This is a genomic window from Rhodococcus spongiicola (genome assembly GCF_004011835.1).
In the GTDB taxonomy this organism is placed as follows: Bacteria; Actinomycetota; Actinomycetes; order Mycobacteriales; family Mycobacteriaceae; genus Prescottella; species Prescottella spongiicola.
In genome coordinates, this window is sequence record NZ_RKLN01000007.1 from 57,672 (window position 1) to 115,342 (window position 57,671).

Here is a 57,671-nt window from a genome sequence, read left to right on the forward strand (position 1 = left end):
TGACGATGGTCGCCGAGAACTCGACGGGTCTGCGGAACCTGTTCAAGTTGTCGTCGCTCGCCTCGATCGAGGGGCAGCTCGGCAAGTGGCCGCGTATGGACGAAGACCTCATCGCCGCTCACGCCGAGGGCATCATCGCGACCACAGGGTGCCCGTCCGGTGAGATCCAGACGCGTCTGCGGCTCGGTCACGAGCGTGAGGCGCTCGAGGCCGCCGCGAAGTGGCAGGAGATCTGGGGTCGGGACAACTTCTTCCTCGAGTTGATGGATCATGGCCTGTCGATCGAGCGTCGGGTGCGTGAGGGTCTGCTCGAGATCGGCAACAAGCTGGGGATCCCGCCGCTGGCAACCAACGATTGCCACTACGTCACCAAGGACGCCGCCGAGAACCACGAGGCGCTGCTGTGCATCCAGACCGGCAAGACCCTCTCGGACCCCACGCGGTTCAAGTTCGACGGTGACGGCTACTACCTGAAGTCGGCCCAGGAGATGCGGGCGATCTGGGACTCGGAGGTTCCCGGCGCGTGCGACAACACGATCCTCATCGGTGAGCGGGTACAGCCGTACGAGGACGTCTGGCAGCACCGCGACCGCATGCCGATCTTCCCGGTGCCAGAGGGGGAAACGCAGGCCAGTTGGCTGCACAAGGAGGTCATGCGGGGACTCGACCGGCGCTTCCCGGGTGGGCCGTCGCCCGAGTACGTCGAGCGTGCCCAGTACGAGATCGGCGTCATCAACCAGATGGGCTTCCCGGCCTACTTCCTGGTCGTCGGTGACCTGATCAACCATGCCCGCGAGGTCGGCATCCGCGTCGGGCCCGGTCGAGGCTCGGCCGCGGGTTCGCTCGTCGCATACGCAATGGGCATCACCAACATCGACCCGATCCCGCACGGCCTGCTGTTCGAGCGGTTCCTCAACCCTGAGCGGGTATCGATGCCCGATATCGACATCGACTTCGACGATCGCCGCCGCGGTGAGATGGTGCGCTATGCCACCGAGAAGTGGGGCAGCGACAAAGTCGCCCAGGTCATTACGTTCGGCACCATCAAGACCAAGGCCGCCATCAAGGACTCGGCGCGGGTGCAGTTCGGCCAGCCCGGTTTCGCGATCGCCGATCAGATCACGAAGGCGCTGCCGCCGCCGATCATGGCCAAGGACATCTCGGTGTCGGGCATCACCGACCCCGAGCACGAGAGGTACAAGGAGGCCGCGGAGGTCCGCGCGCTCATCGAATCCAATCCCGATATCGCGAAGATCTACGAGACTGCCAAGGGACTCGAGGGCCTGATCCGCAACGCCGGTGTCCACGCGTGCGCGGTCATCATGTCGTCAGAACCGCTCACGGACGCGATCCCGGTGTGGAAGCGCCCCCAGGACGGGGCGATCATCACCGGCTGGGACTACCCGTCGTGCGAGGCCATCGGCCTCCTCAAGATGGACTTCCTCGGCCTGCGCAATCTCACGGTCATCGGCGACGCGATCGAGAACATCCGGGCCAACCGAGGCATCGATCTGGACCTCGACACCCTCCCGATCGACGATCCGGCGACGTATGAACTGCTCGCGCGCGGTGACACGCTGGGCGTGTTTCAGTTGGACGGCAGCGCCATGCGTGACCTGCTGCGGCGCATGCAGCCCACTGGTTTCGAGGACATCGTCGCCGTCCTCGCGCTGTACCGGCCCGGTCCGATGGGCATGAACGCGCACAACGACTACGCCGATCGCAAGAACGGCCGGCAGGAGGTCAAGCCGATCCACCCGGAACTCGAGGAGCCGCTGAAGGACATCCTCGAGGACACTTTCGGCCTGATCGTCTACCAGGAGCAGATCATGCAGATCGCTCAGCGGGTGGCCGGATACTCGCTCGGAGAGGCCGACCTCCTGCGCCGCGCGATGGGCAAGAAGAAGAAGGAGATCCTCGAGGAAGCCTATGAAGGCTTTCAGCAAGGCATGCTCGAGAACGGTTTCTCGCAGCCGGCGGTCACCGCGCTGTGGGACACTGTTCTGCCGTTCGCCGGGTACGCGTTCAACAAGTCGCACGCGGCGGGCTACGGCCTGGTCTCGTTCTGGACCGCGTACCTCAAGGCGAACTACCCGGCCGAGTACATGGCCGGCCTGCTCACCTCCGTCGGTGACGACAAGGACAAGGCCGCGGTCTATCTGTCGGACTGCCGGAAGATGGGCATCACGGTGCTCCCGCCGGACGTCAACGAGTCACGGGTCGACTTCGCATCGGTCGGTCAGGACATCCGGTTCGGGCTCGGGGCTGTGCGCAATGTCGGCGCCAACGTGGTGTCGTCGATCATTGCCGCCCGTGAGGAGAAGGGGAATTTCACCGACTTCTCCGACTACCTGAACAAGATCGATGCGCTGGCGTGTTCGAAGAAGGTCACCGAATCCCTCATCAAGGCAGGCGGATTCGATTCGCTGGATCATCCGCGTAAGGGCCTGATGCTGGTGCACGCCGATGCGATCGATGCCGTGATGGGCACCAAGAAGGCCGAGGCGATGGGCCAGTTCGACCTGTTCGGCGGCGATGCCGACGAGTCGATCGCCTCCGTGTTCGACGTCAAGGTTCCCGAAGAGGAATGGGACGGCAAGCACAAGCTGGCCCTGGAACGCGAGATGCTGGGTCTGTATGTGTCCGGGCATCCCCTCAACGGCATCGAGCACGTACTCACCGCGCAGTCCGACACCTCGATCCCCACCATCCTGGAGGGCGAGATCAAGGACGGTACGCAGGTGACCATCGGCGGCATTCTGGCGTCGGTCAACCGACGGATCAACAAGAACGGCCTGACCTGGGCGTCTGCGCAGCTCGAGGACCTCTCCGGTGGCATCGAGCTGCTGTTCTTCCCCCAGGCGTACTCGGTCTACGGCATGGACGTCGTCGAGGACTCCGTGGTCCTGGTCAAGGCGCGGGTGTCGGTTCGCGACGACCGGGTGTCTCTGATCGCCAACGACCTTGCCGTACCTGATCTTTCGGCAATAGGTGTTGCCAAGCCCGTTGCCGTCAGCCTCCCGGTCCGGCAGTGCACCAAGGAGAAACTCGGCGCGCTCAAGCAGGTCCTCTCGCGCCATCCGGGAACCGCGGACGTCCACGTTCGGCTGATCGGATCGCGAGGGACGTCCGTGTGGAAGGTCGACGAGGTGTTGCGCGTGGAACCGTCCTCGGCGCTGATGGGCGACCTCAAGGAGCTGTTCGGCCCGAGTTGCCTGACCGGCTGACGACCGAACCCCGCCCCGTCAGAGCCCGCCGAGATCGGACAGAACCTGCAAAGCCGTGTCGGTGGTGCGCCACAATCCGTCGATTTGCTGCTCCGTCGCCGTTCGCGCCTGCGGGTTCTGCAGGGCGAATCCGTGCGCGAGTGTGATCGTGTTGTAGCCGCTGTCGGCCGCACGGAGCAGCGTCCGCGACGGTTGATCGTTGCCCGCCAGTAGGTCGAGTCCCTCACCCACGAAGTAGAACCGCCACAGTGGTCCGAGATCGCCGTCGTAGAGCGACTTGGTGAGCGTTACGATCGAATCACCCTTGACGGCAATCGAATCGACGATCCGGTAGAACTCGGGGATGTTCTCGGGGTTGGTACCAGAGGAGTCGACGGCGTGCGCGAGATCGACGGTCAGGTGGGCGTTGTAGCCGGCCATCGCGACACGTGCCGGGCTCGACGAACACTGCTTGGTCAGGGCGAAATAGTTCGCCCACGCTGGGTCGGTCGGCGCGCCGGTGAACTCGGCGTGGACGTTGCGGAGGTACCGCGCGAGCAGGTCATAACTGACCTCCGGTGACCAGGTGCGGTCCGGGAGAGCCACCGGGTCGCGCTGCAGCGGTAGTACCGCTTCGTATTCGACCGCGTTCAGGCCGATCGAGAACAGTCCACGCCAGTCTCGGTGCGCGACAAGGATCTCCGTGATGCGGCGGTGCCGGTCGACGGCAGCCTCGAGCCGCACCAGGCCGGAGCCGGTCAGGGTGGAGGTATCGCTGAGCTCGACCACTTCGTCAATCGCGTTGGCACTCAGTGGTGTTCCGCATGCAGCCGCCCTCGTGGTATCGGGAGCCGCGTGGCCGGGGGAGGCGGAGACATGGCCGGGGGAGAGGAGGGCGAGGGCGGTGATGGATACGATGGCCGTTGCGCCACCGGACAGGCGGGCCCTCATGCGACCCGCATGCCGGCTGGGAGCCGGCCCATCGGGGTTCGCAGTCGGCGGCGACCGGCTGCGATCGCGACGGCGACCACGGCGCCTTGGACGCCCAAGCCCAGTGGCCAGATCGGTCCAGGTTGTGCCTCGGCGTCACCCGACCGGGGCAGGCACGGCAGGCCCTCGAGGCCGCCGCGCTGCGCATCGCGAACACGCGAGCTGATCGTGCCCATTACGCCGAAATCATCGGAGACACCCGGTGGACCTGGAACGGCGTCGGAGACGACGACGAACGGATTCGCAGCCAGCATCCAGGAGGTTCGTTCGGTGTGCATGAAGGTTTGCGACGTCGTCTCCGTCTGACTGCACACGTACTGACCGCCGTCGGGCCCCGGGGACCATCCTTCCACCCGTGGAAGTCGAATCTCGTCAGCCGACAGGGCTGAACTCAAACCGAACGCGATCGGGGTGCCGACGGTGAACGCCGCAACCAGCAGGTACGTCGCCGTCACCGCGAACAGGGGGCGGTGCGAGCGAGCCGAGATGCCGACCCCGATCGCGCACATCAGCCCCAACTCGACGGCCACCATCAGCACGAACACAGGAAGGCTCGCGATGTGGACGCCACCCCGACTCATCGCCCATACGAGTGCGGGCAGGGCGGCCGCGAGAAACGCCAGGGATACGGCCCATGCTGCGATCCACTTGCCCCACAACAGTTGTCCGGGGCGCAGGAGGGTGTTCTGCAGAATCGCGAGCGTTCCAGCTGCCCGGTCACCACTGATCGAGTTGGCCGAGAAGGCCGGGACGACGAGGAGGGCGAATAGCAGTACGAATCCGACGACGAGCTCGAAGACGAACTGGCCCGCCATGTCATTGGCAGCTGTGGTCGCGTCGGCGAGGGCTGCGACGGCAGAGATGAGTACGAACCAGGCCACGAGGAGCACGTACCATCCACGGGTGCGCAGACGCTGCCGGAACTCGAGCCCGAACACCGTCAGGACACCGTCGAGGTAGTTCGGTGAGGGTCGCGTGCTCGTCACAGGCTTTCCTCCTGCATGTTCAGGTACGTCTGTTCCCAGGTGCCGGTCGACGGGCCGAAGGAGGTAACCGAGACACCTGCGGCCACCAGGTCGCGCAGCACGGTGGCTGCCTCGGATTCGTTCTCGACAACGATCACGCGGTCCCCGGGGCGCCTCTCGGTGGAGGTATCGAGCCTGCGTGCGTCCCGCTGCAGTACGGCGTCGAGTGCTTCCGAGTCCAACGCCCTGACGGTGAAACGTCGGACCTGGGCGCCGGCTTCGGCGACCGTCTGGGTGCGCACTGTGCGCCCGTCGGCCACGAACACAGCGCGGTCCGCGGTTTCGTCGAGGTCGGCCAGGACGTGAGAACTGACTACTACCGTGCATCCCGCGGCTGCCAACCGGCGCAGCAGAACCCGCAGTTCGATGCGGCCACCCGGGTCGAGGCCCGACGCGGGTTCGTCGAGCAGCAACACTCGCGGGTTGTTGACCAGCGCGCGGGCCAGGGAGAGTCGTTGCTGCTGCCCGCGCGAGAGAGCGCGGGCGGGGGCGTCGGCGAGGTCTTCAAGGTTGACGGTGTGAAGTAGATCGTCCGCCCGCCGCCGCGCCCCCGCGGGCGCGATTCCGTAGAGACGGCCCATGGCGACGAGAATCTCGCGGGCGGTCAACGACTCCCACGTCCCGAGTGTGTCGGGCATCCAGCCCAACACGGCTCGCACCGCGGAGGTATCGGTGAGCGGGTCGAGACCACAAATCTCGATCGTGCCGTGGTCGGGGCGCAGGAGTGAGGCCAACATCAGCAACAGGGTCGTCTTGCCGGATCCGTTGGGTCCGATAAGTGCGGTGACCTCACCGGGCTCTGCGACGAAATCCATTTCGTGGACGGCTTGGACGTTGCCGAACGCGCGGGCCAACCCCCTAGCGCGGATGCCTGTGTCGGTGGTCGGTGCGATCACCGACCGAACACTACTGCCTCTTGGAGAGTCAGGACGATTGCGACGCGGATTCGGGCTTGCGATCCGCGAGCACGACGCGACGCACCCACCACACGACGACCGCCGCGCCGGCCGCCGTCAGCACGGCGGTCTGCAACACCTGGGTCGAGGCGAGGACAAGGACGAAAACAAGGAATCCGGCGGCGATCGCCTCGAGCTTGTAAAGCGGCCATGCGGTACCGGCGACATCGACGGTGGCGTACCCGTCGGGGCGGGCGCGCCGGGAGAGTGCCGTAGTGGTCATTTCGTGCACCTCTCTCGCGCATTGTTTCGGTACGTCCGGTCGATCTGTTCAGAGTAGCGATACTGACAAGTTCGGTCCACCGAATACCCGGATGCGATTGGGGGAAATCACTCTATTGGGACATCGGGTAGTCCAGACGTCTTGCAAGGTGTTGACTCGATGCCATGCCAATCATCGGTGAATACGAACCCAGCCCGTCGTCGTGGTCCGCGAACCAGGTTGACCTCTACGAACGTTCCGGTGGTACGGAGGGAACGACGCTGGAGGGCCAGCCGGTTGTCATCCTGACCACCAAGGGGGCCAAATCCGGCAAGGTTCGCAAGACCCCGCTGATGCGCGTCGAGCACGACGGTCAGTACGCGGTGGTGGCGTCTCTGGGCGGTGCCCCCAAGCATCCGGTCTGGTACCACAACGTCGTTGCGAACCCGCTCGTCGAGCTGCAGGACGGCCCGGCAAAGCAGGACATGACGGCGCGAGAGGTCACCGGAGACGAGAAGGCCGAGTGGTGGGCGCGCGCGGTCGAGGTGTGGCCTGAGTATGCGAATTACCAGAAGAAGACCACACGAGAGATCCCAGTCTTCGTGTTGACACCGAAGAAGTAGAGGGTCGACCGCGGTCGGCGACGCGGCGGGTCGGTTGCGCGTGGGCGCGCGCGTAGTGGGAAAATGCGTGGGTGCCAAACTCGCCGGAACTCGCAGAACTGAAGGTAACCCCGTCCGCGCTGACCGCGGACGAGATCGATGCCGCCGCCGAGCGAATTGCGCACATTATCGACGCGACGCCCCTCCAGCTCAGTGAGCGGCTGTCGGCGCTGACCGGAGCTCGGGTCTACCTCAAGCGCGAGGATCTGCAGGTGGTCCGCTCCTACAAGCTGCGCGGCGCCTACAACTTGATCACACAGCTCAGCGGTACCGAGCGCGCCGCCGGAGTCGTCACGGCCAGCGCGGGCAACCACGCTCAGGGTGTCGCGTTCGCGTGCCGCACGATGGAGATCCAAGGACGCATCTACGTCCCGGCCAACACCCCGAAGCAGAAGCGCGACCGGATCATGGTGCACGGTGGCGACTTCGTTCAGCTCATCCCGACCGGGGAGACGTACGACGCCGCCGCGGCGGCGGCCGCCGCCGACGTCGAGCGGACCGGGGCGACGATGGTCCCGCCGTTCGACGATGCCCGTACCGCCGCCGGTCAAGGCACCATCGCAGCCGAGATCCTCGAACAGTTGGGGCAGACGCCCGACAGTGTCGTCGTCCCGGTCGGTGGCGGTGGGTGCATCGCAGGCATCGCCACGTACCTGCGCGAGCGCGCACCCCGGACCGCGATCGTCGGTGTGGAGCCGGTTGGCGCGGCGTCCATGACCGCGGCCCTGGTGGCCGGCGGTCCGGTCACACTGCCCGACGTCGAGCCGTTCGTCGACGGCGCCGCCGTCAGGAGGGTCGGAGACCTGCCGTATGCGGTGGTGTCGGACCTCGGCGCAAGTGTCGTCTCGCATGCCTCGCTGCCGCTGGTGGCAGGTACGCGTGCGGGCCGCCTGCCCGGAAAGGGGTCTGCGAACTTCGTGATGACGCAGGTCGACGAGGGGGCGATCTGCACCGCGATGCTCGAGCTGTATCAGAACGAGGGCATCATCGCCGAGCCGGCGGGGGCGCTTTCGGTCACAGCGCTCGGTCAGCTCGACCTCGAACCGGGCAGCATCGTCGTGTGCCTGATCTCGGGCGGCAACAATGACGTCTCCCGCTACGGCGAGATTCTCGAGCGATCGCTCGTGCACCTAGGGCTCAAGCACTATTTCCTCGTGGACTTCCCACAGGAGCCGGGGGCGTTGCGCGGGTTCCTCGACGAGGTGCTCGGGCCGGACGACGACATCACCTTGTTCGAGTACGTCAAGCGCAACAACCGTGAGACGGGTGCGGCGCTGGTCGGAATCGAGCTCGGTTCGGCCGACGCCCTGCCGGCTCTGCTCGATCGGATGAGCAATTCGCGCATCCAGGTGGAGCAACTCGAGCCGGGGTCGCCCGCGTACCGCTACCTCACGTAGCGGGGTCGTCGCCCTCGGGCTGGTTGGTTCCGAGCAGACGGTTCACCACCTTGCGGTGGAGGTCCCGGTCCGGCTGGGGCAGTCCGAGCAGAGCGGCGAGGTAGATGCCGTCTCCGACGAGCCGGACAATCTCGGCCTGGACTGGGTCGTCGATTTCAGCGGCAAGCCCCGCATCCCAGGAATGCATCACGTCCGCGACGGCCTGCTGGACCTCGTCGTGTCTGCCGTCGGCGCTGCGCATCGCGGCGAGCATCGAGCGGAACAGCGCGATCTCCTCATCCGACTCGGTCTCGGGGCACTGGAGGTAGATCTCGGACACGGTGCCTCCCCTCGAGACGGCGTCGGCCAGTTGTCGGTCGGAGCGTTCGCCGAGTCGACGCACCATTGATGCGAGCAGGGATTCCTTGGTGGGGAAGTGGTACAGCAGTCCACCCTTGGAAACCCCTGCCGCTGCCGCGACGCCCTCGAGGGTGACCTGGGCGACACCGACGTCGAGCAGAAGTCGTTCGAGGGCGTCGAGGATGCGATCACGTGTGTCGGAAACCATATCGTGCACTGTACCGGCTGGACGGTCGGCTGCTAAGCTGATCCGCAACTGTACCGGCCGGACGGTGAAGATCCTGATGCTTCGCGTCTATCGATCAGGAGTAGGAAGTGGATGCATGTCAGTGAGCATGGTGCGGGACCGTCACGAGGTGACGGCGAGTCGGAAGGACTGGCTCGGGCTGGTCGTGCTCGCCTTCGCGGTCCTACTCATCGCGGTGGATGCCACCGTGCTCGACCTCGCGCTGCCGTTCATCAGCGAGGACCTGACACCGAGCAGCACCCAGTTGCTCTGGATCATCGACGTCTACTCCTTCGTCCTCGCCGGTCTGCTCGTCACGATGGGTACCCTCGGCGACCGCATCGGTCGTCGGAAACTGCTGCTCATCGGTGCTGCCGGGTTCGGCCTGGCGTCCCTGATCGCAGCATGGGCGTCGAGTCCGGAGATGCTGATCGGAGCCCGTGTGCTGCAAGGTGTCTCGGGCGCGACACTCATGCCCGCCACTCTCGGTCTGATCCGCGCGATCTTCGTCAACCCGCGCCAGCGCACCACCGCCATCGGTGTGTGGGCTGCCATGGCCGGCGGCGGCGCAGCGGCCGGGCCGCTGATCGGCGGCTGGCTGCTCGAGCACTACTGGTGGGGTGCGGTATTCCTGATCAACATCCCCGTGATGATCGGCCTCGTGGTCCTCGGCCCGCTCGTGATCCCGGAGTCCAAGGATCCGAGGCCGGGTCGATTCGACCTGACCAGCGCGGGACTCGCGATGCTCACGACCGTGCCGATCGTGTACGCGGTCAAGGAAACGGCGGTGCACGGCCCAGACTGGGGACTGACCGGGATCGGGGTCATGGGCGCGATCGCGGGCTGGATCTTCGTCCGACGCCAGCGGACGCTCGACCATCCGATGATCGACCTGTCGCTGTTCGCCCGACCGGCCTTCTCCACGGCGGTCCTGACGAATCTTCTCTCGGTCTTCGCTCTCGCCGGCATCCTGTTCTTCGGCTCGCAGTATCTCCAGCTGGTGCTGGGATATCGCCCTCTCGAAGCCGGATTGCTGATGCTCCCGGGCATGGTGGTCAGCGCATTCGCCTCGCTGGTTGCGGCGTGGCTGGTGCGATGGTGGGCGCCGGGGCGCGTGCTGGGGGCCGGCCTGGTGGTCGCCGCGTTCGGTGCGGCCGCCATGATGATGCTGCGTCCCGACGGCGGACCGCAGGCGTTCGTCGTGGGGTTCGTACTGGCTGGTGCGGGTGTCGGAATCGCGCTCACCCTGACGAATGACCTGGTGGTCAGCTCGGTCGAGCCGGCGCGGGCGGGCGCGGCATCCGCGGTCTCGGAGACGGCCTACGAACTCGGCATCGCTCTCGGTACCGCAGTACTCGGCAGCGTCGTGCTCGGGATCTTCCGGCGCGGCATCGACATCTCGGGACTGACGCCCGACCAGGCGCACGTCGCCCAGGACACCCTCGGCGGCACGGTCGGGCTGTCACACTCGCTTCCGCCGGACCAGGCCACCGCCCTTGTGGATTCGGCACAGTCGTCCTTCGTGGACGGTATGCATCTCGCGGCCGGGTCCACGGCGATGGTGCTCCTCGTGACCGGAGTCCTGGTGGTGCGGCTGCTTCGGCAACGCTGAGGGTCTGCGGGTCCCCTGGTGGGTCGGTTCAGCTGGTGGTGACGGTCAGTCCGAGGTTGATCACGGTGACGTCGACGTCGAGGTCGTCGGCCTGGTCGAGCAGTGTGGTCACGGTCAACTGTGTCAGGTACTGGTGGGGTCCGTCGTTGACGACGGTGTAGCGGGTGGTGGCGGACAGCGTCCACTGCTCGACCGTGTAGACGCCCCGGACGAATACCGATGGGTGGCCCTGATAGGGAACGTGATTCGACTCGTATTCGCGCCAGTCGGGAAGGCGTCGGGAGTCGGCGAAGGCACAGTTCAGCAGTTGTTCGGCGTCGACTGTCGTGGAGAGTTTGCCGTGTAGGAGCACCGCGTTGGGACACCAACTGTCTTTGATGTGGGTGGGATTGACGAGGGCGGTGTAGGCGCCGGGTACCGCCTCGGGTGGGGCTGGGACCCATCCAGGGAGTTGCGGGATCGCCACGGTCACCGGCGCGGTGGTGTCCGGGTGACATGGGGTACAGGTCACCAGTTGGGCCTCGAGGTATTCCTGCACGGTCATCGTGTCCGACCCGGTGGGAAATTCAGGCATCGGGCGCCGTCTTCTTTGCCAGTCTTGCGGCGCGGAATCGTTCGCGCAGCGGTGGGGGCGTGAGGAGTTCGCGGGCGTCGGGCCGGGCGACGATTCCGCGTTGGTCGGGGTTGTCCTTCAGGAAGCGAAGCAGGGCGAGGAGGGTGTTCGGCTCGGCGACGAGTTGATAGGCCATCAGGGTGATCTCGTTCTCGCCGTCGAATTTCAGTTGCTGCCCGGCGGGAATGCGCGTCGACGACTGCAGTGTGATCCGGGGGTTACGTGCCTCGGTCCATCCGGCCCCGGTGACCAGTTCGTCGGCCGCAATGTGTGCGATGTCCTCCCACCGGAGGAAGGCGTCGTAGGTCTTGAAGGAGAGTCCGCGCCACTGCCGGACGTGCCGGCGGACGCCGGTCGGGTAGATGCTGACGGTGGTAGGCAGTCGAATGGCCAGGAGAAACAGGGCAACGACTAGTGCGACGCCACCGCAAATCCCCATGTAGTTGGCCCCCGAGTTGGTCTCGCGGCCAAAGGGCAGCAGCGTTTCGCCGATCCCCAGATACCAAGCGACGGTGGTCGACAGCCCGCCCACCGCGGTACCACCAAGCATGGTGATCATTGTCGCGTACTGGAGACGTTCCTTGGGGATCCGAATACCCTTTCCGTATCGGACATCGCGGCAGGCTGCGATTCTGCTCGGCAGTCCGATTGAACGAAACCCAGTACGGCCCAAGTACCCAACGGTCACTGCCGCGAACATTATCGTGAGTACCGTGAATCCGACGACCAGTGTGGGTTGGTCCTCATTGGCGGCCTTTACCGAAGCGAATACCCCGAGACAGGCGAACGCGGCAAGGAATACGGCTACGAGGAGCTGTCCGTATCGAAGGGATTGTGGCCACTGCCACTCTGGATGACCGCTGGGTAGTTCTTGCCTGATCGTGGGGTTGTTGCTCAAGTTTCTCATTCCCATCCTTGGACATTCTCGAACGACGCCATTCCGTATGGAACGTGAAGTTTCCGAGCCGGCAGCGCCCGGATACGGCACTAGTCCCAGGCCCACTGGAGAAGCTTCGACCCACCCCATGCCGCGAACCCGCCAACGACCGCTCCCGCAACCAGGCCGACGGCCGTGCCTGCACCTGGAACTACCGATCCTGCAGCGCCTCCTGACATTGCGCCGGATGCAATCGAGCTGGCAATGGCACCGAACGCGAAACCTGCCGCTGCACCGGCTCCTTCGGTGACGACGGCCTTGGTCGGATCCATTCCGCCTTTGATGTCATTCGCGATGGCGGGAACGGTGCCGATAACGGCACCGAACGGGCCCAGGCCGCGCCCGATCGTCCGCGCCACGTCGTCCGCCGAGGCAGCTGCGGCGCTGGTTAGGGCCGTACCGGTCTTGTCGGCCACCACCCCGATCGTGGATGCGGCGACGGTGGCCGGCCAGTCCGGTTCCCACGAGAACCCGCCGTCGTCTCTGTCGACGACATTGCCTGGCATGACCGCCAGCCCCGCTTGTTTCAGCCCATCGACTGCGGTCTGGATGCGAGCGGCCGCGTCGACCGCAGACTCGTCTGCCTGCCTCAACGCATCGGCGACGACGAGGGTGAGTTCGGCGGCCTCCTGCAGGATTCGCAGCCGGACAGCCTCTCGGCTGTGCTCCGGGGCCAACACAACCCAGGCGACTTTGCCGGTCGGGTCGACCCACCCGTCGTCCTCGACAGCGAATCCGCGTGCGCGCGCATCCGCGACGACGGAAACCAGATGTGATCGCGCCCCGTCCACGATTGCCGCCGCTTCCCGAAACTGCGCGGCCACTTCCTCGAGAGCGCCGGCCACGGCCCGGCCCAACGATTTCTCCTGCACCACCCGTTCGGCCGCGACGGTGGCCGCCGCGCCGTGCCAGGTTTCGGCGAGCGCATCCTGTTCGGCGGCCACGGAGTCGAACTGTCCGTCCAGTCCGGTGACGATCGCGTCGATGCCCTCGGCCGTCGTTCGGAGCGACTCGGGCGTCCAGCCGGTGACCTCGGAGACGGTCAGGCTCACGCCGGAACGTTCATCGCGTGCAGCATGCCGGTGAAGTCTGCCTCGGAGACTTCGTACTCACCGGCTGTGCCGTGCGCGATCTCGGAGATCTCAGTCAGCCGGGAATGGAGGTTGCCCAACGCTGCGCCGGTCGCCTCGAGGCCGGCGACGCACACCTTGGCGAACTCGGTCCCCGGCAGCGCGGCCTCGGAGTCCGCGAACGGAGTGCTCACATCGGTGCCGATGATCGTGTCGGCCACATCGGTGATCGCTGTAGCGAACCGCCGCAGCATCTCGGCATCGACGTTCAACGAACTGCCCCCCTCGAATGAGTCACTCAGCCAGACAACGTAGCAGTGCTGTGTACCGGTGGGCGGGCACGGCCCCGGGACCGGTGGACAATGCACCCTCCAACCAGGCGCCCCCACACGCGTCGTCACCGACGACTTGTACCCACCCGGATAGGGGCAGCGTCGAGCACGGCGAACGAGTGACCGGGCAGCACGATTGCCGACGCCGTCTCGTCGACCTCCGGTTCGTCCCACCACAGCAAGGGGACGCCACCGACCGGTACCGTCACCGAGCCCGGGCCCAGGTTGCACACGATCCGTAGGTCCCCCCGGATCAGCGCGATCCAGCGCTCGTCCTCGTCGTACTCCACCTTGAGATGCTCGAGCCACGGGTCGGTGAGGTCGGCGCGGCTGTGCCGCAGCGAGATCAGCCGGCGATAGCAGTCGAGCAGTCGAGCGTGGGTCGGTTGCTGCGGCTCGGTCCAGTCGAGCTTCGACCGCAGGAACGTTTCGGGGTCCTGGGGATCGGGGATGTCGTCGGTGCTCCAGCCGTGCTCGGCGAACTCGCGTCGTCGTCCCTGTGCCGTGGACTCTCCGAGTTCGGGCTCGGGGTGGGATGTGAAGTACTGGAACGGTGTTCGTGCACCCCATTCCTCGCCCATGAACAGCATCGGTGTGTACGGCGAGCACAGCACCAGCGCTGCCTTGACCGCGAGCTGCCCGCTGGTGAGGTACTCGCTCGGCCTATCGCCGGTCGCGCGGTTCCCGATCTGATCGTGGGTGCATGTGTACGCGAGCATTGCGTCGGCGGGAATTCTTCGAATGTCTATGGGGCGACCATGATTGCGACCTCGGAATGTGGAGTAGGTTCCGCTGTGGAAGTAGCCGTGGAGGAGGGTGTGCGCCAGCGCCTGAAGGGAGCCGAAATCGCCGTAGTATCCCTGACGCTCGCTGGACACCGCGGCGTGGATCGCGTGATGGACATCGTCGTCCCACTGCGCGCTCAGTCCGTACCCGCCGGCAACCCGGGCCGTGATGATCTTGGGGTCGTTGAGGTCGCTCTCCGCGATGAGTGTGAGCGGCCTTCGTAGGTGCGTCGACAGGGTGTGGACCTCGATCGACAGTTCCTCGAGCAGGTGGGTGGCGCTGTTGTCGACGAGCGCGTGCACGGCGTCCAGGCGAAGTGCGTCGATGTGGAACTCGCGGAACCAGCGCAGGGCGTTCTCGATGATGAACCGGCGGACCTCACCGCTGTCCTTGTCGGACAGATTGATGACGCGGCCCCATGAGGTCGCGCCGTCGGCGAGGTACGGCCCGAACCTGTCGAGGTAGTTGCCGGAGGGTCCGAGATGGTTGTAGACAACGTCCAGCACAACCGCGAGACCACGGCCGTGGCACGCGTCGACGAACCGTTGCAGACCGTCGGGTCCGCCGTATGCCTCATGGACCGCGTACCAGAGGACGCCGTCGTATCCCCAGTTGTGGGTGCCGTTGAACGCGGCGACCGGCATCAACTCGACGAAACTCACGCCGAGTTCGACGAGATGATCGAGTTTCTCGATCGCGGCATCGAACGTGCCTTCCGAGGTGAACGTCCCGACGTGAAGTTCATAGACGACGCTGCCGGCGAGTTGGCATCCCGTCCACATGGTGTCGGTCCACCCGGCGGGATCGAGGTCGTGCAGTTGCGAGAGGAGGTGCACGCCCTCGGGCTGGCGCGGCGACCGCGGATCGGGGAGCACCGTCGGGGACTCGTCGAGCACGAAACCGTACCGCGCCCCCAGTTCGGCGTCGACATCGGCACGCCACCACCCGTCGGGTGAGCGGCTCATGTCGTGTTCGGTCCCATCGACATGGACGCGGACCGATCGGGGAATCGGGGCCCAGACCTCGAATGTGTGCACGTGATCAGCATGCACCGAGTGCATGCATACCGCACCGGTCTGAGCGGGTGCGGTTTCGGTCACAGGCCAGGTGCGGTTTCGGTCATTCGGAGGACAATCGACGATGGACCGAACCGGAGCCGACGACGTTCCAGAGTCGACAAGGTTCGACAAGGTTGAGGAGATGCTGCAATGAACCAACCTCGTGGAGTGGGCGTGACAGCGGTCTTCGTTGCCGCGGCGCGCGCCCTCGAGAGCGCGCGAGACGATCGATTGTTCAACGACCCTTGGGCAGGCGAGTTCGTCCGCCATTCGGGTTGGAATCCACCGACGGACGAGCTTGACGACTCCAGTCGCGATGAGTTGGCAACCTGGGTGGCCGTGCGCACGAAATTCCTCGATGACTTCGCGCTGGATTCCGTCGACACCGGATGCGGGCAGGTGGTTCTACTCGGGGCTGGACTCGACACACGCGCGTTCCGACTGCCATGGCTTCGGCAGGTCAACGTCTACGAACTCGACACACCCGACATGGTGGATTTCAAGGCAGCTGTGCTGGGTGACACCACCCCGGAGGTGGCAGTACGGGTAGTCGTGCCGGTCGACCTCCGCGAGGACTGGCCGGCGGCGCTCCGCGACGCAGGATTCCGGTCGGACATCCCGACGGCGTGGATCCTGGAAGGGTTGCTGCTGTATCTGCCCGACGATGCGGTCGCCACGCTGATGGACGGCATCGGCAAGTTGTCGGCTCCCGGGAGCGCAATAGGCGCGTCGATCACCAACGTCGACCCTACGGCGACGATGAGTGACGCGCACGTGGTTCGTGACACCTTGATCAGTCGGGAAGGATGGCTGTCCTTGCTGCACTGGAACGGTCCTGAGGACCCAGTGGCCTGGTTCGGCTCCCACGGCTGGCGTGCGACCGCGTTGCCGACCGAGGAACTCGCGCAGCGGTACGGGCGGACGATGCCCGACAAGTCCGTGCTGACACAGGTGCGGCCCGGGGTCCGGTGGTTGGTCTCCGCCGTGCGGAACCAGGACTAGGAAAACACGACTAGGAAAATACCCAGAGTCGCCACGTCGCACTGTGACGCTCACGGGCAATCCAGTCGGACCAGTAGAGCAACCGGCAACCGATCGAACACCTTCGACAGCGGGGTGGATCCGGAGTACAGCTCGCCGGTGAGGCGATCGAACCAGCTACCAGTGGGAAGCGCGACGCTCGAACTGCCCCAGCCGGTCTCGTGCAGGCTGACGCTGTGCCGGGTCGCCAACGCGATGACGTCGGAGGCCGTGTCTGCGGGGCCCCTGGCGAATCCGAGTAGGTGGTCCCGGGCCGACCCGACGCCGAACACCGGCCGGTAATGGCCGCCGACGAAACTGTCCGGACGTTCCCGGCGCAGTCGGAGCGCCACACGCGTCACTTGCATCTTCGTGGCCCCGGAATCGTCGATCGGTGGCACCTCGACACCGGGGGTGTCCAACGACTTGAGCAGGGTGCGGCGGAGCTCATAGTCCACGGGTCGACGATTGTCGGGATCGACCAGCGAGTCTTCCCACAGCTCGGTGCCCTGATAGACGTCCGGGATGCCAGGTCCGCAAAGTTGCAGGAGTTTGCGGCCCATCGCGTCCGACCAGCCGTGCGGCGCGAGTTGGCGCGCCACGAGCCCGATGCTGCGACCGACCGGACCGTCGAGCACCCGGTCGACCCATCCGTGCACGGCGTGTTCGAAGTGCCGGTCGATCTCTGTCCACGACGTGCGAGTCCCGGCTTCACGAATGGACTTCTCGGCGAACCGGTGCAGCCGGTCACGGAACTCGTGCGAAGGGGCCTCACCGGCGTCGTCAACTGGCCAGATGCCGAACATGTTCTGCCACAAGAACAATCCGGTCACGCCGTCGGGGCTGGGCGTCGACATCTCCCAGTCGGCGACGCAGCGCACCCACAGTTCCGGCACCTGGGAGAGCACGCCGATTCGGGCCCGGACATCCTCGCCGCGCTTGGTGTCGTGCGTCGACAGGGTGGTCATGGTTCGTGGCCACCGGCGGGCCCGTTCGGCGGCCCGCACGTGGAACTCGGCGGGCGCGATACCGAACCGGCCCGGGTCGCCACCCACTTCCTGGAGCGACACGAGCCTGGCCGTGCGGTAGAACAGGCGATCTTCGACGGCCTTCGCGGTCACAGCGCCACATACCTGCTCGAAACGCGTCCGCGACTCCGTACCCACGATGAGTGCGCCGGCAAGTGTCGTCATGGCGGCTTCCCACTCGGGATGAGCGTCGAGGACGTCCGCGATCATGCGGGGCAGGGCGACGGCGAGCGTTGAGTAGTCCGTGCGGTATGCCGGTGCCGACGCCAAGAGCTCGGCGAGTGCGTCGCGCAGTGCGTCCGGGTTGCAGAAGGCCGGTGAGTCTCGCAGGATCGCGCGCGACAGTCTCCGCACCTCGGGTGCCAGGTCGGTGCAGGCCGCCAGTCTCCTCAGGTCAGTTTCGTTGCTGTGCAGCCACTCCCGATTCCCTGGTGCGCCCGCACGTGCGGCGAGTTCCGTGAGAGTCGCGGCGCCGGACCGATCGAGGAAGACGCCGTCGTACTCGGCGAGCGCGTCGTAGCCGGTGGTCCCGTCCACCGGTAACGTCGGATCCAGGGGTTCGTCCGCGGCGAGGATCTTCTCGATCACCAGTAGGCGGTCAGGTCCGATCAGCCCGCGAAGGCTCGTCAGGTATTCGGCGGGGTTGCTCAACCCGTCCGGGTGATCGACGCGGACGCCGTCGACGAGTTCGTCCCGGAGCCAGGACGAGAACTGGTGATGAGTCGTGTCGAAGACGCGTGGATCTTCCTGCCGAACCGCGGCCAGGTCGTTGATCGCGAAGAATCTCCGGTAGCCGACCTTCCCGTCGCGCCATCCGACCAGTCGATACGACTGACGGTTGTGCACCTCTCGCGGGTCTGCATCCTCGGTCCCCGGGGCGATCGGGAACCGCAGGTCGCCGACGGCGAGCAGGGGGGTGCCGTTGGTCCGGTCGATCCGCAGCGTGTTCAACTCGGAAACGTCCGCGAGCACCGGCAGCGCGATTCGACCATCAGCACCGTTGTCCTCGCGCCAGTCGACGTCGAAGAAGCGTGCGAAGGGTGAGCGTTGGCCGTTCGTCAGCACGTCCCACCACCAGCGGTTCTCGTTCGGCTTCGAGATGCCCATGTGGTTGGGCACGAGGTCGACGATCAGCCCCATGTGCCTCTCACGTAGTTCCGCGGACAGGGCCACCAGCGCTGCGCGGCCTCCGAGTTCCGTCGAGACGGTGGTCGGGTCGGTGACGTCGTAGCCGTGCGTCGATCCGGATGTCGCGGTGAGGATCGGTGACAGGTACAGATGCGAGACGCCGAGGCGGTCGAGATAGTCGGCGAGGCGTCGGGCGTCGTCGAGCGTGAACGAATCACCCCGCAGTTGGAGTCGGTAGGTAGCGGTGATCGGCTTCATGTCGCTCTGTCCCGACACAGTACCAGCAGAGACCGGGACGGGACCGAGAGTGTCTCATCCGATGTCGTCGCGAGATCTGTTGCCCCGGTGGGGGAGTCGGTGTCGAGCACGCCTACCCATCGGGTGTCGGAGTCGTCGAGGGGAACGGTGAATTCGAGGTCCTCGTCGTGGGCGTTGAAGAACAGCAGGAACGAGTCGTCCACCACTCGATTGCCACGCCGGTCCGGTTCGGGGATCGCGTCACCGCCCAGATACACGACGAGGCCCCTGCCGAACTCGCTGCCCCAGTCCTCGGCGGTCATCTCCCTGCCCGACGGGGTGAGCCACGCGATGTCGCGGCGGTGCTCGCCGTGAGTCGGGCGGCCCGCGAAGAACCGGCGTCGCCGGAACACCGGGTGCGCGGCCCGCAGTGCGGTCGCCCGCCGGGTGAAGGCGAGCAGATCGGTGTTCGACTCGCGGAGCGACCAGTCCATCCACGACAACGGCGAGTCGTGGCAGTAGGCGTTGTTGTTGCCGTACTGGGTGCGGCCCATCTCGTCACCGTGAGCGAGCATCGGGGTGCCCTGACTGAGCAGCAACGTCGCCAGGATGTTCCGCCGCTGGCGGGCCCGCAGCGTGAGGATCCTGGGATCGTCGGTGGGGCCCTCGACACCGCAGTTCCAGGAGCGGTTGTAGCTCTCGCCGTCTTGGTTGTTCTCGCCGTTGTCCTCATTGTGCTTCTCGTCGTACGAAACGAGGTCGGTGAGAGTGAACCCGTCGTGCGCGGTGACGAAGTTGATGCTCGCACCGGGGCGGCGTCCGGTGGCCTCGTACAGGTCCGACGATCCGGTCAGCCGGGATGCGAACTCACCGAGAGTGGACGGTTCGCCGCGCCAGTAATCGCGAACGGTGTCGCGATACTTGCCGTTCCACTCGGTCCACAGACCTGGGAAGTTGCCGACCTGGTATCCGCCCTCGCCGACGTCCCACGGCTCGGCGATCAGCTTGACCTGACTGACCACCGGGTCCTGTTGAACCAGGTTGAAGAACGCGGAAAGCCGGTCCACGTCGTGTAGTTCACGTGCCAGTGTCGACGCGAGATCGAAGCGGAACCCGTCGACGTGCATCTCGGTTACCCAGTAGCGCAGCGAGTCCATGATGAGTTGGAGTGTGTGCGGATGACGGGCGTTCAGGCTGTTTCCGGTACCGGTGTAGTCCTTGTACAGGGCCGGATCGTCGTCGTCGAGTCGGTAGTAGGCAGCGTTGTCGATACCACGGAAGACGATCGTCGGGCCGAGGTGATCGCCTTCGGCGGTGTGGTTGTAGACGACGTCGAGGATGACCTCTATCCCGGCCTCGTGGAACGTGCGGACCATTGTCTTGAATTCGGTGACCACCCCACTGGGCTTGGTCGCCGAGGAGTATTCCGTGTGCGGCGCCAGAAATCCGACGGTGTTGTAGCCCCAGAAGTTCCGCAGCCCTTGGTCCAGCAGGACCTTGTCGTGCATGAACTGGTGCACTGGCATCAACTCGATCGCGGTGACGCCCAGCGATCGCAGATGACCGATCACCTCGTGATGGGCCAGTCCGGCGTAGGTGCCGCGCAATTCTTCCGGCAACTCTGGATGCGTCGCGGTCATGCCCTTCACGTGCGCCTCGTAGATGAGAGTCTCGTGGTAGGGCGTGCGTGGCGGCCGATCCGCACCCCACTCGAAGAAGGGGTTGATGACCACCGTCGTCATGGTGTGGCCCAGGGAGTCCTCACCGTATGTGTAGAGCGACGGATGGTTGTCGAAGGTGCCGTCGAATGCCTTACCGTACGGGTCGAGCAGCAGCTTCGACGGATCGCAGCGCAGGCCGGCCGACGGGTCGTACCGACCGTGCACTCGGAACCCGTAACGCTGTCCCGGGCCGACCGACGGCAGGTACGCATGCCAGACGTATCCGTCCACCTCGTCGAGTGGGAGTCGTGTCTCCGCACCGTCCTTCGCAATCAGGCACAATTCGACCGTGTCAGCCACCTCGGAGAACAGCGAGAAGTTCGTGCCACCGCCGTCGTAGGTGGCGCCGAGGGGGTACGCGCTGCCCGGCCACACCTCGACCCGCGGGCTTCCCGACGGATCGTTGCGCTCCATGCTGGGAAACCTTAGCCGTTCGGTGACCGGTTCTCTTGCGGGACGAGATCGGCGGAATCTCGTCGTAGCGTTACCGTGGGAGAACGTACACATACAGACCCGAGAGGTGGGGACGATGCCTTCGATCGGCAACGTACGGAGGGTCGCTGCAGTGGTCGGACCTGCCGCGATCGGCATCGCGGCACTGGTCGGCAGTGCGGGCACGGCGAACGCCGAGGAAACCCCGGCAGCCCCCGGGATCCTGGAAATCGAACTCGACTTAGCGGACGGAGGACCCACCGCCGAAGTCGAGTTCGTCGACCTGGAGGGCGCACATCGCGAGATCCAGGTCGACCTCCAGACCGGTCAAATCGTCGAGGAAGAACCCGAGGACGATTGAGTTCCACTCAGTCGGAATAAGTTCTGCGATCAGTTCGGCGATGAAGGGGCGTACGCCCTCCTCGAACCCGAGGATCAGCGGGCCGCCGAAAGCATCACCGGCGCGCGCCATTCTGGACACCGGTGCCGCGCCGAACGGCGGTGCGCAAGCCGGCGACCATAGCAGGCCCCCTCCGGTAATATCGTTCGCACGGACGCGTCGACGTGATGACGCGACGGAAGCGTCATCGTGGTTCCCGGACGCGCGCCGATGGGAGCGTGGGACGTGAGTGAACGCGAGGTCATAGGTATTCCCCGGCTGCCCAAGTCTGTCCGGTGGGTGCTGGTCGCGTTCCTGATCGTCGTGGTAGCGACCATCGTTCTCCGGTTCGCCGTCGGTGTGTACATCGATTGGCTCTGGTTCGGTGAGGTCGGATTTCGCCAGGTTTGGCTGACGGTTCTCGCCTCGCGCCTGTTGCTGTTCGTCGGGTTTGGCCTGCTCGTCGGAGGGATCGTCTTCGGGGCGATGTGGCTTGCCTATCGGCACCGGCCACCGCTGTTCGCCGCGTCCCGGGCGGCGGGCCAAGATCCGGTACAACCCCTGCGCACGGCGATCGCGCGACGGCCCTTGCTGACAGGACTCGCGGTAGCCGGCGCCATCGGCGTCATCTGCGGCCTCGTCGCACAGGCCAGTTGGTCGACCCTGCAACTGTTCCTGCGCGGCGGGTCGTTCGGGCTGACCGATCCCCAGTTCGGTCACGATGTCGGGTTCTACGTCTTCGACCTGCCGTTCTACCGAATGGTGGTCAACTGGCTGTTCGTTGCGCTCGTGTTGGCATTCCTCGCCTCGCTCGCGGCTCACTACGTGTTGGGTGGTATCCGATTCTCCGGTAGAGAGACCGGCTTGACCTCTGCCGCGCGGGTCCAGCTCGCGATCCTGGTGGGGAGCTTCATCCTGGTCAAGGCCCTCGCGTATTGGCTCGACCGGTACTCCCTGTTGTCGAGTCGCAGCAAGGAGCCGACCTTCGCCGGCGCGGGTTACACCGATATCAACGCCGTTCTTCCCTCCCGGCTGATTCTGTTCGCGATCGCGGTGCTCTGTGCCGGCGTCGTCTTCACCGCCGTCGTGGTCCGGGACCTGCGAATACCTGCGATGGCCGTCGCGCTTCTGGTGTTCTCCTCGGTGCTGGTCGGTGGGCTGTGGCCTTTCGCGATCGAACAGCTGTCGGTGCGACCGAACGCCGCCGATATGGAGCGCCCGTACATCGAGCGAAACATCGCTGCGACTCGAGATGCCTACGCGGTGGGACCTGACCGTGTCGAGTATCGCGACTATCCGGGCGTGGGCACCGAACCCCCTCCGGAGGTGCCCGCCGACGTCGTGACGATCGCCAACACCCGGCTACTCGATCCCAACATTCTCTCCCGTACCTTCACGCAGCAGCAGCAGCTCAAGAACTTCTACAGTTTTCCGCCGACGCTCGACATCGACCGGTACGAGATCGACGGGCAACGCCGTGACTTCGTGGTCGCCGTGCGCGAGTTGACGCCGGACGCACTCAGTGACAACCAGCGGCACTGGGTCAATCGGCACACCGTTTACACGCACGGAAACGGGTTCGTGGCCGCACCGGCGAACCGGGTCAATGCGGCGGTTCGTGACACGGGGGGCGATACAGCCAGCAGCAACAGCGGCTATCCGATCTATGCGGTGAGCGACATCGCGACCCAGGCATCGGGGCAGCAGATGATCCCGGTCGACCAACCGCGCATCTACTACGGCGAGGTCATCGCCGAAGCAGACCCGGACTACGCCATCGTCGGTGGCGGCGACCAACCGCGCGAATACGACACCGATACCTCGAAGTACACCTATTCGGGTGCTGGCGGAGTGCCCATCGGTTCCTGGCCGAACCGGCTGGCCTTCGCCCTGAACTACTTCGAACGAAACATCGTGTTCTCCAGAGCGATCGGACCGGATTCGAAGATTCTCTTCCACCGGGATCCCCGTGAACGCGTCGAACTGGTCGCACCGTGGCTGACCACGGATGACAACCCGTACCCGGCCGTCGTCGACGGAAGAATCGTCTGGATCGTCGACGCCTACACCAGCATTGACGGCTACCCGTACGCCAAGCGCAGCACGCTCGACCTGCGTGCGATCGACGAGCAGGAAACCCTGACCCCACCCAACGAGATCTCGTACGTCCGCAACTCCATCAAGGCCACCGTCGATGCCTACGACGGCACCGTCAAACTCTTCCAGATCGACGACAACGATCCGGTGCTCGAGGCCTGGATGAAGGTCTTCCCAGGCTCGGTCGAACCGCCGGAGAGTATCAGTGACGAGCTGCGTTCACACTTCCGGTACCCGGAGGGCCTCTTCGCCGTCCAGCGTGAGATCCTCGCGAAGTACCATGTCGAAGAGCCTCGAGAGTTCTTCACCACCAACGCATTCTGGTCCGTTCCCAGTGACCCGACCGACGAGACGAACATCCACCAGCCACCGTTCTACGTGCTGCTTGGTGAGCCGGGTAGCACCCAGCCCTCGTTCCGGCTGTCGGGCGCGATGGTCGGATTCAACCGGGAGTTCCTGTCCGCCTACATCTCGGCGAATTCCGATCCCGAGAACTACGGCGAAATAACCATCTTGCAGCTGCCGACCGACACCCTCACCCAGGGCCCCCAGCAGATCCAGAACTCGATGATCTCCGATACCCGCGTCGCGTCCGAACGTACGCTTCTCGAACGATCGAACCGGATCCAGTACGGAAACCTCTTGACGCTTCCGATAGCCGAAGGCGGGGTTCTGTACGTCGAACCTCTCTTCACGGAGAGAATCCAGACAACACCAAACGGGTCGACGTTCCCGCAACTTGCGCGAGTGCTCGTCAGCTATCGCGAACCCGGAACCGGTGGCGTTCGAGTGGGTTACGCGCCGACCCTCGCGGAGGCGCTCACCCAAGTCTTCGGTCCAGCAACGGGTAACCTGGCCACTCCGCCCGGCGGGGGTCCAGGCACTCCTCTGGCCAGTCCAGAGATCACTGAACCTGTCGCGCCGCCCGCTGCTTCTCCTTCGCCCGCCGTGGAGCCCGGGACGCTGGAACAGCTGAACTCCGGACTCAACGCCATTCAGGCGGAACTCGAGCGCCTGCAACGAGCGATCGACGAGTTGGAACAGTCTGGCGGATAGGCCAGGAAGCGACGATCGCCACCCGAGCCCGAGATGATCCGTGTTCGACGATCAGCTCAGTGATCGGTTCACCCAGTTATGGTCGGGCCAGCCTTGAATCGCCGGGTGCTTCCTCGACGGGCTGCTCGGTCGAGTTGGGCCTGCTTGCGTGGAGACGGCACGCCGTTCTCCACGTAGTGCGCCAGGTCCGCCAGCACTCGCCGACCGGCGCGTCGAAGCATGATCAGCATCCACCAGCCTGCCAGTAGGCCGAACACACCTCGGGTGGTGACGAGGGCGTCGTAGCTGACCACACTATGTTGCTCGTCCACGGGAGTGACGGTCCAGCTGTTGCGTGCGACCGACAGGAAGCGCGGCTTCTGCTCGGCCTCATAGGTCAAGCTTCGCGCGGAGTCGTCGTAGGCAACGATCGCTTCGGTCACGTACGGGGCTACCCGGATGCCAGTTTGGCAGACTCGGCCCGCGACCGGTGCCTCGTCCACGGTCGGGGCAGAACCCGGGATAGCCGCGGAGGCGGGAACGTCGGTGGCCCACTCGCCGATCTTGTCGAACCGACGGCCGATGACGTCCCAGACGGCCTCGACAGGCGCTACGATCTCAGCATTGTTGGACAGCTTCATGTCTTCGAGCATGGTCTCGTCTCGCCGGCAAGTCGATTCCTTAAGAGGGAATCGGCGAATTTTCGTGCACCTGAAACGCTGATGTCATGACTCGTGGAGAGCCCGGGACCACCAGCCCTTTCGGTGCTCAGCTGCGGCGCTGGCGAGGCAGTCGCGGACTCAGCCAGCTTGCGTTGGCGGCGGCGGTGGGCTCCACGTCGCGTCATATGTCGTTTCTGGAGACGGGTAGGTCGCGTCCCAGCGAACAGATGGTGATGCGGCTCGGCGAGGCGCTCGGAATTCCTTTGCGTGAACAGAATCGGCTGCTCGAGGCCGCCGGCCTACCCGCCGCCTATCCTGAGGTGGCGCTGGAGGATGCCGATCTGGCGCCGTTTCGCGCCGCGATCAACCAGCTGCTGACAGCGCACATGCCCTACCCGGCCGTCGTCGTCGATGAACACTGGAACGTGTTGCTCGCCAATCGAGCGAGCGCTGCATTCTTCGGTGACGCGCTGGTCGGTAGCAACCTTGCGCATCGATACTTTGCAGACCCAGCCGCCGCCGAGGCGATCGTCAACTGGCCACAGGTGGCTTGGGCCGGCATGGACCGATTGCGGCAGCAGCTTGCACTGAGACCGTTCGATGACACACTGCGCGAGCTTGCGGTGCTCGCTGAGCGGGCCACTGCGGGTCTGCCTCGCCCGTCTCCGCCGGCAGAGGGATTGGTGGTGTGCCCGTGGTTTCGGGTTGGCGGGCAGGTGATTCGGACGATCGGGATGGCCGCCCGGTTCGATACGACGAGCGCGGTGACGCTGGAGGAGCTTCGGGTCGAGTTGCTGTATCCCCTCGATAGCGATGCGGAGCGGTTCTTCCGGGAGGCGGGGACGACGTAACCGGCGGACCATGACCGCCACCAGGAGTCGTCCGGTATCGCCTACCAGGGTTGGTATTCGCGGGTTTTGCGCTGGATGTCGGGGTTGGGGGAGCTTGGTTTCCAAGCGTGGGGAGGTGGTATCCAGAAAAACCGTTGCGGGACAACCGAACAAGACAAGTCAAAGGGACGAACTCTGCAAGATGCCAGGGGGACGACAATCAGACATTCTCGACGCCCGCGAGAACGGGATCGCGGTGGTGCCTTTGAGCCCAATCGATTCAGGGGGCACCGAGAGTATCGTGGGAGTTCCGTCGACCAAACAATGAGCCGCGTCACCTGTCGTCTACCTGTCCGGACTTCTAATGCCCAGCGGCACAACAATATCGATCAACAAGGACGTCGACGGACGAAAACAGAGAATGGTGTGATTGTTGTGGGTCAGTACGTGGATGTGACCAAGCAGTCCGGAGAGTCGTTCGCTGCCTACCTGTCTCTCCCCACACAGGGCTCAGGGCCGGGGCTGATTCTGCTCCAGGAGATCTTCGGGATAAACGACTACATGCGTGCCATGGCGGACCGGTACGCCGAAGAGGGCTATGTGGTAATGGTGCCCGACCTGTTCTGGCGCTCCGGGCCTCGACAGGAGCTCGGCTACGACGAGGAGGGATTCAAACGTGGCCTGGCGCTCCGGAATGAGCTCGTGGAGGATCTCGTCGTCGAGGACATCGGAGACACGGTTCGTGCCCTCCGCGCGCGGGGCGAACACGCAGGCGGAGTGGGTGCGATCGGCTACTGCCTCGGCGGACTCTTCGCATACCTGTCCGCTCTGCGTCTGGACATCGATTGTGCGGTCAGCTACTACGGCGTAGGCGTCCAAGACGCCCTCGGCGAGGCGGGTCTCCTGAAGGTGCCCATGGTTTTCCATCTCGCGGAACTTGACAAGTACTGCCCGGACGCAGCACGGAATGCGATCAGGGCGGCCTTCGAGGGCAACGATTTGGTCCGCATCTACGACTACGCCGGCGTCGATCATGCCTTCGCCACTCACGGCCGGGACGTGTACGACCCGGCTGCGGCAGGGTTGGCCTATTCGCGGACGCTCTTGGTGCTCCGGGAGACGATAGGTCCGCGGTACGACCTTTCGGCGCTCTGGGACAGTCACACGTACTACGAGTTCGAAGCCCGCGACGTGCCTGCGACGATGTCAACGATGGTCGACGAACCCTATGTCAACCACATTCCGACGATGACCGGCGGTGTCGGGCAAGAAGACGTCGCCCGCTTCTATTCGCATCACTTCATTCCCGGCATTCCCGAGGACACGAAAATGATCCCGATATCTCGCACTGTCGGGGCGGACCGGGTGGTCGACGAGATGCTCTTCTGCTTCACCCACGACCGCGAGATCGAGTGGATGCTGCCAGGAGTTGCACCCACTGGACGTTACGTCGAGATCCCGCTGGTTGCCGTAGTGACCCTGCGCGGCAACAAGTTGTACAACGAACACATCTACTGGGATCAGGCCAGTCTTCTGGTGCAGATTGGCTCACTCGATCCCGAGCATCTTCCGGTCACGGGAGTCGAGCAGGCGAAGAAGTTGGTGGACAAATCGCTGCCATCGAACGAACTGATGCCGAGTTGGCCCGCCAGCAAAGGAAAGCCCGTCGCATAGGGCGGGCGCTCACGCCCCAACTTCGGTCAGTGTGCTGTGCCGATGATCGTGCGAGGAGGAGGTCGAGGTGTGGTTATTCATCGAGTCGCCCGGCGTTCTGATGGCCACGTGTCATGCGCGTACCAGACAACCCAGTAGACCGGGAAGAAGACGACCGCACCTACCGACACAAGCTTGCCGGCGCCGCGTCGACGCTGTCCGATTGCTGTGAGCACGCCAAAAGAAAGATAGGTGCCTACTGTCAGGAATAGGAAGAGCGCTACGAGAAGCCACAGCACCTGTCTGAACATACCGTCGACTGCGGATCGCAAGTGCCAATTTGAGATGGCGGGCATCCCGCAAGGACGTCGTCGATAGCCTCGAACCGCCTGTTTTGCCGATGGCGCCACCTCTCAGTCGACCGAGGTGCCGTCCGGCATGGTGGCCTCGGTGATATCTGCGCCGTCCAGGACAGCGGTGATGATGTTCGCCCCGGTCAGGTTGGCCTTCCCCAGGTAGGCGCTGATCAGGATGGCGCCGGTCAGGTCGGCGTCACCGAGATAGGCGCCGGTCATGTACGCGCCGGTGAGGTCCGCTCCAGCGAGGTCCGCGTACCCGAGGAAGGTTGACGTCAGATACGCCATCGTCAGGTCAGCATCCCGCAGGCGGGCCCGCGTGAGGTACGCGCCGGTGAAGTTGGCATCGTGGGCGATCACGCCGGTGAGATCGGCTCGTGCCAGGTCGGCGCCGACGAGCTCGGCCGACGTCAGATTGGCGCCCGCGAGGCCGGCATCCGTAAGGTCCGCTCCCGACAGGTCGGCGCCGGTGAGGTCCACACCCGCCAGGTTCGCTCCCGCCAGGTTCGCGCCCGCCAGACCGGCGTCGACGAGGCTGACGTTCCCCGAGTCACCCAGCGACCGAAGGGAATTCCAAGCGGTGACATCAGAGCGGAGCAGGTCGAGAGGCTGCGCGTGTGCTGTCGATGTCATCGAACCCCCGAATGGAACGAACACTGGTGGCTGTCCACCATCTGCCGAGCCAGTTGGCACTACCCAACGTCAGGTTGACGGCGTCAACCTAGCAGCGAGTTGTTGACAGCGTCAACCTCCTCCTATTCTGCGGAGGTGAAGGAACAGACCGGGGACACGCGTCGTGCTCTCATCTCCGCCGCCAGTGATCTCCTGGCGCAGGGCGGACCGGCTCACGTCACAATGCGAGCAGTCGGCGCCGCCGCCAACGTGTCGCGGACCGCGCCGTACCGCCACTTCCGAGACAAGGACGACCTCCTGAGCACGGTCGCCGCCGAGAACCTGGCCTTCGTGAAAGCAGAGATGCAGCGCGCAGCTGCGAACCCCACGACAGCCTCCACACCGCTGTTCCGCGCCTGCCTTGCCTACGTCCGCGTCGCGTGGGAATACCCGAACCACTACCGACTCGAATTCGGAGGCGACTACGCGTTCAAGCCGAGCCAGGCGCTGGAAGAGGCCGCCACTGATTTCAACGGGTACTTCAATGAACTCGTCGTCGAGTCGCAGCGGAGCAACACCCTCATCGCCGACGATGTCCGAGACGTCGGCCCACTGCTCTGGGTCTTGCTGCACGGACTGGCCATGTCCAATCACCTGGTCGCTCACCGGGCGTGCGACACCGAGACCGGCTATGAGACCGGCGATTTGTCGCGTGTACTTGGTCTGGCTCTGCGGAACCTGGCCCCGTACTGACCTCACCCTGCCGGGACCAGATCGAACCCAGAACGGATCAGGTTTACGCCTGCTCGGCATTCAGGTCCGTACATATCCGGATAGTTCAATACCTTACTGTCCCAATAGAGCTCAGTTGTTTGAGCAAGGTCGTCGAGTTGAGGCCGTGCGTTGGTGGCGTGGAAGCGAGTCGCACTCAACTTCCCTTGTACAGGCGCGTCCGGCGTGCGGTGGCAGGTTCCTACCGCTTCGCGGGCGGAATGAATCGGTCGATGATTCGTTGAGGGTCTACGGCTTCCGGTCGAAGTCGCCGGAGCAGTGCGTCGAGCACCATGCCGTCGAGCGCGGTTGCCAACAGGGCAGCATCGGCGTGCGACAAGCCGTGTGCGCGCAGAACTGCAACGAGGCGCTCCCTGCCGTGAACCATTACCGCAGCGAGTTCTGCGTCGTGAAACGAAGCGACGATAAGTTCGTAGCGGGCGCGGGTTCTCCCCGCCTCTGAACCGAGCCACCGTGCAACCTGCTGTTGCGGGGTTTCGCCTGGTGCTGGTAAGTCCCCGTCGAGTAGGTGACGGACCATCTCCAGAACGAGGCCACGCTGGTTCGTGAAGTGGTGTCGTGCGCTGCCGTGTGGGACGCCGGCCTCGTCTTCGACCCCTCGCATCGACCAGCCTCGGAACCCGACTCTGCCGAGTAGCTCCAAACCAGCATCGAGTAGGGCCTCCCGCGTGGACTTCTCCATGTGGAGAGTTTATCGTGATCCAGTCCTCTCCACGTGGAGAACTTCTTTGGATCGGAGCATCTGATGGTGATCTTTTTCGACATCCTTCTTGCACTCGCTATAGCCCTGACGCTCTGGTTCTCCGGCTATGTCGTCTACCGCTCGGTATTCGGGGAATCGCGCCGGGGGTAAGCCGTCGCGGCTCACCCTCGAACTCGACCGTGCCGCGTCGCTCCGCGCCATGCTCCCGATGTGTCCAGAGGTGCGGCATCGCACTTCGGCGTCGTGCAGGAAGTCCTTGGCCGATCCGGGAAGTCGCGGCATCATTCTCCAGCGCGAATTCTGGTTCCGCGCTATGGGTTTCGCAGACGCGACCCCGTGTTTACCGGCCATCTGGGTAGCAGGATCTGCTCAGGGTGTTACCTCGAGCTCGGCCGCATCGGGTCCGATGCAGGAGAGTTGACCGAGGCGACTCCTGATTCTCCCCATGTCGAGGGGGAGGTGTGCACCGTTGGTGAGGAAGTCCAGGGTAGTACTGGCGAGGAACACGGGGGTGACGTCGCGGTCGTAGAGTACGTCGATGGCGTTGGCGAACCGCTGTGCTGGTTCGCGGCCTGCCGTGCGAAGGTCAGGTATGTCGCTGATCACCCACTTCTGGAACTCCCCGGCCAACGCGAGGTAGTCGACCGGGGCAGTGGTCCGTCCGCACAGGTCGGTGAATTCGATCCACAGCCATCCGTCGGCCGCGCGGCGAACGTGCACGGGGTGTCCGGCCGGCGCGAGTGTCGTGCGTTCGTCTGGATCCGGTGCGCTGAGACCGAGGTGTTCGACCTGACTCGGAGATCCCGGGCTGACCCAGAATCCGGCGGCGAACCCGGCCTCGTGGCTCGAGATGGTGCGGTAGTCGACGGGGCCGTCGACGGCGACGATAGTCAGGGTCCGTTCGATCAGCTCGATGGTGGGCACGAAGTCGTCGTGGAACAGCGGATTGGGCAGCAAGGATTGTGGTGGGTAGTTCGAGGTCAAGATGACCCGGATCTCCCGATCGAGGAGCGCGGGAAGTAGTCGGGCGATGAACTTGCCGTCCGCGGGATCGTGAACGTGGAACTCGTCGAAGCACACGACGTCCAGCGCGCCGAGGAGATCACCGAGGGCCGCACTGAGATCGTTGCCGTTTCTCCGGATAGCCAGGTGTAAGTCGCCGAAGAACTCGTGGAAGTGAATCCGCCTCTTCCGGCTGGTCGGCAGCGCTGCGAAGTACGTCGCCATCAGCCAGCTCTTTCCCCGACCCGCGGGTCCCCACAGGTACAGATTCCGATCTGCAGTCGCGAGGGCTGCTACGGCTCGCCGCTGCGCATCATCGAGCGTGAATCCCAATTCCTCCGCTGCCGTGACGAATACAGCAGGATCCAGCTGTAAGGGGCGGCTTGATTGTGAAGCTCGACGACTCCAACGCATGGCGAAACTCTACTATCCTAGAGGCTTGAGAGGATCGAGACATGTCTCACCGTCGTTCACGCCGTGACCTCATATGCGATGCCGCGTTGGATCTCGCTGCCGAGGGCGGGAACCACGCGCTCACTCACCAGGGAGTCGACGCACGACTCGACTTGCCACGCGGTTCGACCTCGTACTACTACCGCACCCGCCGCGCCCTGGTGTCCGCCGCTATCGCGCACCTGACGTGCCGGTCGAGCGAGCAGTTCCGCGACGCGGCACCATCAGTCCCTCCAAAAACGACAAGGGAAGCAGCGAGCCTGATCGCGGCCCAGTTCGAAGCGCTGTTGGGAGACCGCCGTCGAGACGTGCTCGCCCGATACGCACTCATGGCAGATGCAGCAGGTGATGACGAACTACGCGAGGGTCTGGCATCGTGCCTGTTCTCACTTCCAGCAGCGACGGCACTGATGGATTCCCTGGGTGCATCCGACCCCAAGGTTGCCGCGCGAGATCTGATCACCCTGCTCGAGGGGTTGGTTTTCGACTACGCCTTCGGGGCGAGGACGCTGAGCGCGGACGCTTCCCCCGTCGATCGAACCGAGACGCTGCGGACTTCCGTTCGCCTCTGGATCGACGCACTCGTTGCGAGCCGATGACGAGTTGCGGGACGAAAACCGGCATGCCGCATAGGGTTGGTCCGTGACAGTTGTGGACGAAGTAGCACCCAACGTGTTCCGTGCTTCCGGGACAGACGTGAACGTAGTGATCCTGCGGGACGGTGGCGACCTGACCCTCATCGACGGCGGCTATCCCGGTGATGTCGGCGCCGTGGAAGGTGCAATCCGGTCGCTCGGCCGAGGTCCGGAAGATGTGCAGGGAATGTTGCTCACCCATGCGCACATCGACCACATGGGCGCGATCGTCGCCTTCCACGAACGCTACGGCATTCCAGTGTTCACGGACCCAACCGAAGTCGCTCATGCGCGAAGGGATTACCTCGAGCAGGCAACGGGTAAGGACTTCGTCCCGATGCTGTACAAGCACGGCGTGCTGCCGTGGTTGCTACGCGTCGCCCGCGCCGGAGCAACCCGGTCGCTCTCGGTCGACGACGCCCAGGCGTTCGCGGCGAGCGGCCCCCTTGACCTGCCCGGTACTCCAGTCCCGGTGGCTACCCACGGGCACACGTCCGGACACAGCGCATATCACGTCTCCCACCACGGTGTGGTCATTACCGGTGATGCACTGGTCACGGCGCATCCGCTGTCGAAAGTTCGTGGCCCGCAACTGCTCCCGAAGGTCTTCGACCACGGGAAGCAGGACACCGTCGCGGCTCTGGATCACCTTGCCGTTCTGGACGCCGAGACCATCGTGCCCGGGCACGGTCCCGCGATGTCCATGCCCATCGCCGAGGCCGTCGAGCAAGCACGTGAGCGAAGCCGGTGAGTGCCGCAGCGGACCGATCTCCTACGCTCACGCCCGTAGGGGGTCGCCAGCTCCCTGACACGTAGTCGGGAACTGGCGACCCTCATCTAGTGGGCTACGACCCGAAGAACGATGTGCCGCCGTTATCAGGCGCTGGGTTGGGGGTCGGCTGCGGGTTGGGGGTCGGTTCCGGGGTTGGGGTGGGCTCCGGGTTCGGGGTCGGTTCCGGGGTGGGAGTGGGTTCCGGGTTGGGGGTCGGCTCCGGGTTAGGTGTCGGCTCCGGAGTACCGGGCTCCTCCCCACCACCGTCACCTGGGTTGGCCGCGAACTCCGTCAGTGTGATCGTCCACGAGGTCGGGGCGTGGTCCTGGACGTACGAAGCGAAGTCGCTGACGTCGTCGAAAGCGAACCCGTACGCATGGCCGTTGACGGTGTTCTCGTGCATCGCCCGGGAGTAGTGGCTGGTGATCTCGTTCTTGTAGAAGAGTGAGGGGTCGAGGACGGGCTGATCGGCGTAGTCGAGCAGCGTCGACCGGTTGAGGGCCGAGCCCAGGATCGCGGCAACCGGCCCGGAGAGGCCGTCGTTCGGGGCGATCAGGGCGCCGTCACAGAAGAACACGTCCTTGGTGCTCGGTTTCCTGACGGGTGCAACCCCACCGTCGAATTCGAGTACGTCGCCGCGGACTCGACCGGTGTAGGTGACGCCCGTGAGGTGGTTGGTCACTCTCAAGTCGGTGGTGGCGTACTTGCGCCACACCTCGTTGACGTACTCGTCGTAGTAGGTGGGAGAGAACATTCCGGAGTTGATGCCGTGACCAGGCGCGATCACCCGGAAGTTGTCGCCGACGATGAGCGACGCGAATTCGGGGCGACTTGCGAGGTCGGCGAAGATCCTCTCTCGGCCGCCGGGGATCAGGGTGCCCGTGGTCTGGGAGCGCTCGCCTTCCAACTGGATCGCCAACGGCACGCTGAACTGGTCGACCATGGTGGTGTTGCAGAACATGCCGAGGTCGTTGAGGGTGAACTCGACCGAGTCGTGTAGCACCCTGAAGGCCGGGTCGCTCTCCACCCAGCCGGCCGGGTACTGCAATGCCTTTCTGCCGGCACCGTCGGTGACCGCTTTGAACTCCAGTTCGCCGTCGATGGCGAAGTAGATTCGTCCCGACATCTGTGGGATTTCGAAGGTCGTGTCTCCGCTGTTGGACAGCGGGATTCCCATGTCGAGGACGCTTCCGTCAGGAGCGTCCGCGGGGACCGGCGTGAAGACCCCGCTGCGGTTGACGAATCCTTGCTGACCGGAGTGGTTCACCCCCGGGATGTACATCGTGATCGCGCTGTTACCAAAGGCGCCGCTGGCGTTGACTACTTTCGTGGTGAGGTTGGTAGCCGCCCGCGCGCGGGGTGTTAGGGCTGGGACGAGGGACGATAGAACCGGTGTTCCCAGGGCCGCCGCACCGATTGCGGATCCGAGGAAGGCTCTTCTGCTCAACATTGACTGCACTCCGGGTTCGAGATGTTACCGAGCTGTTATCTCGGAGGTGCGCGAGTTTTACACGCCTCACGGAGGAGCGCAACCGAACGGACGCTTGTTATAGTGTGAATCCTGCAGGAATGCATCCAAGCCGCGGGGTCGACGTCACCGAGGGTGTGCGTCGGGCGCAGTCACCGAGGCTGTGCGTCGCGCACTGTGGACATCAGCTCGGGGAGGTTCCCGGCGTTGATCAGCTCGAATGTCTTGTCCGCGACGAGCAGGATGTCGCTGTGGGACAGACCGCGACAAGCGTTGAGCTCGAACTTCGTAGTCAGCTCCTCGTCGGACAGGGGGTTCTCGGGACCGCCGCGGTTGTGGCTGACCCGAGATTCGTGCCATCGCCCATCACGAGTTCTGACCCGAAGCACCGCCGGAAACTGGTGCGGGTACAGCTTGTTGCAGCTGTCGTCGTCGTGGCAGGTCGCGAGCGCCGCCAGCGCGAGGGTCCTCGGGTCGCGTGCCGCCTCGTCGGTGAAATCGGTGTGGCCGATACCGAGCCCGCTCCCTCCGAGGAGTGCGCGCGCGACCGTGTAGGGCCCCGAAAAGGCTGCGTGGTAGCCGGATTCAGGTGCCGTCTTGGCCGCCGGGGGCTCTGCGATGGTGCGCAGAACCGGTGCTGGAACGCCGAGGTCGATCTCGAGGATCTCGTCCGGATCGACCCCTCGGGAACGCAGGTCCCGCGCCGCATCGATACCGGCGTGCGTGAAATGGTTGCAGGGGTATGGCTTGAAGAAAATTCCCGGCAGTTCCCAGTGCTGTCCGAGGCGATCGACAACCTTGTCGACGTCGGCACGGTCACCGCAGAACGCGTGCAGGAAGCCGAATCGACCCTCGATGACCGTGGGCGGCCCGGTGAGGCCGTGACGCGCCAGCTGTGCTGCCCCCACACCCGAGTGCGCTGCCCACCCGCAGTGAGCGCGTTTGACAGTGCCCCCGGTCCGGTTCGCCTCGAGCAGGCCGGCACCGAAGCTGGCGGCGATGCCCATCGCGTCTGCGATGCCCCTGCTGTCGAGTCCGTAGAGCGAGGCAGCTGCCGCGGCGGACCCGACTGCGCCGCAGATCGAGGTCGCGTGCAGGCCGCGCTCGAAGAACTCCGAGTTGCCGAGATCCTCGTCGTAGCCACCCATTCCGAGCCGCACCGCGATCTCGATTCCCACGCCCGCGGCATCCAGGAGGCTCGGTCCGTCAGCCCCAACGGCCTCGGCGACTGCGAGTGCGGTGGGGACGACGGATGCGGACGGATGCAGCACCGAGGGCAGGTGGGTGTCGTCGGAATCCATCGAATGTGCGAGAGTGCCGTTGACGAGTGCGGCCGTTGCGGCGGGGAACCGGGAGCCGGTTCCGATCGCGGACGCCTCCTCCGTTCCGGACCACTCACGGGCGACGGCCGTGGCAGCCGTGGCGGACGGCTGGCCTAGCGCGGCAATGGAGTTCCCGAGAACATCGAGGATTCGTCGGGCGACGTCCCTCCTCAGCGTCGAGGGAAGCCCGTGGTCCCGCGTCGTCACGGCCAGATCGGCAAGCCTGCCGACGACGGTCTGGTGAGCGTTCTGCCGGCTCATCGGCCGACCAGCGCCACCGGGCGCACCGGCGAACCGGTCCCGCCCGTGATACGTAGCGGTGCCATCACGAACGTGAATTCGGTGAGCCCGCGCCGCGACGCGTCCTCGAGGTTCAGGTGCTCGATGATGTGAATTCCGTTGTCCACGAGCAGTACCCGGTGCACTGGTAGTACGCTGTGGCCTTTGCCGGGTGGTATGTGCTCGAACGCTGTCGTATCGGCACCCGCGGCGACGATTCCTGTGGCAGCGAGCCAGTTCGCCGCGCTGACGTCGGCACCCGGGACGCCGTCGGTCTGGCCGAGATAGCGGTCGGGCGTGTCGAAGTGTCGTGCCCATCCTGTGCGAATCAGCGCGACGTCGCCTTGCTCGGGTACCACACCGGCGAGCTCGGCGGCGTTGCGGAGGTCGCCTTCGGTCACGGGCTGCCCGGCATCGAGCACGTCCACACCACGTACCCGCGCCACGTCCAGCAGAACTCCGCGTCGGATGAGAAACGGGATCGATTCGGCGCCCAACTCGGCGAAGCGCCCACCACGTTGTGCTTCCTGCGCGTCGATTCCACCGTGCAGCTTGCCCTCGTGGCTGACGTGAGAAAGCGCGTCGACGTGGGTTCCGACGTGACCGCCGGTGATGATGATCTCGTTCGATGCGGAGCCGCCGTCCGGCCGCACCATGTCCCCGTGCCGGCGGATGAGGATCATGCGGAAGCCGGGGTGATTCGGCGAGCACGGCATGCCGGTCGAATGGGGGTGGCCGAGTTCGACGACATCGAGTCGACTCGACGCGACGGCGTCGAGGAGGGAGTCGGTGCGCTCGGTCGTGGCAGCGTTCTCGGTCATGCATTTCTCCTCGCGTGTTCGTATCGTTCGGCCCGATCCAGGACGACGCGCGCGTTGGCGATCACGGCCGGGTCGATGAACCGGCCATCGGTGTCCAGCACGGCGGATTCGCCGTTGCATTCGGACCGCGTTGCACTGCCGACCACGCGTCGAGCCGTTTCGACCTCGGCGGCGTCGGGGGTATAGGCGGCATTGACCGGCGCGATCTGGCTTGGGTGCACGACCGACCGCCCGAAGAATCCCTGGGTGAGTCCCAGCCGCGACGACTCGGCCAACCCGTCGAGATCGGCGACATCGGTCCACACACTCTGCACCGGCGAGCCGAGTTGGGCAGCGCGCGCGGCGGCGACGATCCAGCCGCGAGCCCACACGAGCCCGTCCGGCCTGACCCGCAGGTCGGCGGCCAGGTCGGCTTCGCCGAGTGCGATTCCGGTGACCCGAGGGTGGCACCGAGCTAGTTCGGGGGCGCCCAGCAAACCGGCCGCGGACTCCACGAGTGCATGGACCTCGAAGCAGACCCGTTCTGCGATCGAGGCGAGCACCGCGGGAACCTCCGCCTTGGGCACTCGAATGCCCGCGGGCCGGGCGTCGGCATGCATCAGCGCGTCGACCTCCGCCTCCGCGCATGCTCCGCTTCCGGCGCTGATTCGAACCCAGATCGTTCGATCCGGGTGGGCCTCTAGAGCATCGAGTGCATTCGCGAGGGCAAGGGTTTTGGCGTGCACGGGAACTGCGTCCTCGAGGTCGATGACCACGGCGTCGGCCGGGCCGGCAACCGCCTTCTCGATCCGGTCCGCGCGGTGCCCCGGCACATACAGCCAGCTGCGGGGGGTCATTCGACTGCTGCCGTGGAGGGGACGTCGGCGGGATATCCGAGGTTGCGTGAGATGCGTGACGCGGCGTCCTTCAGTGTGCCCTCGTACGCGGTGCACGCCTCGGGCGTCATCCGGTAGGCGGGGCCGCAGACCGACACCGAGCCGACAACCGTCCCGTCGGCTCCGAACACCGGGGCCGCGATCGACCCGGCCCCCTCTTGCCGCTCACCGACGGATCGACACACACCGTGCTCACGCGCTTCTCGGAGGGTGTCGCGGAGAAGGTCCGGCTCGATGATCGTCGTCGAGGTCAGCCTGCCGAGCGGTTGAGCGAGCACGTCCTCCTGTTGCTGTAACGGGAGGAACGCCAAGATGATTCGGCCGGACGAGCCGGTGTGCAAGTCGAAGCGACGACCGAGTTCGACGGTCATCTTGATCTCTCGGTCGCTTTCGACTTGATCGAGATAGACCCGCCCTCCGGGGACGCGCGCGGAGACGGTGGCGGTTTCGCCGGTAGCCCGCTGTAGGTCGAGGAGCGCATCCTGCGCGGCGCGGCGCAGCGGCGAGACGTCGATTGCCCGCGCACCCAACGTCGCCGCGGCCGGGCCCAGAAGGTAACGACGTGTTGCGGTGTCGTACAGGAGCAGACCGCACTCGACGAACGTCGTGAGGATGCGGTGCGTGACGGCTTTGGACAGGCCGGTCGAACGGGCGATCTCCGATACCCCGAGGGCGCTGGCGCTACGGCCGAATTCCAGCAGAACCTCGGCCGCCCGCGCTGTCGCGACAGTTCCTCCGGTGGAGGTCTCCATGCTGTCTCCATTCTCCGATCGGCCCGGGAACACCCCCTTCGTGTGTACCGCGCAGCGGAACAAATGTCTAGGGGGTTTCCATGCCATGTACCGGGTGTCGTTCCGCTATCAAATCGTATAGCAGGTCTTGTGCGTCCATTCGTGGGAGTGCATAGTGCAATAGACCACACTAAAGTGGTCCGCTAAGCGGAACGTTTGGTCTAGTGCAACGTCTAATCCAAAGCGCTGACGCGGAGCACGAGGAGGAACCATGGACGGTCCGGATGTCGACTTGGTCGTCGCCGGTGCAGGCGGCGGATTGGTCGCCGCGCTACGTGCTGCCGAAATGGGCGCGAGCGTTCTCGTCGTGGATGCCGACGCAGACTTTCGGCGCGGCAACAACACCTCGATGTGCACGGCGATGATCCCGGCGGCAGGAACGCGCTGGCAGAGGGTGGCGAACGTTGACGACAGCCCCGACAGGTTCCTGGGGGACATCGCTCGCAAAACGAAGGGCACGGCGGATCTGCGGTTGGCGCGAGCACTCGCCGACGTGAGCGCCCCCATGGTTACCTGGCTGGCGGACTCCCTCGGCTTGGACCTGCACCTGGTCACCGATTTCCGCTATCCGGGTCACAGCGCGGACAGGTGTCACACCATCGCCGGACGACACGGGTCGCAGTTGCTCGGCCATCTCGTGGATCGGACTCGCCGGCACCCGGGGATCGAACTGATCGCACCGATGAGTCTGCAGAATGTCTCGACGGAGTACGGCAGGGTCACGGGTGTCGAGATCGCCAGCCCCGACGGTGCCGGCGAGCACGTCACAGCCGGAGCAGTGCTCCTCGCCACCAACGGATTTGGCGCCGACGCCGGCCTGGTGCGGCAATGGATACCGGAGATCGCCGACTGCCACTACCACGGCGGTCAGTACAGCCGGGGGGACGCGCTCCGCATAGGACGAGCCCTGGGCGCGGACACTGCTTTCCTTGACGCCTACCAGGGGCACGCGGCCTTGTCGTCGCGCTGCAAGACACTGGTGGGATGGGCGACGGTCCTGCACGGCGGGATCATCGTCAACAAGGAAGGCCAGCGGTTCGCACCGGAAACGACAGGCTACTCGGAGTTCGCCGCCTTGCTGGCCGCACAGCCGGAAAGTGCCGGCTGGATCATCATCGACGAACACATCGCCGACCTGTGCAGCACCTTCGACGACTTCCGCGCGGTCACAGAGAACGGTGCACTGGTCGAGGCAGCGAGCGCGCACGAACTCGCGGAACGACTGCACCTGCCCGCCGACGTTCTCGAAGACGAGATCTCGGCGTCGCACCGTGCCGCCGCCGGGCTCGAGCCCGACCGGCAGGGGCGAATCGACGACCGACACGCACTCACCCCGAACTACATCGGGATCGGCATCACTCCCGCCCTGTTCCACACACAGGGCGGCCTGGTGGTCGATGGTTCGGCTCGCGTCCTCGACGAACGTGACCACGCGCCGATAGAGGGGCTCTACGCCTCAGGCGGCGCCGCCACCGGGATCTCCGGCAAAGGAGCTGGCGGATACCTCGCCGGCAACGGTCTCATCACCGCGCTCGGGCTCGCCTTCCTGGCGGCAGAAGACGTGGGGCAGCAGAAGACGTGGGCAGCCGGGTCGGCGTCCGGTTCCCGTGCCATCAGTTGACCCCCACAGGACAAAGGCCCAGACACGACAGAGGCCCAGGAGAAGGGCCAAGACAGGAGAAGGGTAATGAGCAGCTACCTGATCAAGAACGGCACCGTGGTCCGTGGCGGCCGTTCGGGTCCCGCGGAAGGCGAGCACAGCGACGTCCTCATCGAGGACGGGAGGATCTCCGCCATCGGGCCGGGCCTGCGTGCCGACAACGCCGAAATCGTGGATGCGACAGACAAGCTCGTCTTCCCCGGCGTGGTCGACGCGCACCAGCACTGGGGTATCTACAACCCGCTCGCCGAAGACACCGTCACCGAATCCCGCGCCAGCGCACAAGGTGGCGTCACCACTGCACTGACCTATATGCGGACCGGTCAGTACTACCTCAACAAGGGTGGCGCATATTCCGACTTCTTCCCCGAGGTGCTCGACGCCTCGAACGGGCGGTCGTACGTCGACTACGCATTCCATCTCGCGCCGATGTCGAAGCAGCACATCGACGAGATTCCCACACTCGCCGCAGACCAGGGCGTGACGTCGTTCAAGATCTTCATGTTCTACGGCAGCCACGGGTTGCACGGACGCTCGACCTCGCAGAGCGACTTCCTGATGATCCCCGAGGACGAACGGTACGACCTCGCTCACTTCGAGTTCGTCATGCGGGGAATCCAGAAGGCCCGCGAGCAGATGCCCGAACTGGCGCCCCACATCTCGTTGTCGCTGCACTGTGAGACCGCGGAGATCATGACCGCGTACACCAAGCTCGTCGAAGAGGAGGGGAAGCTCACCGGACTCGCCGCGTACAGCGCGTCACGGCCCCAGCACTCCGAGGGGCTCGCGGTGACCATCGCGTCGTTCCTCGCCGACGAGACCGGGCTGCCGAACATCAACCTGCTGCACCTGAGCTCCGCGAAGGCCATGAAGGCAGCGATGAAGATGGCGGAGGCCTTCCCGCACGTCGACTTCCGACGTGAGGTGACCATCGGCCACCTCCTCACCGACATCGACACCGCAAATGGGCTCGGGGCAAAGGTCAACCCACCGATCCGTCCCCGCGAGGACGTCGAGGCGCTGTGGGAGCACATGCTTGCCGGCAATGTCGATTGGGTGGTCTCCGATCACGCCTGCTGCAAGGAGGAGATGAAGTTTGGCGACAACCAGGACGACATCTTCGCTGCGAAGTCGGGGTTCGGGGGCACGGAGTACTTGCTCGCCGGGCTGGTGACCGAGGGCCGCAAACGCGGACTCTCGCTGCGTCGCATCGCGCAATTGACCGCCACCGACCCGGCCGACCGCTACGGCCTGCCCGGAAAAGGCCGGCTCGCGGAAGGCTTCGACGCCGACATCGCGATCGTCGACCCGAATCGGACGTGGACGGTGCGGGCGGAGGATTCGGAATCCACCCAGGAGTACACGCCGTTCGAGGGCTTCGAGCTCACAGCCGCGGTGACGGACACCTTCGTGCGGGGCCATCGCGTTCTCGCGGGCGGCACCGTGACCGGCGACCCTGTCGGCCACTACCTGTCGCGGCCCTACTGAGGATCGAATTCGTGACCAACACAACTGATTCCGGGCGCGTGGCGGGACCACTTCGGGGCTTCCGCGTCATCGACGTCTCGACCATACTCGCGGGGCCGCTCGCCGCCCAGATCCTCGGCGACTTCGGTGCCGAGGTGATCAAGATCGAGCATCCGCGAAAGCCCGACGGCATGCGCGGCCACGGTCTCGACAAGGACGGTGTGCCGCTGTGGTGGAAGATGATCAGCCGCAACAAGCAAACGGTCACCCTTGACCTCAGCACCACAGACGGGCAGGGCATCTTCCGGGACCTCGCGGCCACAGCAGACGTGGTGATCGAGAACTTTCGGCCCGGCACGTTCGAGCGATGGGGTTTGTCGTACGACGTACTCTCGGCAGTCAATCCCGGTTTGATCTTGCTGCGCGTGACTGGTTTCGGGCAGAAGGGGCCGTACTCCAAGCGCCCGGCGTTCGGCACCCTGGTCGAGTCGATGAGCGGCTTCGCGCACCTGACCGGTCCGCCCGACGGTCCGCCGACGCTTCCCGCGTTCGGCCTGGCCGACTCGATTGCGGGTATCGCCGGATCGTCGGCGGTGTCCATGGCTCTGCTCGAACGCGAGCGAAACGGGGGCACCGGCCAGCAGGTCGATCTCGATCTGCTCACCCCCATCATGACCGCGGTCGGCCCAGGCGTGATGTATGCCGATCAACTCGGAATCGATCAGGAACGCACCGGAAATCGGTCGCAGAACAACGCGCCTCGAAACCTGTACCGGACCAAGGACGACCAGTGGGTCGCCATCTCCACGAGCGCACACGCGATCGCGGAGCGGGTCATGCGCATCGTCGGCCACCCCGAAGTGATCGACGAGGACTGGTTCGCGACAGGGCGGCAACGGGCCCAGCACGCGGATCTACTCGACGCCTACGTCGGCGACTGGATCGCCGAGCGGACACGCGACGAGGTGACCGAGGTCTTCGAGGATGCCGGTGCAGCGGTAGCTCCGGTGTACCGCCCGAGCGACCTGCTGCGTGATCCACAGGTGGTCGACACCGACATGATCACCGCCGTGGACGACGAGGAACTCGGTCCGATGCGAATGCAGAACGTGATGTGGCGGATGGGTGGATCGCCGGGCTCGATCCGTCACACCGGCCGGTCGGCGGGAGCGGACACCGATCGCGTCCTCTCCGCACTGGGTCGAACACCCCACGACCTCGACGACCTGCGCGAGCGCGGCGTCATCTGACAGGGCCACATCAGCGGTTACATCATGCAGGGGAGCAAGCCTTGAAATCGCGTTGGTTGACCATCGGCATCGTCCTCGGGCTGGTGGTGGTGAACTACATCGATCGCAGCGCGATTTCCTACGCGGCGAGCGATCTACGAGACGAATTCGGGATCAGCGCCGGGCATTACGGTGTGATCAGCTCCGCTTTCTCGATCGGGTACATGCTGTTCGCACTGCTGTCCGGCCCACTGGTCGACCGCTTCGGACCACGCCGGGTGCTCATTGTGGGCATGTTCATCTGGGCGGCTGCTACTGCCCTGACACCGCTTGCCGGCGGGTTCATCGGATTGGTCCTGCTGCGCATCTTCCTCGGCGCCGGGGAAGCTCCGTGCTTCCCGGCTGCGACCCGCATCGCCAGCCGTTGGCTTCCGATCCAAGAACGAGGCAAGGCGCTCGCCCTGATCGGTGGCGTGGCGGTATCCGGCAGCCTGTTGGTGGGCGGACCCATCCTTACCCAGCTGATCGCATTCACCGGCTGGAAGGGCATGTTCGTGATCTTGGGGGTCGCCGGTGTCGCGTGGGTGTTCGTTGCGCTGCCCTGGCTGAAGAACTCACCGAGTGAGGCATCCTTCGTCTCAGAGGAAGAGCTTCGCTACATCCGTGAGGGTCAGGTGGAGGGCGAGGATACCGGCCACGAGTCGAAGGCTGAGTGGGGAAAGGTCCTCCGCAACCGCAACCTGTGGGTCGTGGGTCTGGGCTATTTCGCTTGGGGGTTCATGTTCTGGGTGTTCATGTTCTGGCTCCCGCAGTACCTCGAGCACTCGTTCGGACTCTCCATCCAAGCTATCGGCGCGTTCTCGGTTGCGCCGTGGGCGGCAGGTGTCGTTGGCGCGCTCGCCGGCGGGATCATCGTCGACCGTGTCTACAAGCGCACCGAGAGCATTCGGTCGCGGTTCGTCATCATCGGTGTCGCCCTGCTGCTCGCCGGAGCGTCAGTGGCACCGATCCTGTTCGTGCCTGGCAACTTGACGGTTGCGCTGATCTGCATTTCGGCGGGTGTCGGTTTCGGCTTCATCACCGGGGGCATCTGGTGGGTAGCTTCGATCGACGCGGCTCCGACACAGCCGGGCACCGCTGCAGGCTTCGCCGACGCGTGCTTCGCGCTGGCGGGAATCGTCGCACCGACCGTCGTGGGCTTCATCGTCAACCAGAGCGGAAGCTACGACGGCGGATTCGTCGTGATGTCAGTTCTGTGTCTCGTAGGCGCTACCGCGATGCTCTTCTTCACCGAGGAGCAGGAAAGGCACCCCACCGACTCCGCGAATCCTCCCGATGAGTCCGCAGACGTGGAAGTGTCCGATAGGACGGTAGGTTGACCGGTTCGGGTTGAGCGGGCCAGGTGGACCGGTCACCACCACCCGGTCGCTGGACCGAGGGCAAGCCCGAGGGGAGGCGCAAGAGTCCGGGAGTACGTCGCGGTGAGGTGGTTCGAGTCGCGGTAGATCAGAACGTTTCCCTCGATGACCTGGCAGCGATCGGTGCGGCAAACAGCGTCGGACAGATCGAGCAGCCGAACGTTCGGCAGTTGCGCGGCTGCGGTCGGCGCGGGGTCGACCGGTGACAGGACCGCGTCGCGGTCGATACCGCACGATTCGGCGTTGCCGCCTCGTCCGGCGAGGCAGTCCGAGGCCCGGTACTCGACGCCATCGCGTTCGAGCCATGGTGTGTCGCGTATCGCGACCACCGGGAGCTGCCGATCGGCGAGGGCCTGCCACAACGCGACGTAGCCGGCGGGGGTGTAGTCGCCGGGACCGTCGGGCCGCGGGCGGGTCGAGGTGCTGAACACGACGTCGGGGGGCATCGCGTCGAGCGCGTCGATCACGCTATACGTCCACTGCTCGCATTCGCCGATTTCCGAGTCGGGTCCGGGTGGCAACACCGCCGGGCATCCCACCTTCAGGTAGGTCTGCACTCGAAAGTTGTGTTCTCGGCCGAGGATGTCGAGGGCTGGTTGCCAGTTCTCGGCGTGTGAGCCTCCGATGAGTGCGAGCGTGCGGGCACTGTTGGGGTCACCGTACGTGCAGGTGCGCGCGAACGTCTCACCATCCTGCGCCAGGCAGCCGTCGGGCGTGGAGTCCGGGAGGTCCGCATGAGCGACGAACCGCGACGGTTGTTCTCGCTCCGGAGGTGCGTCGGCGCCTTCTGTGAGTGCCGCGGCGCCGGGATAGATCAGCGGGTCGAGTTCGGTCTGTTGTGTGGACTCGTCCGCCCTGCGGTCGATGAACGCGGTCAAGGACACTGACCCCCCGGCGATCGCGACCGCGACCACGGAGACGGAGGCGATCAGCACCGTCTTGGTACGTCCCGATCCGGAGGGTCGACGAATCGGTGTTTCGATCAGTCTGGTGGTCGCCTCCGCGAGCACCAGGGACAGCCCGATGACGACGAGACCGCCCGTGAATCCGGCGTCGGGCTTGTCGAGCAACACGAGATACCCGATCAGGAGCGGCCAGTGCCACAGGTACAGCGCGTAGGCCATGTCTCCGAGACGGTGCAGCGGGCGAGTCGTGAGCAGACGAGTGACCGGGTTGTCAGTGCCGTTGTCGGAGTCGGACCCGGAATATCCGGCCATGATCAGGGCCAGGGCCGCGCCCACCGGAACCAGAGCCCACGGTCCCGGGAACTGGTTGCGGCCGTCGAGAAACACCCCGCACCCGATAAGGACCGCGAGACCCGCGAAGGACAGCAGGATCCGCGTCGATCGGGGGAAGCGCAACCACGGCGCGACGCACGCCAGGAGACCGCCGGCCAGCAACTCCCACATGCGTGCGCCGGTGTCGTAGTAGAGCCAGGTCTGCGGCATCGAACTGGTCGCCGCGTAGATGAACGAGGCTGCCGTGAACACCGCGAGCAGGACCGTGAGCGGCAGCCGAACCGGATAGCCCCGTGACCGCAACAACCACGCCACGCCAAATACCACCGCCAGTGCGGCTAGATAGAACTGGCCTTGGACCGAGATCGACCACAGGTGCTGCAGCGGACTGACGGACGGATCCGCAGCCAGATAGTCGCTCGCCGTATCGGCAAGGTGCCAGTTCTGTAGGAAAAGCAGCGATGCCGTCGTCTGTCTCGCAGTGTCGTACCAGGCCGTCGCGGGGTAGTGGAGGATCGTGAACGCAGCGACCACCGCGAGGATCAGTACCAGCGCAGGTGCGAGACGGCGGGTAACGCGCCGCACGACCGGGACCGGATCCAACGGCTTCATCGACTCGGCGGTCCGCAGCAGAGAGCCTACGAAGAAGAATCCTGACAATGTGAGGAAGATGTCGACGCCGCCGGAGACGCGGCCGAACCACACGTGGTAGACCACGACGAGGGCGATTGCCAGACCGCGAACGCCATCGAGGTCGCCCCTGCGAACTGTGGGGACGCGGTTCGCCGAGCCCAGCTGCCCGGTGGATCTATCGGCGGGTTGGAGGAACACGCAATCCTCTTCGGTGTGCTGGGTGGGGCTGAAATCGGGTCGACGCGCACCGCGGACCGAGAGTCGACGGCACTTCCCTCACGTTACCTGTTGCAGCGAGCGATCAGCTGGGCGCCTACAGTCGGGCGGCGTGAACTCCGTGCGCATGCCCTCCGATCGGATCGTCGAAATCGACACCAACCACTTGTGGCACCCCTATGGAGCATTTCCGGCCTCGACCGGCCCGCTCGTCGTCGAGTCGGCGGAGGGCGCTCGGCTGACCTTGGCGGACGGCACCGAACTGGTCGACGGAATGAGTTCCTGGTGGTCGGCTATCCACGGCTACCGCAACCCGGTCCTCGACGCCGCCGTCACCGACCAGCTCGGCCGCATGAGTCATGTGATGTTCGGCGGGCTCACCCACGCGCCCGCTGCCCGCCTCGCGGAGCTGTTGGTCCAAATCACACCGGAAGGTCTCGACAAGGTGTTCCTTGCGGATTCCGGTTCCGTGTCGGTCGAGGTTGCCATCAAGATGTGCCTGCAGTTCTGGAGGAGCACGGGCCGACCAGAGAAGCATCGCCTACTGACCTGGCGGGGCGGCTATCACGGAGACACGTTCGCACCGATGAGTGTCTGTGATCCGGACGGCGGCATGCACTCGATGTGGACCGACGTCCTCGTCCAGCAGGTGTTCGCGCCTGCGCCTCCGCGAGACTTCGACCCTGTCTACGTCGCCGAATTCGAACGAATCGTGGTCGAGCACCGCGACGAACTAGCCGCGGTCATCGTCGAACCCGTCGTTCAGGGCGCGGGCGGCATGCGTTTCCACCACCCCGACTACCTGCGGGAGCTACGCAGGATGTGTGACGAGCACGGCCTACTCCTGGTGTTCGACGAGATCGCGACCGGTTTCGGCCGCACCGGCGAACTGTTCGCCGCCGACCATGCCGGAGTCACGCCGGATGTCATGTGCGTCGGCAAGGCGCTCACAGGCGGCTACCTCACCCTCGCCGCGACCCTCTGCAAGGAGTCGATAGCGGAGACGATCAGTGCGGGCCCGGGCGGCGGCATCATGCACGGTCCGACGTTCATGGCGAACCCGATGGCCTGCGCCGTCGCGGCCGCTGCGGTGGAGTTGCTGCTCGCGCGGGACTGGCGCGCCGAGGTCTCCGCGTTGAACGAGGGTCTCGAACGTGGCCTGGCTCCGGCACGAGATGTGCCGGGTGTCGCGGACGTGCGGGTCCTTGGCGGAGTCGGAGTAATCGAACTCTCCGATCCCGTCGACATGCAGTCCGCGACAGATGCGGCCGTCGCTTCCGGAGTGTGGCTTCGACCGTTCCGGAACCTGATCTATGCGATGCCCCCGTACGTGTGTTCCGTCGACGAGGTCGACCGCATCGCGGCCGGCATGGTCGCGGCCGCCCACAGCCAAGTGCGACTATCCGCGCTGCCTCACAATTGACGCTGCCTCCCAATTGAACGGCGTTCAAGTCTGCTTGTATCGTGCTTTGGGTGGGTATCGAACGCACCGGCGGCGCTGTATGTGCTGCATTGTCCTGGCTGGACGACGTCGAGAGAGAGCGGCAAGCGGCCGGTCTCCGGCGTGAGCTGCGTCCACGCAGTGTCGCCGACCCCCTGATCGATCTCGCCTCCAACGACTACCTCGGGCTCGTTCGGCATCCGGAGGTGTTGGCAGGCGCCGTGGATGCCCTCAATCGTTGGGGCGGCGGAGCGACCGGTTCTCGACTGGTCACCGGCACGACATCCGATCACGAATTGCTCGAACGTGAGCTCGCCGAGTTCGTCGGCTCCGAGGCCGGTCTGGTGTTCGCGAGCGGCTATGCGGCCAATCTCGGCGCGGTGACTGCGCTTTCGGGCAAGGGCTCACTGATCGTCTCCGACGCCGGCTGCCACGCGTCCCTGGTCGACGCGTGCCGCCTCTCCGGGGCGCGGGTCGTCGTCGCTCCCCACGCCGATGTCGCGTTCGTCGCCCGGGCACTCGCCGAGCGCACCGAGGAACGCGCGCTCGTGCTTACCGATTCGGTTTTCAGCGCTGACGGCGATCTCGCCCCGCTGCTCGAACTCCACCGCGTGTGCCGGGAGCATCGAGCAGTCCTGCTCGTCGACGAGGCGCACGGTATCGGCATCCGCGGTCACGGCGGCCGTGGGCTCGTCGAGGAGGTCGGCCTGGCCGGAGCGCCGGACGTCGTCGTCACCGCGAGCCTGTCGAAGTCGCTGGCCAGCCAGGGTGGCGTGGTGCTGGCATCGGCCAAGGTACGAGCCCATCTCGTCGATGCCGCCCGCACGTTCATCTTCGACACCGGCCTTGCCCCGGCTGCGGTGGGTGCTGCCCGGGCGGCGTTGGCTGTGCTGATCCGGGAACCCGAGCGCGTGACCGCAGTACTCGACCGGGCGGGGCAGCTCGCCCGGATCGCTGGAAGCGACGAGCCCCAATCGGCTGTGGTGTCGGTCATCCTCGGTGATCCGGACCTAGCGTTGGCGGCGGCCACGGCATGTCGGGAGCGAGGGCTGCACGTGGGCTGCTTTCGTCCGCCCTCCGTGCCGGCCGGTACCTCGCGTCTGCGTTTGACGGCGCGTGCGACGATCGACACGGAAGAGATGTCACACATTGAATCCGTTCTGTCCGAAGTGCTTTGGGACCGGATGGTGGCGGCTCCGGCATGAGCGTGTTGGTTGTGTCGGGGACGTCAACGGATGTAGGCAAGACCGTCGTCACCGCCGCGCTCGCGGCAGCACTGAGTGCGGCGGGCCGTTCGGTCGCGGTGTGCAAGCCCGCGCAGACCGGTGTCGGTCCGGATGAGCCGGGTGACATGGCAGAGGTGACGCGCTTGAGCGGCGTGAGCACGACAGTCGAGTTGGCCCGCTTTCCCGAGCCGCTCGCCCCGGACACCGCAGCACGGCGCAGTGGGATACCGCTGGTGACCCGTGCCGAGGTGTTGTCGGCGGTGAGAGAGCTCGACGCCCGGCACGACGTCACGCTGGTCGAGGGCGCCGGTGGGTTGCTGGTACGCCTCGGCGCCGGCGGGTTCACGGTCCGCGATCTCGCCGTTGACCTGGACGCTCCCGTTGTCGTGGTTGCGGCTCCGGGTCTGGGCACCCTCAATCACTGCGCGCTGACGGCGGAAGCGCTCGCCTCGGCGCGCGTCAAGTGCAGTGGATTCGTCGTCGGTTCATGGCCGCGACACCCCGACCTTGCGGCTCGGTGCAATCTCGACGACCTTCCGGTCGTCACCGGGTCGTCACTGGTGGGACGTGTTCCGGAAGGGGTCGCGGGACCGGACGCGTCTGGGTTCGCAGCTGCCGCGGCCGGGTGGTTCGATCCCGACTGGCTCGAAACGCTGGCATCCTGACAATCCGCGCACCGAGGCGGTGCTTCACGTACTGTGAGTGCCATCACATCGTGTAGGCGGAGCGGGTGGCGGACCGACAGTTGAGCCGCCGCGCCGATCCGACTGAGTACTCGACCAGTGCTTTTCGGAGGTACGGATGACCACCACCGAGGTGATGGAGTTGCAGCGCACCATCGGCCATCTCCGCCAGTGCGTGGGGTCGCTGCGAAACATCTACGGCGATGCGACTGTCGTGCGCCGACTCGCCAACGACGTCGACCGTCTCGACATCGACGCCAGCGAACTGGACGAATCGCCGCCGCGCCCGACAGCTGGCGTCACTACCGAGCGTGTGCAGGTGCCCGACACCCCGTACGACCGTTCGCTGTGGCAGGGCGCGGACGACGAGGGTCTCGGCGGCAACCCGCACGAGAACGCGTGAGGGCGCCGCGCGTGGCCGAGATCGGCGTTCCGTCGCCGGCTCGGGCGGCGATTGCTGCGCGCACACTGCGCACCGACCGGTGGTGGCTTGCTCCGCTGCTCACCACTCTCGGGCTGACGGTGTTCGTCGTGTACGCGACGATCCGCGCGTTCGTGCGCACCGCGTACTGGGTGGACGAATATCACTATCTGACGCCGTTCTACTCGCCGTGCGTCAGCGCGTCTTGTGTTCCCGGTGCGAGTCACCTCGGCGTCTGGGTCGGCGAGCTGCCGATGTGGATCCCGCTCGCCTTCCTCTCGCTGCCGTTCCTGCTGGCTTTCCGGCTGACCTGCTACTACTACCGTAGGGCCTACTACCGTTCGATCTGGTTGGCGCCACCCGCGTGTGCCGTCGCCGAACCGCACGCTCGCTACACAGGTGAGACGCGGCTACCGCTGATAATTCAGAACGCGCACCGCTACTTCTTCTACTTCGCGGTCGTCATCTCGCTGATCAACACGTACGACGCTATCCGTGCGTACCAGGGGCCGAACGGTAGTTTCGGTCTCGGTCTCGGCACGCTGATCATCACGGCGAACGTGATCCTGTTGTGGGCGTACACGGTCTCGTGCCACTCGTGTCGCCACGTGACGGGTGGTCGCCTCAAGCACTTTTCTGCACACCCGGTCCGCTACCGGCTATGGACGTGGGTGAGCAGACTCAACACTCGGCACATGCAGTTCGCGTGGATCACGCTGGGGACGCTCATCCTCACCGACTTCTACATCATGCTGGTTGCGAGCGGCACCATCTCGGACCTGCGACTGATCAACTGAGTTCCGACCATTCCGGCGTCACGGAACGATCCGGCGTCACGAAGCGATTCAGCGAGAGGGGCAGTTTGCATGGCCGAGGTCGAACGACACCGCTACGACGTGGTGGTCATCGGCGCCGGTGGCGCGGGTCTGCGAGCGGTCATCGAGGCGCGGGAGCGGGGGCTCTCGGTGGCCGTGGTGTGCAAGTCGCTGTTCGGTAAGGCGCACACCGTCATGGCCGAGGGTGGCTGCGCGGCCGCGATGGGAAACGCGAACGCGAAGGACAACTGGGAGGTCCACTTCCGGGACACGATGCGCGGCGGCAAGTTCCTCAACAACTGGCGGATGGCCGAGTTGCACGCACGCGAGGCACCCGACCGGGTCTGGGAACTCGAGACGTACGGCGCACTGTTCGACCGCACCGAGGACGGCCGCATCAGTCAGCGCAATTTCGGCGGGCACACCTACCCGCGTCTTGCGCATGTCGGCGACCGCACCGGACTCGAGCTGATTCGCACCATGCAGCAGAAGATCGTCGCTCTGCAGCAGGAGGACTTCGCCGCGACCGGTGATTACGAGGCCCGTGTGAAGGTGTTCGCCGAGTGCACGATCACTGAACTACTCAAGGACGGCGACCGAATCGCCGGCGCGTTCGGCTACTGGCGCGAGTCGGGTCGCTTCGTGCTGTTCGAGGCGCCCGCCATCGTCATGGCGACCGGTGGCATCGGCAAGTCGTTCAAGGTGACGTCCAACTCGTGGGAGTACACGGGGGATGGACATGCGCTCGCACTTCGCGCCGGGGCGAGCCTGATCAACATGGAGTTCGTCCAGTTCCATCCGACCGGCATGGTCTGGCCGCCGAGCGTCAAGGGCATCCTCGTCACCGAAGGCGTTCGTGGCGACGGAGGGGTCCTCAAGAACTCCGACGGTGAGCGGTTCATGTTCTCGTACATCCCGACGGTGTTCAAAGGGCAGTACGCGGAGACCGAGGAGGAGGCTGACCGTTGGTACTCCGACCCTGACAACAATCGGCGTACCCCGGACCTACTTCCGCGCGACGAGGTCGCCCGCGCCATCAACTCTGAGGTCAAGGCCGGCCGGTCAACCCCGCACGGCGGCGTCTACCTCGACATCGCGTCCCGAATGCCCACGGACGAGATCGTGCGGAGACTGCCGTCCATGCATCATCAGTTCAAGGAGCTCGCCGACGTCGACATCACCAAGGAGCAGATGGAGGTCGGTCCCACCTGCCACTACGTCATGGGCGGTATCGAAGTCGATCCGGACACGGGATCGTCCACGGTGGCAGGCCTTTTCGCGGCGGGTGAGTGTTCGGGTGGCATGCATGGATCCAACCGGCTCGGGGGGAACTCGCTCTCGGACCTGCTCGTGTTCGGTCGGCGTGCGGGGCTTGGTGCGGCCGATTACGTCCAGTCGCTCGAGGCGCGCCCGGTCGTCGTCGAGGCCGACGTCACAGCTGCCGCCGGTGCGGCGGTCGCACCGTTCGACTCGGCGGACACCGGCGCGGGCGAGAACCCGTACACGCTGCACACCGAACTGCAGCAGACGATGAACGACCTCGTCGGCATCATCCGCAACGAGGAGGAGATCGAGCGAGCCATCGCCAAGCTGGAAGCGATCAAGGCACGTCTTACTGGGGTGAGCGTCGAAGGGCACCGGCAGTTCAATCCGGGCTGGCACCTCGCGCTCGACCTATCGAACATGGTGCTGGTCAGCGAGTGTGTCGCACGCGCGGCACTGATGCGTACGGAGAGCCGCGGAGGCCACACCCGGGACGACTATCCGGACATGGACGCGCAGTGGCGCTCGACGTTGCTGGTGTGCAGCACGGTGTCCGGCGATCGGGAGTGGAGAGAGGCTGCCGTTGTCCCGGATGTGATCGTCACCCGCGAGGAGCAGCCACCCATGCGTTCGGACCTGCTGGGACTGTTCGAAGTCGACGAACTGGAGAAGTACTACACGGATGCCGAGTTGGAGGGGCACCCGGGAAGGGCGACGTGACATGGGTTACGAGGCGAAGTTCCGGGTATGGCGGGGCGATGCTTCCGCCGGTGACCTGCGGGACTACGCGGTGGAGGTCAACGAGGGCGAAGTCGTCCTCGACATCATCCACCGTATCCAGGCCACCCTGGCTGCGGATCTGGCCGTGCGGTGGAACTGCAAGGCCGGCAAATGCGGCTCATGCTCAGCAGAGATCAACGGCCGCCCCCGATTGATGTGTATGACGCGGATGTCGACGTTCGCCGAGGACGAGACGGTCACGGTGACGCCGCTGCGCACCTTTCCGGTCATCCGTGACCTCGTCACCGACGTCTCGTTCAACTACACCAAGGCCCGCGAGATCCCGTCATTCACCCCGCCGCCCGGGCTGGCGCCGGGGGAGTACCGGATGAAGCAGGCCGACGTGGAGCGCTCGCAGGAGTTCCGCAAGTGCATCGAGTGCTTCCTGTGTCAGAACACATGTCATGTGATTCGTGATCACGAGGAGAACGAGGAGGCGTTCGCCGGCCCGCGGTATCTCATGCGGATCGCCGAGCTCGAGATGCATCCGCTCGATACCGCTGATCGCCGCGACGCTGCCCAGGACGAGTTCGGACTCGGCCTGTGCAACATCACCAAGTGCTGCACCGACGTGTGCCCGGAGGATATCCACATAACCGACAACGCCCTGATCCCGATGAAGGAGCGGGTGGTCGGCAAGCGATACGACCCGATCGTATGGCTCGGCAACCGGCTGTTCCGACGAGGCGGCCACTGACCACGTCGACGTTCCGGTGACCTTGTGCGCCAGTCGGATTGGTGCACGCTCATACACAGTGAACCCCAGTCGGATCGGTTGGCACTCGCTCTAGGTGAGTGCTAATTTTGGAATGCACAGTTGATCTGCTGCCCGCCGGGTGGCGGGCACCGTGGATGCTCAGGAGGTGTATTGCTGTGCTGCGCTTCGATCCCTTCACAGACGTCGATGTCCTCACTCGAAGCCTGTTCTCGCACGCCATGGGCACGTCCCGTGTCCCACAGTTCATGCCCATGGATCTCTACCGCGTCGGCGACCACTATGTTCTCCACGCCGACCTGCCGGGCGTCGATCCCGGATCGGTCGATGTCAACGTCGAAAACGGCACCTTGACGCTCACCGCTCACCGCAGTGCGCCGTCCGAAGAACACGTGCAATGGCTCGCGTCCGAGCGATTCAGCGGAACCTATCGTCGGCAGCTGTCCCTCGGTGACGGTGTGGATACCGAGAACATCTCTGCCACTTACGAAAACGGCGTCCTGACCGTGATGATCCCGGTTGCCGATCGTGCGAAGCCGAGGCGGATCGAGGTCACGCGGCTCGCGTCCGAGGCACCCCGCACCATCGAGGCCGGGAAGGGAGAAACAGCCAGCAAGGGAGAAGCATCGGGCTGACGCGGGGCCGACGCAGTTGGCTGGCCGCCCTACCGGGCAGGGGCCTTCCCGCCGGTCGGGGTGTGCACGCGGGCGTGTTCTTTCTCCTCATCGTTGCGTCTCGCAATCGACAACAGTGATCGACACAAAATCGTCACTCGCCGCGCAACAACGATTCGTCGTATTGTTGGTGCAATGACAACTATCGACCCAATTCCCGTGTCGCGGAGCGCTTCGAGCGTTCGCGTACGGAGGATCGGCTAACACAGTCCCCGCTGAGTTGTCGGTATCGGGTGAACGCCCGAAGTGTCCGACCGAGCGGCCGCACATACAGCGATCCCGCTCGTGGAACTGCCATTGCTCATGGAACTGCCATTTCGAGTCGATGCGGCGCCCGGCATAACGGACGCCGGGGACAGTCTGCCCGAACTGAATGATCCGACCGCCGGATACTCCCGGCCGATCCCGCTCACGCCCGCGCAGATGGGACAGTGGTTCGCCCAGCAACTCGACCCAGACGTTCCTATGCTGGTCGCGCAGTACGTGGATATTCGGGAGACGGGGGCGCGACTCGATGTCCGACAACTGTCTCGGGCAACTTCTCAGGCGGCCCGTGAGTTCGGCGCGGGCCTGGTTCGCCTGGTTCTGGTGGATTCCCAGCCCCACCAGATCATCGACCCGAGAATCGTTACCGACACGAGGGTTGTCGATCTGCGTGACGAGCCGGACCCCGAGTCGGCGGCACGGGAGTGGATGCGATGCGATGTGGCGGCCCCGCTCGATCTGGTGCGGGACCGTCTCGGTGTGTCCGTGCTCCTCCGGATCGCGGATGACCGATGCTTCTGGTACTCGCGTGTGCACCACGTCGCGCTCGACGGCGTCGGGGCCGCGTCCATGCTCTACCGGGCCGCAGACCTCTACAACGCCGCCGTCGAGGGACGCGAGCCGGCACCGAACCCCGCATCCGACCTCGACTCGGTATATGCGGCCGAAGCCGCCTACACCGGATCGAAGCGGTGGCACACCGACCGCGACTACTGGCTCGAGCGGATGTCGGGCATGCCCGAACGGTGCAGCCTGGCGGAGCGATCCGCACCGGCTCACGCGCTCGGGCGCGAGGTCGGCGAATATCTCGCGCCGGAGACCGCGGCGGCCCTGGAGGATGCTCAGGAACGGCACGGCGCGAGCGTCGCGGCTCTGGTCGCGTCAGCGATTGCTGCGTATACCGCCCGCCACACCGGTGCCGAGGACATCGTCCTGAGCCTGCCCGTCTCGTCGCGCACCACAGCCGTCCTGCGACGGTCCGGAGGAACGCTCGCGAACGTTGTGCCACTGCGGGTGTCGATCGGCGGCGGCACGACCGTCTCGGAACTGGTCGCGGACGTGATGGGCGCGTTGTCCGGCGCATTGCGACACCAGCGGTATCGACACGAAGAGCTGCGACGGGACCGCGGTGATCGGGGAGCCGGTCGCGGATTCGCGGGCCCGCTGTTGAACCTGATGATGTTTCCGACGGAGTTGCGGCTGGGCAAGACACAGACCTCGCTCGAGGTGGTCTCGTCCGGGCCGATCGAAGACTTGCTCTTCAACGTCTATCGCTACGGCCCTTCGGGTCCGATTCGCCTGGACTTCAAGGCCAACCCGCAGCTCTACGACGATGAGACCCTGCACATGCACTACGAGCGGTTCAGCAGGCTCCTGCACGGTTTGCTGACCGCCGACCCCGACGCCCCGGTCGGGGACCTGCCGATCGTCGACGACGTCGCGCTGGCGGCGCAGTTGGCGGACTGGTACGTGCCTGCCACGCCGGCTTACGAGGCGCAGAGAACACCGGCGCAGAGAACACTGTCGGCCCTCGTCGCCAGGTGGGCGCGGCGCACCCCGGATCGGGTTGCTGTCGTGTCCGATGGGTACAGGCTGACGTACGACGAGTTGACGACACGGGCGAATCGGCTTGCGCGGCATCTCATCACACTGGGAGTCGGTCCGGAGACATCGGTCGGGGTCGTCCTCGACCGATCGGCGGATTTGATCGTGGCGTTGGTGGCGATCGTCACCGCGGGCGGGGGATACGTCCCGGTCGCGACGGCCACGCCGGCGTCGCGCCGTGACTACGTGCTCGCTGATGCGAAGGTGTCTTGTGTTGTGACCGCGGCGAACTCGGCGGTCGAATTGGACGGCTGCGCTTGGCCGTTGGTGGTGCTCGATGATCCCGGGACCGGCAACATGCTGGAGTCGCTGTCCACGACCGCGGTGACCGACGCGGAGAGGGTGCGTCCCCTGGGCGGCGAGCACCTCGCGTACACGATCTATACCTCCGGGTCGACCGGGCGCCCCAAGGGCGTTCAGGTGAACCACCAGTCCGCGACGGCGCTGCTCGAAAGTGCCAAGACGGCGTTCGGAACGGCTGACGGCGCCGTCTGGACGGTGTTCCACTCGTACGCATTCGACTTCTCCGTGTGGGAGATCTGGGGTGCGCTCACCTCCGGTGGGACCCTCGTCGTGGTCGACCAGGACACGGTTCGCACGCCGGACGCGTTCGTCGAGCTGTTGCGGGGCGAACACGTGAACGTACTGGGCCAGACCCCAGCCGCCTTCTTCCAGTTCGCCGACGCCGAGCGTGCCGCCGGCCGACCACTGACCGAGCTGCAGCGGCTGCTCGTCGGCGGGGACGACTACGACCAGCACCGGATGGTGCCATGGCTCGAGAGGCATGAGGGCGATGGTTCGGCTCTCGTCAGCGTCTACGGCATCACCGAGACCACCGTCTTCCTCACGGGAATCCCGATCGATGTGGAGCGCGCAGCGACTCCGGGCAACCTGGTCGGCCGCGGCCTCCCGGGAGTCCGGCTGTATCTCTTGGATCGCCGGCTCCGGCCGGTCCCGGTAGGGGTGGTCGGGGAGATTTACGCGGGTGGTCCGCAGGTGGCTCGCGGCTACGGCGGGCGGTCCGGGCTGACGGCCGAACGGTTCATCGCGGATCCCTTCGCCGCCGACGGTACCCGAATGTATCGTTCGGGAGATCTCGCTCGATGGGACACTGACGGTCGACTCGCGTTCCTCGGCCGCAGTGACTTTCAGGTCCAGGTGCGCGGATTCCGAGTGGAGCCCGGCGAGATCGAATCGGCGCTCGTCGCATGCGACGGCGTCGCGCAGGCCGTGGTGGTGGCGCGGCGGGCGGAAGGTGAGCCCGCGAGGCTGGTCGCGTACGTGGTGCCGGAGACGGGTGTGATCCTCGACCCTCGTGCGGTGCGAACGGAAGTCGGGGGGATCCTGGCGCCATACATGGTTCCGGCGGCCGTCATGGTACTCGAACGCCTTCCGCTCACCGCGAACGG

47 protein-coding genes (2 of these 47 cut by a window edge) are annotated in these 57,671 nt (G+C 65.4%); 25 read left to right on the plus strand and 22 right to left on the minus strand.

Annotated features, from left to right (window positions below; translation table 11 throughout):
- A protein-coding gene (gene dnaE, locus EF834_RS17005; RefSeq protein WP_127948415.1) for a DNA polymerase III subunit alpha crosses the window boundary here: on the plus strand, positions 1 to 3,227 show its 3' portion. The gene continues 307 nt to the left of window position 1, outside the view; the window shows 3,227 of its 3,534 coding nt (coding positions 308-3,534); its start codon lies off the left edge, out of view; it ends in the stop codon at positions 3,225 to 3,227.
- Between the two features lie 18 nt (positions 3,228 to 3,245).
- Here the strand turns inward: dnaE and EF834_RS17010 are convergent, their stop codons facing one another.
- Genes EF834_RS17010 through EF834_RS17025 form a run of 4 tightly spaced genes read right to left on the minus strand, consistent with a single transcriptional unit; the run spans position 3,246 to position 6,400 of the window.
- A complete protein-coding gene (locus tag EF834_RS17010) occupies positions 3,246 to 4,157 on the minus strand; it encodes a DUF5995 family protein (RefSeq protein ID WP_235871277.1) in 912 nt (303 codons plus the stop codon).
- Entirely contained in the window at positions 4,154 to 5,182 is a 1,029-nt protein-coding gene (locus EF834_RS17015; RefSeq protein WP_164874167.1) for an ABC transporter permease, read from the minus strand. The genes EF834_RS17010 and EF834_RS17015 overlap by 4 nt, the downstream gene beginning before the upstream one ends.
- Positions 5,179 to 6,117 (minus strand): ABC transporter ATP-binding protein, encoded by a 939-nt coding sequence (locus EF834_RS17020; RefSeq protein WP_235871278.1) that lies wholly within the window; start codon positions 6,115 to 6,117, stop codon positions 5,179 to 5,181. The genes EF834_RS17015 and EF834_RS17020 overlap by 4 nt, the downstream gene beginning before the upstream one ends.
- Positions 6,118 to 6,145: 28 nt before the next feature.
- Positions 6,146 to 6,400 carry a hypothetical protein gene (locus tag EF834_RS17025; protein ID WP_127948417.1) on the minus strand — a complete coding sequence of 85 codons (255 nt, stop codon included), beginning with the start codon at positions 6,398 to 6,400 and terminating at the stop codon, positions 6,146 to 6,148.
- A gap of 164 nt (positions 6,401 to 6,564) precedes the next feature.
- Between EF834_RS17025 and EF834_RS17030 the strand changes: the two genes are divergently transcribed.
- Together EF834_RS17030 and ilvA are read left to right on the plus strand one after the other, a co-directional pair.
- Entirely contained in the window at positions 6,565 to 7,002 is a 438-nt protein-coding gene (locus tag EF834_RS17030; protein ID WP_127948418.1) for a nitroreductase family deazaflavin-dependent oxidoreductase, read from the plus strand.
- A gap of 71 nt (positions 7,003 to 7,073) precedes the next feature.
- Positions 7,074 to 8,438: a threonine ammonia-lyase IlvA gene (ilvA, locus tag EF834_RS17035; RefSeq protein WP_127948419.1), complete on the plus strand. Its 1,365-nt coding sequence runs from the start codon at positions 7,074 to 7,076 to the stop codon at positions 8,436 to 8,438.
- On the opposite strand, the gene EF834_RS17040 is transcribed toward ilvA, so the two are convergent.
- The gene (locus EF834_RS17040; RefSeq protein WP_127948420.1) at positions 8,431 to 8,985 is read right to left on the minus strand and encodes a TetR/AcrR family transcriptional regulator; all 555 of its coding nucleotides are present in this window, start codon (positions 8,983 to 8,985) and stop codon (positions 8,431 to 8,433) included. The two genes, ilvA and EF834_RS17040, sit on opposite strands and share 8 nt — an antisense overlap.
- Positions 8,986 to 9,100: 115 nt before the next feature.
- On the opposite strand from EF834_RS17040, the gene EF834_RS17045 reads away from it, so the two are divergent.
- Positions 9,101 to 10,615, plus strand: coding sequence for an MFS transporter (locus EF834_RS17045; protein WP_127948421.1), 1,515 nt, complete (start codon positions 9,101 to 9,103; stop codon positions 10,613 to 10,615).
- 28 nt (positions 10,616 to 10,643) lie between these two features.
- Here EF834_RS17045 and EF834_RS17050 read toward each other — a convergent pair whose 3' ends face one another.
- The 5 genes from EF834_RS17050 to treZ all read right to left on the minus strand — a co-directional run bounded on the left by EF834_RS17050 (position 10,644) and on the right by treZ (position 15,390).
- Positions 10,644 to 11,189, minus strand: coding sequence for an LpqN/LpqT family lipoprotein (locus tag EF834_RS17050; RefSeq protein WP_127948422.1), 546 nt, complete (start codon positions 11,187 to 11,189; stop codon positions 10,644 to 10,646).
- A complete protein-coding gene (locus EF834_RS17055; RefSeq protein WP_127948423.1) occupies positions 11,182 to 11,787 on the minus strand; it encodes a hypothetical protein in 606 nt (201 codons plus the stop codon). The genes EF834_RS17050 and EF834_RS17055 overlap by 8 nt, the downstream gene beginning before the upstream one ends.
- A 428-nt stretch (positions 11,788 to 12,215) precedes the next feature.
- A complete protein-coding gene (locus EF834_RS17060) occupies positions 12,216 to 13,217 on the minus strand; it encodes a WXG100 family type VII secretion target (RefSeq protein ID WP_235871279.1) in 1,002 nt (333 codons plus the stop codon).
- Positions 13,214 to 13,507, minus strand: a complete 294-nt coding sequence (locus tag EF834_RS17065) for a hypothetical protein (RefSeq protein WP_235871280.1) — start codon at positions 13,505 to 13,507, stop codon at positions 13,214 to 13,216. Before EF834_RS17065 ends, EF834_RS17060 begins: the two co-directional genes overlap by 4 nt.
- Before the next feature lie 125 nt (positions 13,508 to 13,632).
- Entirely contained in the window at positions 13,633 to 15,390 is a 1,758-nt protein-coding gene (gene treZ / locus EF834_RS17070) for a malto-oligosyltrehalose trehalohydrolase (protein WP_127948424.1), read from the minus strand.
- A gap of 171 nt (positions 15,391 to 15,561) precedes the next feature.
- Between treZ and EF834_RS17075 the strand changes: the two genes are divergently transcribed.
- Positions 15,562 to 16,413 (plus strand): SAM-dependent methyltransferase, encoded by an 852-nt coding sequence (locus EF834_RS17075; RefSeq protein WP_127948425.1) that lies wholly within the window; start codon positions 15,562 to 15,564, stop codon positions 16,411 to 16,413.
- 50 nt (positions 16,414 to 16,463) lie between these two features.
- On the opposite strand, the gene treY is transcribed toward EF834_RS17075, so the two are convergent.
- Together treY and glgX are read right to left on the minus strand one after the other, a co-directional pair.
- Positions 16,464 to 18,845 (minus strand): malto-oligosyltrehalose synthase, encoded by a 2,382-nt coding sequence (treY, locus tag EF834_RS17080; RefSeq protein ID WP_127948426.1) that lies wholly within the window; start codon positions 18,843 to 18,845, stop codon positions 16,464 to 16,466.
- On the minus strand, positions 18,842 to 20,959 hold the full coding sequence (gene glgX, locus EF834_RS17085; RefSeq protein ID WP_127948427.1) for a glycogen debranching protein GlgX: 2,118 nt from the start codon (positions 20,957 to 20,959) through the stop codon (positions 18,842 to 18,844). The genes treY and glgX overlap by 4 nt, the downstream gene beginning before the upstream one ends.
- A gap of 115 nt (positions 20,960 to 21,074) precedes the next feature.
- On the opposite strand from glgX, the gene EF834_RS17090 reads away from it, so the two are divergent.
- Positions 21,075 to 21,338 carry a PepSY domain-containing protein gene (locus EF834_RS17090; RefSeq protein WP_127948428.1) on the plus strand — a complete coding sequence of 88 codons (264 nt, stop codon included), beginning with the start codon at positions 21,075 to 21,077 and terminating at the stop codon, positions 21,336 to 21,338.
- A gap of 249 nt (positions 21,339 to 21,587) precedes the next feature.
- Positions 21,588 to 24,509, plus strand: a complete 2,922-nt coding sequence (locus tag EF834_RS17095; protein WP_127948567.1) for a UPF0182 family protein — start codon at positions 21,588 to 21,590, stop codon at positions 24,507 to 24,509.
- Positions 24,510 to 24,577: 68 nt separating this feature from the next.
- On the opposite strand, the gene EF834_RS17100 is transcribed toward EF834_RS17095, so the two are convergent.
- The gene (locus EF834_RS17100) at positions 24,578 to 25,129 is read right to left on the minus strand and encodes an SRPBCC family protein (protein ID WP_164874168.1); all 552 of its coding nucleotides are present in this window, start codon (positions 25,127 to 25,129) and stop codon (positions 24,578 to 24,580) included.
- Positions 25,130 to 25,215: 86 nt separating this feature from the next.
- Between EF834_RS17100 and EF834_RS17105 the strand changes: the two genes are divergently transcribed.
- Complete coding sequence (locus EF834_RS17105) at positions 25,216 to 26,001, plus strand: helix-turn-helix domain-containing protein (RefSeq protein WP_127948430.1); 786 nt, start codon at positions 25,216 to 25,218, stop codon at positions 25,999 to 26,001.
- 405 nt (positions 26,002 to 26,406) lie between these two features.
- Positions 26,407 to 27,654, plus strand: a complete 1,248-nt coding sequence (locus EF834_RS17110; protein WP_235871281.1) for a dienelactone hydrolase family protein — start codon at positions 26,407 to 26,409, stop codon at positions 27,652 to 27,654.
- 392 nt (positions 27,655 to 28,046) lie between these two features.
- Here EF834_RS17110 and EF834_RS17115 read toward each other — a convergent pair whose 3' ends face one another.
- A complete protein-coding gene (locus EF834_RS17115) occupies positions 28,047 to 28,622 on the minus strand; it encodes a pentapeptide repeat-containing protein (RefSeq protein ID WP_127948431.1) in 576 nt (191 codons plus the stop codon).
- A 135-nt stretch (positions 28,623 to 28,757) separates the two neighbouring features.
- Between EF834_RS17115 and EF834_RS17120 the strand changes: the two genes are divergently transcribed.
- The gene (locus tag EF834_RS17120; protein WP_164874170.1) at positions 28,758 to 29,354 is read left to right on the plus strand and encodes a TetR/AcrR family transcriptional regulator; all 597 of its coding nucleotides are present in this window, start codon (positions 28,758 to 28,760) and stop codon (positions 29,352 to 29,354) included.
- Between the two features lie 220 nt (positions 29,355 to 29,574).
- Here EF834_RS17120 and EF834_RS17125 read toward each other — a convergent pair whose 3' ends face one another.
- Positions 29,575 to 30,075, minus strand: coding sequence for a TetR/AcrR family transcriptional regulator (locus tag EF834_RS17125; protein ID WP_127948433.1), 501 nt, complete (start codon positions 30,073 to 30,075; stop codon positions 29,575 to 29,577).
- A 390-nt stretch (positions 30,076 to 30,465) separates the two neighbouring features.
- Positions 30,466 to 31,512: a cell division protein ZapE gene (gene zapE / locus EF834_RS17130; protein ID WP_127948434.1), complete on the minus strand. Its 1,047-nt coding sequence runs from the start codon at positions 31,510 to 31,512 to the stop codon at positions 30,466 to 30,468.
- 41 nt (positions 31,513 to 31,553) lie between these two features.
- Here zapE and EF834_RS17135 point away from each other — a divergent pair, with 41 nt between their 5' ends.
- Positions 31,554 to 32,150 (plus strand): TetR/AcrR family transcriptional regulator, encoded by a 597-nt coding sequence (locus tag EF834_RS17135; protein ID WP_127948435.1) that lies wholly within the window; start codon positions 31,554 to 31,556, stop codon positions 32,148 to 32,150.
- A 43-nt stretch (positions 32,151 to 32,193) separates the two neighbouring features.
- Positions 32,194 to 32,937: an MBL fold metallo-hydrolase gene (locus tag EF834_RS17140; RefSeq protein ID WP_127948436.1), complete on the plus strand. Its 744-nt coding sequence runs from the start codon at positions 32,194 to 32,196 to the stop codon at positions 32,935 to 32,937.
- 94 nt (positions 32,938 to 33,031) lie between these two features.
- Here the strand turns inward: EF834_RS17140 and EF834_RS17145 are convergent, their stop codons facing one another.
- From EF834_RS17145 to EF834_RS17165, 5 genes are all read right to left on the minus strand, one after another.
- On the minus strand, positions 33,032 to 34,408 hold the full coding sequence (locus EF834_RS17145; RefSeq protein ID WP_206615318.1) for a beta-1,3-glucanase family protein: 1,377 nt from the start codon (positions 34,406 to 34,408) through the stop codon (positions 33,032 to 33,034).
- Positions 34,409 to 34,578: 170 nt separating this feature from the next.
- A complete protein-coding gene (locus EF834_RS17150; RefSeq protein ID WP_127948437.1) occupies positions 34,579 to 36,009 on the minus strand; it encodes an MmgE/PrpD family protein in 1,431 nt (476 codons plus the stop codon).
- Positions 36,006 to 36,848, minus strand: coding sequence for a cyclase family protein (locus EF834_RS17155; RefSeq protein WP_127948438.1), 843 nt, complete (start codon positions 36,846 to 36,848; stop codon positions 36,006 to 36,008). The genes EF834_RS17150 and EF834_RS17155 overlap by 4 nt, the downstream gene beginning before the upstream one ends.
- On the minus strand, positions 36,845 to 37,684 hold the full coding sequence (locus EF834_RS17160; RefSeq protein ID WP_127948439.1) for an HpcH/HpaI aldolase/citrate lyase family protein: 840 nt from the start codon (positions 37,682 to 37,684) through the stop codon (positions 36,845 to 36,847). Before EF834_RS17160 ends, EF834_RS17155 begins: the two co-directional genes overlap by 4 nt.
- Positions 37,681 to 38,475: an IclR family transcriptional regulator gene (locus EF834_RS17165; RefSeq protein ID WP_127948440.1), complete on the minus strand. Its 795-nt coding sequence runs from the start codon at positions 38,473 to 38,475 to the stop codon at positions 37,681 to 37,683. The genes EF834_RS17160 and EF834_RS17165 overlap by 4 nt, the downstream gene beginning before the upstream one ends.
- Positions 38,476 to 38,725: 250 nt before the next feature.
- On the opposite strand from EF834_RS17165, the gene EF834_RS17170 reads away from it, so the two are divergent.
- The 4 genes from EF834_RS17170 to EF834_RS17185 all read left to right on the plus strand — a co-directional run bounded on the left by EF834_RS17170 (position 38,726) and on the right by EF834_RS17185 (position 44,249).
- The gene (locus tag EF834_RS17170; RefSeq protein ID WP_127948441.1) at positions 38,726 to 40,135 is read left to right on the plus strand and encodes an FAD-dependent oxidoreductase; all 1,410 of its coding nucleotides are present in this window, start codon (positions 38,726 to 38,728) and stop codon (positions 40,133 to 40,135) included.
- Between the two features lie 66 nt (positions 40,136 to 40,201).
- Positions 40,202 to 41,662, plus strand: coding sequence for a dihydroorotase (locus EF834_RS17175; protein WP_127948442.1), 1,461 nt, complete (start codon positions 40,202 to 40,204; stop codon positions 41,660 to 41,662).
- 11 nt (positions 41,663 to 41,673) lie between these two features.
- On the plus strand, positions 41,674 to 42,891 hold the full coding sequence (locus EF834_RS17180; protein ID WP_235871283.1) for a CaiB/BaiF CoA transferase family protein: 1,218 nt from the start codon (positions 41,674 to 41,676) through the stop codon (positions 42,889 to 42,891).
- A 41-nt stretch (positions 42,892 to 42,932) separates the two neighbouring features.
- A complete protein-coding gene (locus EF834_RS17185; RefSeq protein ID WP_127948443.1) occupies positions 42,933 to 44,249 on the plus strand; it encodes an MFS transporter in 1,317 nt (438 codons plus the stop codon).
- A 32-nt stretch (positions 44,250 to 44,281) separates the two neighbouring features.
- Here the strand turns inward: EF834_RS17185 and EF834_RS17190 are convergent, their stop codons facing one another.
- Positions 44,282 to 46,357: an acyltransferase family protein gene (locus tag EF834_RS17190; RefSeq protein WP_127948444.1), complete on the minus strand. Its 2,076-nt coding sequence runs from the start codon at positions 46,355 to 46,357 to the stop codon at positions 44,282 to 44,284.
- 145 nt (positions 46,358 to 46,502) lie between these two features.
- Here EF834_RS17190 and EF834_RS17195 point away from each other — a divergent pair, with 145 nt between their 5' ends.
- The 9 genes from EF834_RS17195 to EF834_RS17235 all read left to right on the plus strand — a co-directional run.
- Positions 46,503 to 47,798: an adenosylmethionine--8-amino-7-oxononanoate transaminase gene (locus tag EF834_RS17195; protein ID WP_127948570.1), complete on the plus strand. Its 1,296-nt coding sequence runs from the start codon at positions 46,503 to 46,505 to the stop codon at positions 47,796 to 47,798.
- Positions 47,799 to 47,836: 38 nt separating this feature from the next.
- A complete protein-coding gene (locus tag EF834_RS17200) occupies positions 47,837 to 49,021 on the plus strand; it encodes an 8-amino-7-oxononanoate synthase (RefSeq protein WP_408014534.1) in 1,185 nt (394 codons plus the stop codon).
- Entirely contained in the window at positions 49,018 to 49,707 is a 690-nt protein-coding gene (gene bioD / locus EF834_RS17205; protein ID WP_127948445.1) for a dethiobiotin synthase, read from the plus strand. The genes EF834_RS17200 and bioD overlap by 4 nt, the downstream gene beginning before the upstream one ends.
- Positions 49,708 to 49,843: 136 nt before the next feature.
- On the plus strand, positions 49,844 to 50,128 hold the full coding sequence (locus EF834_RS17210; RefSeq protein ID WP_127948446.1) for a hypothetical protein: 285 nt from the start codon (positions 49,844 to 49,846) through the stop codon (positions 50,126 to 50,128).
- On the plus strand, positions 50,125 to 50,943 hold the full coding sequence (locus EF834_RS17215; RefSeq protein ID WP_127948447.1) for a hypothetical protein: 819 nt from the start codon (positions 50,125 to 50,127) through the stop codon (positions 50,941 to 50,943). Before EF834_RS17210 ends, EF834_RS17215 begins: the two co-directional genes overlap by 4 nt.
- Positions 50,944 to 51,012: 69 nt before the next feature.
- On the plus strand, positions 51,013 to 52,944 hold the full coding sequence (locus EF834_RS17220) for a fumarate reductase/succinate dehydrogenase flavoprotein subunit (RefSeq protein WP_127948448.1): 1,932 nt from the start codon (positions 51,013 to 51,015) through the stop codon (positions 52,942 to 52,944).
- A 1-nt stretch (position 52,945) separates the two neighbouring features.
- Positions 52,946 to 53,701, plus strand: coding sequence for a succinate dehydrogenase/fumarate reductase iron-sulfur subunit (locus EF834_RS17225; protein WP_127948449.1), 756 nt, complete (start codon positions 52,946 to 52,948; stop codon positions 53,699 to 53,701).
- 176 nt (positions 53,702 to 53,877) lie between these two features.
- Entirely contained in the window at positions 53,878 to 54,354 is a 477-nt protein-coding gene (locus tag EF834_RS17230; RefSeq protein ID WP_127948450.1) for an Hsp20/alpha crystallin family protein, read from the plus strand.
- 342 nt (positions 54,355 to 54,696) lie between these two features.
- On the plus strand, positions 54,697 to 57,671 hold the 5' end (the start) of the coding sequence (locus EF834_RS17235; protein WP_127948572.1) for an amino acid adenylation domain-containing protein. It continues 8,962 nt past the right edge of the window; the window shows 2,975 of its 11,937 coding nt (coding positions 1-2,975); the start codon lies at positions 54,697 to 54,699; the stop codon falls past the right edge of the window.

Excerpts from the sequence above, each read along its gene's own strand:
- EF834_RS17010 (WP_235871277.1), bottom strand. The coding sequence starts at position 4,157 with ATGAGGGCCCGCCTGTCCGGTGGCGCAACGGCCATCGTATCCATCACC.
- EF834_RS17025 (WP_127948417.1), bottom strand. The coding sequence starts at position 6,400 with ATGACCACTACGGCACTCTCCCGGCGCGCCCGCCCCGACGGGTACGCC.
- EF834_RS17030 (WP_127948418.1), top strand. The coding sequence starts at position 6,565 with ATGCCAATCATCGGTGAATACGAACCCAGCCCGTCGTCGTGGTCCGCG.
- EF834_RS17040 (WP_127948420.1), bottom strand. The coding sequence starts at position 8,985 with ATGGTTTCCGACACACGTGATCGCATCCTCGACGCCCTCGAACGACTT.
- EF834_RS17045 (WP_127948421.1), top strand. The coding sequence starts at position 9,101 with ATGTCAGTGAGCATGGTGCGGGACCGTCACGAGGTGACGGCGAGTCGG.
- EF834_RS17050 (WP_127948422.1), bottom strand. The coding sequence starts at position 11,189 with ATGCCTGAATTTCCCACCGGGTCGGACACGATGACCGTGCAGGAATAC.
- EF834_RS17055 (WP_127948423.1), bottom strand. The coding sequence starts at position 11,787 with ATGATCACCATGCTTGGTGGTACCGCGGTGGGCGGGCTGTCGACCACC.
- EF834_RS17075 (WP_127948425.1), top strand. The coding sequence starts at position 15,562 with ATGAACCAACCTCGTGGAGTGGGCGTGACAGCGGTCTTCGTTGCCGCG.
- treY (WP_127948426.1), bottom strand. The coding sequence starts at position 18,845 with ATGAAGCCGATCACCGCTACCTACCGACTCCAACTGCGGGGTGATTCG.
- glgX (WP_127948427.1), bottom strand. The coding sequence starts at position 20,959 with ATGGAGCGCAACGATCCGTCGGGAAGCCCGCGGGTCGAGGTGTGGCCG.
- EF834_RS17090 (WP_127948428.1), top strand. The coding sequence starts at position 21,075 with ATGCCTTCGATCGGCAACGTACGGAGGGTCGCTGCAGTGGTCGGACCT.
- EF834_RS17095 (WP_127948567.1), top strand. The coding sequence starts at position 21,588 with ATGGGAGCGTGGGACGTGAGTGAACGCGAGGTCATAGGTATTCCCCGG.
- EF834_RS17100 (WP_164874168.1), bottom strand. The coding sequence starts at position 25,129 with ATGAAGCTGTCCAACAATGCTGAGATCGTAGCGCCTGTCGAGGCCGTC.
- EF834_RS17105 (WP_127948430.1), top strand. The coding sequence starts at position 25,216 with ATGACTCGTGGAGAGCCCGGGACCACCAGCCCTTTCGGTGCTCAGCTG.
- EF834_RS17115 (WP_127948431.1), bottom strand. The coding sequence starts at position 28,622 with ATGACATCGACAGCACACGCGCAGCCTCTCGACCTGCTCCGCTCTGAT.
- EF834_RS17125 (WP_127948433.1), bottom strand. The coding sequence starts at position 30,075 with ATGGAGAAGTCCACGCGGGAGGCCCTACTCGATGCTGGTTTGGAGCTA.
- zapE (WP_127948434.1), bottom strand. The coding sequence starts at position 31,512 with ATGCGTTGGAGTCGTCGAGCTTCACAATCAAGCCGCCCCTTACAGCTG.
- EF834_RS17135 (WP_127948435.1), top strand. The coding sequence starts at position 31,554 with ATGTCTCACCGTCGTTCACGCCGTGACCTCATATGCGATGCCGCGTTG.
- EF834_RS17145 (WP_206615318.1), bottom strand. The coding sequence starts at position 34,408 with ATGTTGAGCAGAAGAGCCTTCCTCGGATCCGCAATCGGTGCGGCGGCC.
- EF834_RS17150 (WP_127948437.1), bottom strand. The coding sequence starts at position 36,009 with ATGAGCCGGCAGAACGCTCACCAGACCGTCGTCGGCAGGCTTGCCGAT.
- EF834_RS17155 (WP_127948438.1), bottom strand. The coding sequence starts at position 36,848 with ATGACCGAGAACGCTGCCACGACCGAGCGCACCGACTCCCTCCTCGAC.
- EF834_RS17160 (WP_127948439.1), bottom strand. The coding sequence starts at position 37,684 with ATGACCCCCCGCAGCTGGCTGTATGTGCCGGGGCACCGCGCGGACCGG.
- EF834_RS17165 (WP_127948440.1), bottom strand. The coding sequence starts at position 38,475 with ATGGAGACCTCCACCGGAGGAACTGTCGCGACAGCGCGGGCGGCCGAG.
- EF834_RS17170 (WP_127948441.1), top strand. The coding sequence starts at position 38,726 with ATGGACGGTCCGGATGTCGACTTGGTCGTCGCCGGTGCAGGCGGCGGA.
- EF834_RS17175 (WP_127948442.1), top strand. The coding sequence starts at position 40,202 with ATGAGCAGCTACCTGATCAAGAACGGCACCGTGGTCCGTGGCGGCCGT.
- EF834_RS17195 (WP_127948570.1), top strand. The coding sequence starts at position 46,503 with ATGCCCTCCGATCGGATCGTCGAAATCGACACCAACCACTTGTGGCAC.
- bioD (WP_127948445.1), top strand. The coding sequence starts at position 49,018 with ATGAGCGTGTTGGTTGTGTCGGGGACGTCAACGGATGTAGGCAAGACC.
- EF834_RS17210 (WP_127948446.1), top strand. The coding sequence starts at position 49,844 with ATGACCACCACCGAGGTGATGGAGTTGCAGCGCACCATCGGCCATCTC.
- EF834_RS17220 (WP_127948448.1), top strand. The coding sequence starts at position 51,013 with ATGGCCGAGGTCGAACGACACCGCTACGACGTGGTGGTCATCGGCGCC.
- EF834_RS17225 (WP_127948449.1), top strand. The coding sequence starts at position 52,946 with ATGGGTTACGAGGCGAAGTTCCGGGTATGGCGGGGCGATGCTTCCGCC.